At 69.5% G+C, this 57,671-nt stretch carries 52 protein-coding genes, 1 tRNA gene and 1 riboswitch (1 of these 54 running past the window's edge); of the genes, 10 read left to right on the top strand and 43 right to left on the bottom strand.

The window, feature by feature from the left end; genetic code table 11:
* The 16 genes from VKZ50_14615 to ispE all read right to left on the bottom strand — a co-directional run.
* Window positions 1–2,430, bottom strand: partial view of a translocation/assembly module TamB domain-containing protein gene (locus VKZ50_14615; GenBank protein ID HLJ60954.1) — the 5' portion only. Its footprint begins 1,947 nt before the window's first position; the window shows 2,430 of its 4,377 coding nt (coding positions 1–2,430); it begins with the start codon at window positions 2,428–2,430; the stop codon falls past the left edge of the window.
* 56 nt (window positions 2,431–2,486) lie between these two features.
* Window positions 2,487–4,262, bottom strand: coding sequence for a hypothetical protein (locus VKZ50_14610; protein ID HLJ60953.1), 1,776 nt, complete (start codon window positions 4,260–4,262; stop codon window positions 2,487–2,489).
* Window positions 4,263–4,293: 31 nt separating this feature from the next.
* Complete coding sequence (locus tag VKZ50_14605) at window positions 4,294–6,099, bottom strand: hypothetical protein (protein ID HLJ60952.1); 1,806 nt, start codon at window positions 6,097–6,099, stop codon at window positions 4,294–4,296.
* A gap of 149 nt (window positions 6,100–6,248) precedes the next feature.
* Window positions 6,249–6,581 (bottom strand): hypothetical protein, encoded by a 333-nt coding sequence (locus tag VKZ50_14600; protein HLJ60951.1) that lies wholly within the window; start codon window positions 6,579–6,581, stop codon window positions 6,249–6,251.
* A 53-nt stretch (window positions 6,582–6,634) separates the two neighbouring features.
* Window positions 6,635–7,792 (bottom strand): UDP-N-acetylglucosamine 2-epimerase (non-hydrolyzing), encoded by a 1,158-nt coding sequence (gene wecB / locus VKZ50_14595; GenBank protein ID HLJ60950.1) that lies wholly within the window; start codon window positions 7,790–7,792, stop codon window positions 6,635–6,637.
* Window positions 7,789–8,913, bottom strand: coding sequence for an MraY family glycosyltransferase (locus VKZ50_14590; protein ID HLJ60949.1), 1,125 nt, complete (start codon window positions 8,911–8,913; stop codon window positions 7,789–7,791). The genes wecB and VKZ50_14590 overlap by 4 nt, the downstream gene beginning before the upstream one ends.
* 7 nt (window positions 8,914–8,920) lie before the next feature.
* A complete protein-coding gene (locus VKZ50_14585; GenBank protein ID HLJ60948.1) occupies window positions 8,921–9,901 on the bottom strand; it encodes a ribose-phosphate pyrophosphokinase in 981 nt (326 codons plus the stop codon).
* A gap of 108 nt (window positions 9,902–10,009) precedes the next feature.
* Window positions 10,010–11,362, bottom strand: a complete 1,353-nt coding sequence (gene glmU / locus VKZ50_14580; GenBank protein HLJ60947.1) for a bifunctional UDP-N-acetylglucosamine diphosphorylase/glucosamine-1-phosphate N-acetyltransferase GlmU — start codon at window positions 11,360–11,362, stop codon at window positions 10,010–10,012.
* 134 nt (window positions 11,363–11,496) lie between these two features.
* A tRNA-Gln gene (locus tag VKZ50_14575) sits at window positions 11,497–11,570 on the bottom strand.
* Between the two features lie 94 nt (window positions 11,571–11,664).
* Entirely contained in the window at window positions 11,665–12,045 is a 381-nt protein-coding gene (locus VKZ50_14570) for a RidA family protein (GenBank protein ID HLJ60946.1), read from the bottom strand.
* Between the two features lie 128 nt (window positions 12,046–12,173).
* On the bottom strand, window positions 12,174–12,659 hold the full coding sequence (locus VKZ50_14565; GenBank protein ID HLJ60945.1) for a flavin reductase family protein: 486 nt from the start codon (window positions 12,657–12,659) through the stop codon (window positions 12,174–12,176).
* A 101-nt stretch (window positions 12,660–12,760) separates the two neighbouring features.
* Entirely contained in the window at window positions 12,761–14,209 is a 1,449-nt protein-coding gene (locus VKZ50_14560; GenBank protein HLJ60944.1) for a TolC family protein, read from the bottom strand.
* 16 nt (window positions 14,210–14,225) lie between these two features.
* Window positions 14,226–14,879, bottom strand: a complete 654-nt coding sequence (locus VKZ50_14555; protein HLJ60943.1) for a TetR/AcrR family transcriptional regulator — start codon at window positions 14,877–14,879, stop codon at window positions 14,226–14,228.
* Window positions 14,880–15,016: 137 nt separating this feature from the next.
* On the bottom strand, window positions 15,017–15,862 hold the full coding sequence (purR, locus tag VKZ50_14550) for a pur operon repressor (protein HLJ60942.1): 846 nt from the start codon (window positions 15,860–15,862) through the stop codon (window positions 15,017–15,019).
* Complete coding sequence (locus VKZ50_14545; protein ID HLJ60941.1) at window positions 15,859–16,713, bottom strand: NTP transferase domain-containing protein; 855 nt, start codon at window positions 16,711–16,713, stop codon at window positions 15,859–15,861. The genes purR and VKZ50_14545 overlap by 4 nt, the downstream gene beginning before the upstream one ends.
* Before the next feature lie 9 nt (window positions 16,714–16,722).
* Window positions 16,723–17,589: a 4-(cytidine 5'-diphospho)-2-C-methyl-D-erythritol kinase gene (ispE, locus tag VKZ50_14540; protein HLJ60940.1), complete on the bottom strand. Its 867-nt coding sequence runs from the start codon at window positions 17,587–17,589 to the stop codon at window positions 16,723–16,725.
* 237 nt (window positions 17,590–17,826) lie between these two features.
* Between ispE and VKZ50_14535 the strand changes: the two genes are divergently transcribed.
* Window positions 17,827–19,131, top strand: coding sequence for an LCP family protein (locus VKZ50_14535; GenBank protein ID HLJ60939.1), 1,305 nt, complete (start codon window positions 17,827–17,829; stop codon window positions 19,129–19,131).
* On the opposite strand, the gene rsmA is transcribed toward VKZ50_14535, so the two are convergent.
* The 13 genes from rsmA to thrC all read right to left on the bottom strand — a co-directional run bounded on the left by rsmA (window position 19,128) and on the right by thrC (window position 34,021).
* Window positions 19,128–19,964, bottom strand: coding sequence for a 16S rRNA (adenine(1518)-N(6)/adenine(1519)-N(6))-dimethyltransferase RsmA (rsmA, locus tag VKZ50_14530; GenBank protein HLJ60938.1), 837 nt, complete (start codon window positions 19,962–19,964; stop codon window positions 19,128–19,130). The two genes, VKZ50_14535 and rsmA, sit on opposite strands and share 4 nt — an antisense overlap.
* 92 nt (window positions 19,965–20,056) lie before the next feature.
* Window positions 20,057–21,091 carry a ubiquitin-like domain-containing protein gene (locus VKZ50_14525; protein HLJ60937.1) on the bottom strand — a complete coding sequence of 345 codons (1,035 nt, stop codon included), beginning with the start codon at window positions 21,089–21,091 and terminating at the stop codon, window positions 20,057–20,059.
* 347 nt (window positions 21,092–21,438) lie between these two features.
* Window positions 21,439–21,888 (bottom strand): methylmalonyl-CoA epimerase, encoded by a 450-nt coding sequence (gene mce / locus VKZ50_14520; protein ID HLJ60936.1) that lies wholly within the window; start codon window positions 21,886–21,888, stop codon window positions 21,439–21,441.
* A complete protein-coding gene (gene meaB, locus VKZ50_14515) occupies window positions 21,885–22,823 on the bottom strand; it encodes a methylmalonyl Co-A mutase-associated GTPase MeaB (protein ID HLJ60935.1) in 939 nt (312 codons plus the stop codon). Before meaB ends, mce begins: the two co-directional genes overlap by 4 nt.
* A gap of 4 nt (window positions 22,824–22,827) precedes the next feature.
* The gene (locus VKZ50_14510) at window positions 22,828–24,534 is read right to left on the bottom strand and encodes a methylmalonyl-CoA mutase family protein (GenBank protein HLJ60934.1); all 1,707 of its coding nucleotides are present in this window, start codon (window positions 24,532–24,534) and stop codon (window positions 22,828–22,830) included.
* Window positions 24,535–24,588: 54 nt separating this feature from the next.
* On the bottom strand, window positions 24,589–25,131 hold the full coding sequence (locus VKZ50_14505) for a biotin/lipoyl-containing protein (protein ID HLJ60933.1): 543 nt from the start codon (window positions 25,129–25,131) through the stop codon (window positions 24,589–24,591).
* Window positions 25,128–26,609: an acetyl-CoA carboxylase biotin carboxylase subunit gene (locus VKZ50_14500; protein HLJ60932.1), complete on the bottom strand. Its 1,482-nt coding sequence runs from the start codon at window positions 26,607–26,609 to the stop codon at window positions 25,128–25,130. The genes VKZ50_14505 and VKZ50_14500 overlap by 4 nt, the downstream gene beginning before the upstream one ends.
* A 63-nt stretch (window positions 26,610–26,672) precedes the next feature.
* The gene (locus VKZ50_14495) at window positions 26,673–28,229 is read right to left on the bottom strand and encodes a carboxyl transferase domain-containing protein (protein HLJ60931.1); all 1,557 of its coding nucleotides are present in this window, start codon (window positions 28,227–28,229) and stop codon (window positions 26,673–26,675) included.
* 8 nt (window positions 28,230–28,237) lie between these two features.
* The gene (locus VKZ50_14490) at window positions 28,238–29,506 is read right to left on the bottom strand and encodes an RNA chaperone Hfq (protein HLJ60930.1); all 1,269 of its coding nucleotides are present in this window, start codon (window positions 29,504–29,506) and stop codon (window positions 28,238–28,240) included.
* Between the two features lie 107 nt (window positions 29,507–29,613).
* Window positions 29,614–30,195 (bottom strand): GerMN domain-containing protein, encoded by a 582-nt coding sequence (locus VKZ50_14485; protein ID HLJ60929.1) that lies wholly within the window; start codon window positions 30,193–30,195, stop codon window positions 29,614–29,616.
* Window positions 30,195–32,237 (bottom strand): NAD-dependent DNA ligase LigA, encoded by a 2,043-nt coding sequence (gene ligA / locus VKZ50_14480; GenBank protein ID HLJ60928.1) that lies wholly within the window; start codon window positions 32,235–32,237, stop codon window positions 30,195–30,197. Before ligA ends, VKZ50_14485 begins: the two co-directional genes overlap by 1 nt.
* A gap of 238 nt (window positions 32,238–32,475) precedes the next feature.
* The gene (locus VKZ50_14475; protein ID HLJ60927.1) at window positions 32,476–32,757 is read right to left on the bottom strand and encodes a MoaD/ThiS family protein; all 282 of its coding nucleotides are present in this window, start codon (window positions 32,755–32,757) and stop codon (window positions 32,476–32,478) included.
* A gap of 31 nt (window positions 32,758–32,788) precedes the next feature.
* Window positions 32,789–34,021, bottom strand: coding sequence for a threonine synthase (gene thrC, locus VKZ50_14470; protein ID HLJ60926.1), 1,233 nt, complete (start codon window positions 34,019–34,021; stop codon window positions 32,789–32,791).
* A 134-nt stretch (window positions 34,022–34,155) separates the two neighbouring features.
* Window positions 34,156–34,266: riboswitch (SAM riboswitch) on the bottom strand.
* Window positions 34,267–34,481: 215 nt separating this feature from the next.
* On the opposite strand from thrC, the gene VKZ50_14465 reads away from it, so the two are divergent.
* Window positions 34,482–35,492, top strand: a complete 1,011-nt coding sequence (locus VKZ50_14465) for an NADP-dependent oxidoreductase (GenBank protein ID HLJ60925.1) — start codon at window positions 34,482–34,484, stop codon at window positions 35,490–35,492.
* 49 nt (window positions 35,493–35,541) lie between these two features.
* Here VKZ50_14465 and VKZ50_14460 read toward each other — a convergent pair whose 3' ends face one another.
* Window positions 35,542–36,060: a DinB family protein gene (locus tag VKZ50_14460; GenBank protein ID HLJ60924.1), complete on the bottom strand. Its 519-nt coding sequence runs from the start codon at window positions 36,058–36,060 to the stop codon at window positions 35,542–35,544.
* A 72-nt stretch (window positions 36,061–36,132) separates the two neighbouring features.
* Between VKZ50_14460 and VKZ50_14455 the strand changes: the two genes are divergently transcribed.
* Entirely contained in the window at window positions 36,133–36,885 is a 753-nt protein-coding gene (locus tag VKZ50_14455; protein ID HLJ60923.1) for a prolipoprotein diacylglyceryl transferase, read from the top strand.
* A gap of 46 nt (window positions 36,886–36,931) precedes the next feature.
* Here VKZ50_14455 and VKZ50_14450 read toward each other — a convergent pair whose 3' ends face one another.
* Both VKZ50_14450 and VKZ50_14445 read right to left on the bottom strand, forming a co-directional pair.
* Window positions 36,932–38,188 (bottom strand): MFS transporter, encoded by a 1,257-nt coding sequence (locus tag VKZ50_14450; protein ID HLJ60922.1) that lies wholly within the window; start codon window positions 38,186–38,188, stop codon window positions 36,932–36,934.
* On the bottom strand, window positions 38,185–39,564 hold the full coding sequence (locus VKZ50_14445; GenBank protein HLJ60921.1) for an MFS transporter: 1,380 nt from the start codon (window positions 39,562–39,564) through the stop codon (window positions 38,185–38,187). Before VKZ50_14445 ends, VKZ50_14450 begins: the two co-directional genes overlap by 4 nt.
* A 60-nt stretch (window positions 39,565–39,624) precedes the next feature.
* Here VKZ50_14445 and VKZ50_14440 point away from each other — a divergent pair, with 60 nt between their 5' ends.
* The 4 genes from VKZ50_14440 to nikC all read left to right on the top strand — a co-directional run bounded on the left by VKZ50_14440 (window position 39,625) and on the right by nikC (window position 44,245).
* Window positions 39,625–40,518, top strand: a complete 894-nt coding sequence (locus VKZ50_14440) for a DMT family transporter (protein HLJ60920.1) — start codon at window positions 39,625–39,627, stop codon at window positions 40,516–40,518.
* A 205-nt stretch (window positions 40,519–40,723) separates the two neighbouring features.
* Window positions 40,724–42,319 carry an ABC transporter substrate-binding protein gene (locus VKZ50_14435; GenBank protein ID HLJ60919.1) on the top strand — a complete coding sequence of 532 codons (1,596 nt, stop codon included), beginning with the start codon at window positions 40,724–40,726 and terminating at the stop codon, window positions 42,317–42,319.
* Between the two features lie 50 nt (window positions 42,320–42,369).
* Window positions 42,370–43,383 carry an ABC transporter permease gene (locus VKZ50_14430; GenBank protein ID HLJ60918.1) on the top strand — a complete coding sequence of 338 codons (1,014 nt, stop codon included), beginning with the start codon at window positions 42,370–42,372 and terminating at the stop codon, window positions 43,381–43,383.
* Window positions 43,340–44,245, top strand: a complete 906-nt coding sequence (gene nikC, locus VKZ50_14425) for a nickel transporter permease (GenBank protein HLJ60917.1) — start codon at window positions 43,340–43,342, stop codon at window positions 44,243–44,245. The genes VKZ50_14430 and nikC overlap by 44 nt, the downstream gene beginning before the upstream one ends.
* Window positions 44,246–44,260: 15 nt before the next feature.
* On the opposite strand, the gene VKZ50_14420 is transcribed toward nikC, so the two are convergent.
* From VKZ50_14420 to VKZ50_14390, 7 genes are all read right to left on the bottom strand, one after another.
* Window positions 44,261–44,650 carry a hypothetical protein gene (locus VKZ50_14420; GenBank protein ID HLJ60916.1) on the bottom strand — a complete coding sequence of 130 codons (390 nt, stop codon included), beginning with the start codon at window positions 44,648–44,650 and terminating at the stop codon, window positions 44,261–44,263.
* Window positions 44,651–44,662: 12 nt separating this feature from the next.
* A complete protein-coding gene (locus VKZ50_14415; GenBank protein HLJ60915.1) occupies window positions 44,663–45,523 on the bottom strand; it encodes an alpha/beta hydrolase in 861 nt (286 codons plus the stop codon).
* Complete coding sequence (locus tag VKZ50_14410; protein HLJ60914.1) at window positions 45,520–46,575, bottom strand: branched-chain amino acid ABC transporter permease; 1,056 nt, start codon at window positions 46,573–46,575, stop codon at window positions 45,520–45,522. Before VKZ50_14410 ends, VKZ50_14415 begins: the two co-directional genes overlap by 4 nt.
* A 1-nt stretch (window position 46,576) precedes the next feature.
* Window positions 46,577–47,467, bottom strand: coding sequence for a branched-chain amino acid ABC transporter permease (locus VKZ50_14405; GenBank protein ID HLJ60913.1), 891 nt, complete (start codon window positions 47,465–47,467; stop codon window positions 46,577–46,579).
* Window positions 47,464–48,174: an ABC transporter ATP-binding protein gene (locus tag VKZ50_14400; GenBank protein ID HLJ60912.1), complete on the bottom strand. Its 711-nt coding sequence runs from the start codon at window positions 48,172–48,174 to the stop codon at window positions 47,464–47,466. The genes VKZ50_14405 and VKZ50_14400 overlap by 4 nt, the downstream gene beginning before the upstream one ends.
* Complete coding sequence (locus VKZ50_14395) at window positions 48,171–48,926, bottom strand: ABC transporter ATP-binding protein (GenBank protein HLJ60911.1); 756 nt, start codon at window positions 48,924–48,926, stop codon at window positions 48,171–48,173. Before VKZ50_14395 ends, VKZ50_14400 begins: the two co-directional genes overlap by 4 nt.
* A 67-nt stretch (window positions 48,927–48,993) precedes the next feature.
* Window positions 48,994–50,193: a substrate-binding domain-containing protein gene (locus tag VKZ50_14390; GenBank protein HLJ60910.1), complete on the bottom strand. Its 1,200-nt coding sequence runs from the start codon at window positions 50,191–50,193 to the stop codon at window positions 48,994–48,996.
* Between the two features lie 155 nt (window positions 50,194–50,348).
* Here VKZ50_14390 and VKZ50_14385 point away from each other — a divergent pair, with 155 nt between their 5' ends.
* The 3 genes from VKZ50_14385 (at window position 50,349) to VKZ50_14375 (ending at window position 53,200) form a co-directional block, all read left to right on the top strand.
* Complete coding sequence (locus VKZ50_14385) at window positions 50,349–50,987, top strand: response regulator transcription factor (protein HLJ60909.1); 639 nt, start codon at window positions 50,349–50,351, stop codon at window positions 50,985–50,987.
* Window positions 50,988–51,125: 138 nt separating this feature from the next.
* Window positions 51,126–52,004 (top strand): glycosyltransferase, encoded by an 879-nt coding sequence (locus tag VKZ50_14380; protein HLJ60908.1) that lies wholly within the window; start codon window positions 51,126–51,128, stop codon window positions 52,002–52,004.
* Between the two features lie 287 nt (window positions 52,005–52,291).
* Window positions 52,292–53,200, top strand: coding sequence for a trypsin-like peptidase domain-containing protein (locus VKZ50_14375; GenBank protein HLJ60907.1), 909 nt, complete (start codon window positions 52,292–52,294; stop codon window positions 53,198–53,200).
* A gap of 31 nt (window positions 53,201–53,231) precedes the next feature.
* Here the strand turns inward: VKZ50_14375 and VKZ50_14370 are convergent, their stop codons facing one another.
* From VKZ50_14370 to VKZ50_14355, 4 genes are read right to left on the bottom strand one after another with little or no spacing between them, the layout of a single operon-like run.
* A complete protein-coding gene (locus VKZ50_14370) occupies window positions 53,232–54,629 on the bottom strand; it encodes a hypothetical protein (protein ID HLJ60906.1) in 1,398 nt (465 codons plus the stop codon).
* A 16-nt stretch (window positions 54,630–54,645) separates the two neighbouring features.
* Complete coding sequence (locus VKZ50_14365) at window positions 54,646–55,671, bottom strand: succinylglutamate desuccinylase/aspartoacylase family protein (protein HLJ60905.1); 1,026 nt, start codon at window positions 55,669–55,671, stop codon at window positions 54,646–54,648.
* A gap of 6 nt (window positions 55,672–55,677) precedes the next feature.
* Window positions 55,678–56,571: an ABC transporter permease gene (locus VKZ50_14360; protein ID HLJ60904.1), complete on the bottom strand. Its 894-nt coding sequence runs from the start codon at window positions 56,569–56,571 to the stop codon at window positions 55,678–55,680.
* The gene (locus VKZ50_14355; protein ID HLJ60903.1) at window positions 56,568–57,518 is read right to left on the bottom strand and encodes an ABC transporter permease; all 951 of its coding nucleotides are present in this window, start codon (window positions 57,516–57,518) and stop codon (window positions 56,568–56,570) included. Before VKZ50_14355 ends, VKZ50_14360 begins: the two co-directional genes overlap by 4 nt.
* Window positions 57,519–57,671 lie beyond the last annotated feature (153 nt).

The following is a 57,671-nucleotide window of genomic DNA, read 5'->3' as shown; positions in this document are numbered from 1 at the left end:
CACGGTCAGCGTCCCATGGCGATAGTCGACAACCCCCGACGCCTGAAACGTTTGCCCGTGGATTGACAGGTCGGGCGACGTGAGCGTGCCGGACAGGTCCGGATCGCGAAGCGTTCCCGTGACGGCCCCGGAGAGACTCACCGTGCCCCCGGGAACAAATCCGAGCGCCCCGATCGACCTGATGTCGGACAGACGCACCTGATCGGCGGCGAGGCGGAGATTGAGCGGCCCCGACAGGTCAACGCTGCCTGACACCTCAAGGCGTGAGCGGTTGATCCGGGCCGTCGCGGTCTCGATCTGGATCTGCCGCCCGTTCCCGGTGAACCGCGCGGTCATGCCGTCGACCGGCTGGCCGCCGACCGAACCGTCGAGCAGCGAGACGTCGCCCGAGACCACGGGGTGCGCAAAGGGCCCCGTCGCCGCCACGTGCCCCGACACGGTCCCGGTGACATCCGCGCCGGGCGCGAACGCCCGTGCCAGCGGCGCGACCGACACGCCTTGCGCGTCGATGGAAAGTGCTTCGGCCGCCATGGGCTGGAACGCGACACCGCCGCGGATCTGGTAGCTCGTGGGGCCGTTCACCAGCGCGAAGCCGGACGTGCGCACGTCTCTGGGGCCGATCGCAAGCGGCCCCGTGGCCAGGGCGAACGGCACGGGCCCAAGATGCCCGTCCCACGCCGTGACGTCGCCCGAGAGGACCGGCGCCCGGACGGTTCCGGAGAGGCGCCCGTCCACGTTCGCTTGCCCGGCCAGGGACAGCGTCGAATTGCCGGTCGTGCCGAGCCCGGCCCATCCGAGTGCGTCACCGAGCGGGACCCCGTACCCGGACAGCGCCAGGTCCAAGCCGCCCGCGGCAGAGATATCGCCGGACGCATACACGTCCGTAGCGCCTTTGCGTACTCCGAGGAAGTCCAGCGCCACGGCCCCGCCGTCATCCCAGAAGAGCGTTCGCAGGTCCTCGAACGCCAGCCTCCGGACCGATCCGGACGGCATCGTCATCGCGGCCATCACGCGTGTGCGCCCGTCCATCTGCATCCCCGCGATTTCCCCGGACACGCGGCCGCTCAGGTCGCCCAGCGCCGGCAGACCCAACCGCGGCAGCGCGGCGATGTCGAGATCGGAGGTGGTCGCCGCAAACGTGTACGACCCGTCGCCGGCGGAGACGCCCAGCACCCCGTCGCCGGCGACTTGGCCGCCGCCGATCCGAGCCGACAGCTGATGCAGCGCAAGCATTCCCGCCCCGTACTGGAACCGCATCCGGAGATCCGCGAACGCCTCTTGGTTCAGCCGGCCCGCCGCCGCCGTAATGTCGCCGTCGAGGTACGGCGCGCTCAACGGCCCACTGATCCACACGTTGCCGCTCGCCTGGCCGGCCAGCCCGAGATGGGCGCCTGGGAAGAACAGCGTCCGCATCAACCCCAGGTCGAGCCGCGGCGACACCACGAGGAGGTCGAGCTGCGTCCCGCCGGCGCTGGGATACCCCACATCGCCCCGAATCTGCACGGCCGAGCCGTTGGCCACGAGCGAGAGCCCGGGCGTCGCGAGGCGCCCGTTCCCCAGGATCAGATCGCCGGAGACGCTGCGCAGCATCACACGGCGCGGCACGTACTCCGCCGCCGCATCGTGCAACCGGACCGTCGCCGAATAGTCCAACGTAATCCCGTCGCCGGCGGGCGTCAGCAATAAATGCATCCGCCCATCGAAGCGGCCCCCGGCCCACTGCACCTGGCGCAGGTGCACGATGTAGGTGGCCCAGCGTCGCACGTCGACGTTCTTCGCCGTCACGTCCATGTCGTAGATGCCGTCGCTCGCGAGGTATTCCCCGCGAAACGCCGCCTGCTCGCCGTCGGCGCCACGGGCGGCTAGGTCGAACGCGATCTCGTGCCCGGCGCGAAACTCGATCGTCCCTGTGACCCCGGAAAATCGGGAGACGAACGGGGTCGCCGTGGACTCCCAGCCGTCGCTATATCCGACCAGCCCGTTCTGCACGATCACCCGACCCTGGAACGCGGGGCCAAGCGGCGTGGCCTGCTGACGGCCCAACAGAGAGGCGAGATTCCACGCACCAGACGCACTCCGCGACACGGTGAGGCGGGGGTTGACGACCTGCACCCCGACAACCGTCTGGATGAGATCCTGGGGGTGGCGTACCAGCGCGCTGAGGTCGAGCGCCACGTGAATGCGGTCCGCGGAGAAGATCACGCCGTGGCTGAAGCCGCCCGACTCGGCGATCACCAGGTCACGAAGGTCGATCCCTCGGAGGAGATCGCCGTCGACGCCCCCGAGCGCGACGGGTCGGTTGAGCGACTCCTCGAGGCGCGCCACCAGAGTCTGCCGGATCTGCCCGGCGAGCCACCCGCTCGACACGAGAAACGTCCAGGACGCGGTCCCCACCGCCGCCAGCAACGCGGCTCCGATGACGGCCCACACCCACCGCGGGGCCGCGCGCCTGTCTGCCGGCCGGGGCGATCCCGGCGTCTGACCGATCAGTGTGCGCCTCCGGTAATGAGGACTGGAATCTGGATGCGGCCGTTGAGGACCCACGGCGTGGTCGATGTGGCGGTCGGCCGGCCCGCGTCCGCGCCGGTCCCCGAGTCGGTCGGCGCCACGCGGCCGCCGATCAACTCGACGACGATGTCGGTGTTCTTCTCCTGTTGCTCGAAGGCGGTGATTGCATCCGGCAGGCTCTGCGCCGCCTCGGGCGCTGGGGTCGGGCTGTCCGGCGGGTGCGCGGCGGCGCCAAGCGGCGGGGCCAGACCGGGCCCGCCCGCTCGGACGATCAGCAGCGAGGGGCCGGGCACGAACGTGGCCGGAACGGCGAGGTCGACGTCCTTGGCGGTCACGTCCCCCCGGAACGGCCTGATGGTGACGTGCACGTGGATCGTGTCTCCCGGGGCCAGGGATCGTTGACCGACATCCGCCGCGGTGATCACCGCCGTGTCCTGATGGCTCGTCACGCGCACATCCATGTCCATGTCCGTGGGTACCACGTCGGCGAAGTCGTTGTCGAACACGAGCTGCATCGCGGCCGGCACTTCGGTCAGCGCCCGCGCGCCGATGTCGCTGCCGCTGTAGAATCGATTGACGCGCACGATCGCCTGGTCGATGCCTCGCCCGCGGAGCACCATTCGTACCTCCGCCGTCCCCGCACCGGATCTGTTAAGCGCCCGCTCGATCGCTCCCTGCGCCCCGAGCGTCACGAGCGTCGGCACCAGCGTCTTGTCGGGCACGATCTGGAATGTGAACTGGCGCACCGCCCCGGTGTCCGCGTCCGTCACCCGGACGCGCACGCCGAAAACGCGGGGGAGCATCCCGACCGTGCCGGCCACCGCCGCGGGCCGGTCCTCGGAAATGATTCCGACCACGGGGCCGGCGGCTCCCACCTTGATGTTCCGCGCGGTCCCCCGCACGACTTGCAGGATCGACGCGTTGGTCAACAGGTAGCGCGACGGCCCGGCGTTCGTGAACGAATGTCCGAACGCGAGGATCCGGTTGCCATCGCGGTACGTCACCGTGCCGACCGCGTACTGACCGATGTCGCCGCGCATCAGCGCGACGCCGATCGCGCTGCCCGGGTCCAGCGGGAGCGACGCAGGCAGGTCGGCCGACGATCCGCCGGCCATGGGGATCACGCCCATCGGCTCGAGGAACCGCGTCAACGCTTCTTGTTCGCGTGCGCCGAGCCCGAACACGAACAACGGCGTCGCGGCGGGAGCGGCGACGAGCGTGCCGTCACCGGAGCTCGGCACCTGCGCCGCCGACGCGGCAACGGTGATCCGGCGCACCATTCGACCGTCGACGTCGACCGGCGCGATCGCCACGGTCTTCGCCGGACCACCCACGGCGTGCGGGAGGTCGTGCATCATGTCTTCGATCGGGGTGAACAGTCCGACCATCGGATCGGACCCTTCCAGTGAATAGCTAAACGCGCCCGCGAGACGACCGCCGAGGTAGATCGGACTTCCGCTCATCCCCGCCGCAAGACCGCCCACGCTCGAAATGGCCGCGCCGGACGCACGGAACAACACGAGGTCGCCCGCGGGTCCTCCATTCCGTAATATACCCAGGATCCGCACCTGAAACTCCGAGATCCGGGTGCCGACCAGCACCGTCTTGCCGACCCCGACCATACCGATTCGGATCGCGGACTCAGGGAACAGGACCGTCCCCTGACTCGACGCCGCCGGGACCGGCGCAGCCGATGCGGCGAACGCCGCGGCCAGAACGAGCACGGCCCACCGGGCCAGGATCCCCCGCGTCACCCCGCTGCCCCGCACGTGCATCGCCCCGAGGCTACCTGACCGTCACCGGAATCTGGAACTTGCCGAGGACGATCCACGGCGTAGGCATGGTCGTACCGGCCGGCACGTCGAACCCGGGGTTCGCGTTGTTGCCCACGGCCGTTAGCACGCCCTCCGGCACGAGTTCGACCAACACTTCGGTGTTCTTCCCGACGTGCTGGAACTCGTCGATCGCTTCACCGAGCGACGCCGCGCCGGACGGGGTGCCCTCCTGCTGCACCAGCGCCTGAAACTCATCGGCGGGCGACGCGCCGTTCGCGTTGTTGAGGGTCCCCGCCGTTCCGACCAGCAGAAACGCCGGGCCGGACGGAAAGCTCTGCGGAACCACAAACTGGATGACCTGGCTCACCTGGTCCCCGTCGCCGTACGGGCGCAACGCGACGCCCACCCGCACCGTATCCCCGGGGTGCACCGTCGTCGTGTTCGGGCGCGCGGCGACCAGCAGCGCCGTGTTCGGACGTCTCGTGACGGTCACGCTGATCGACATATCGATGGGATCCACGCTGCTGAAGAAGTTGCCGAACAACAGCTGCGTGGCGGCCGGCACGTCCAGCACGGACGCCGTCGCGATGTCGCCGATGTCGTAGGCGAGATCCTCGCGGACGATCTCGCTGGGGAACTGCCGGGCGCGCAGCACGATCCGCACCTGAGCGGAGCCCCCCGCGACCCGGTCGAGGCCCCGCTGGACAAGGCTCAACACGGCCGTCGGCACGAGCCCCTCCGCGAGATCCGGCCGGCGGACGACCTGCGCGCCGAGCGTTTGCATGATGCCCGCGTCGGCGTCGCGGATTTGCACGCGCACGCCGAACGTACGGGGGAACTTGGCCACGGTCCCGGAGATCCCAACGCTCCGATCTTGGCTGACCGTCCCCACCAGCGAGCCGATGCTTCCTTCCTTAAAGGGCTGGTCGAGGGCGCGCACGACCGTGTCGATGTACGCCGTCGACAGCAGCATCGAAGCCGTTCCCGCGTTGAGGAACGGATGGCCAAACGCCAAGATCCGATCGCCTCGGCGGTACGTCACCGTCCCGATCGCGCCGACGTCGGCGTCCCCGCGCACGAGCTCTACGCCGAGCGAGCTGCCCGGCTGGAGCGGGGGCGCCACGAACGCCCGGGCGCTCGCGTACCGTTGGTGCGGCACCACGTTGTACCGGCGGAGTACGCGCGACAGGAGTCCGAACGCGTTGGGACTGAGTCCAGACGAGAACAGCGGAACGGCGGTCGGCACCACGGCGGCGATGCCCGGTAGGGGGCGAGCATTGTACGCCGCCGCGTCGGCCGCGGAGTCCATCACGAGGACGCGCGTCACCGGTCCGGCCGGTGTGGCCACGGGGTGGTCCGCAGTGTACACGCGAGGCGCCGACGTCGACGCCGGCGGGGATGCGTTCCCCAAGACCTTGAGCATTTGATCGATCGGCGTGGCGAGGCTGAGGTCGGCGTCGGGGCCGGGGAACTGATACCCGTAGCTCAAGGCGCCGATCATCCGGTCGCGGATGTAAATGGGACTGCCGCTCATCCCTGCGGCGCTGCCGCCGGCATCCTTTATAAGCGACCCGCCGGCGCGGAACAGGATGAGGTCGCCGGCCGCCGCGCCGCCGTGAAGGATGCCGAGGATCGTCACATCGAACCGCTGGATCGCGGTCCCGTGGATGACGGTCAGACCGTACCCGGTCATCCCCGGCCGCACGGCGCTGAGGGGCATCGTCGGCGGGGCCGCGGGACCCTGCGCCAACCCCTTGGGCGCTATCCCGCCGAGAACCGTCGCGGCGATGATGGCGATCGTCCACGCCTTCCGCACGTTGTCCCCCCTATCGTTGGCCGTCCCTCGCCGGCGAGGGCGCCGCACGAGGTCGGGATGTGGCGGCATGATGGGAACCCGCCTCAAAAACAGCAGGAGGGGCACCGCTGCCCCTCACAGACCGCCCGTGTTCGTTCCCGACCGGCGACTCAGTGCGTCGGTGTGATCGCCACGACCGCATCGCCGATGTTCACGAAGTCGCCCGTGCCGACCATCACCTGCGTGACCTGCCCATCGACGGGCGCTACCGCCGTCGGCACTGCGCCGCCCGTCGTCGTCGTGCTCGTCCTCGTCTGGACAAACACCAGCGGATCGCCGCGCTTCACCATCTCGCCCACGGTCGCGAGCCGCAGCGGCAGCACCTGACCGGACATCGCCGCCCGCACCACAATCACACTCTGCGCCACGCTCGCAGCGGGAAGCGCGACCGCAAGTGCAACGACGGTCAGTCCGACGAGCCCAACGTGCCGCAGGCGGCTCACACCGCACCACCTCACGAACATCAGTTCATTATAGGCATCGCGCCTTCTCACTGTCAAACGGCGAACTCCGCGGGAATGTTCACCTCGAACCCGAGTTGCCGCCGGAGCACCGCGACGATCCGCTCGGCCGCCCGGCCGTCCCCGTACGGGTTCCGCGCCTGCGCCATGCGGGCGTGCGCGGCGCGATCGGTGAGCAACTCCGCGGCGGCGTCGAGGATCGCGGCGGGATCGGTGCCGACCAGCTTGGCCGTGCCGGCGAGGATGCCCTCCGGCCGCTCCGTCGTGTCCCGGAGCACGAGCACGGGTCGCCCGAGCGCCGGCGCTTCTTCCTGAATCCCGCCGGAGTCCGTCAGGATGAGGGTCGCGGCCTGCATGGTACGGACGATCGACGCGTAGTCCAACGGCGGAAACAGATGGGCCCGCGGATGTGTGCCCAGGATGGCCCGGGCGGGATCGCCCACCACGGGGTTGAGGTGCACGGGAAACACCAACTCGAGGTCGACGAAGCGATCGAGCAGGTCGCGCACCGCGTGAAAGATGCGATGCTGGGGTTCCCCCCAATTCTCCCGGCGGTGAGTCGTCAGGAGCACCCACCGTCCCGGCCGCGCGAGCAGCTCCCGCACCCCGGGGTCCACCGCCAGGTCCGCCCGTCCAGCGACGTCGAGCAGCGTGTCGATCACAGTGTTGCCCGTCACCGTGATGCGCGCGCGGGCCACCCCCTCCCGCTCCAAGTTGGCCCGGGCCGTCGCCGTGGGCGCGAAGTGGAGATCCGCCAGGACCGAGGTCATCCGCCGGTACATCTCCTCGGGAAACGGCTGGTACTTGTCGTCGGTGCGCAGCCCGGCCTCGACGTGCGCCACGGCGATTTTCCGGTAGAATGCGGCGAGCGCGCCGACGTAGCTCGGCGCGGCGTCGCCCTGCACGACGACGATCGCCGGGGCGACCTGCTCGATGACCTGCTCGAGCCCGCGCAGCGTGCGGATCGTGATGTCCGCCAGCGACTGTGCCCCCGTCATCACGTTCAGATCATAGTCGGGGTCGATCGAGAACAACCGCAGGACCTGATCGAGCATCTCGCGATGCTGCGCGGTCACCACCACGACGGGTGCAAGCTCGTCGCGATGCGCTCGCAGCGCGCGGACCACCGGCGCCATCTTCAACGCATCCGGGCGGGTACCGAAGATCACCATGACGCGCCGGCGCTCCGTCACCGCGGCGCGCCTCCCGACCCGGCGGCCGCGCTCCCGCCCCGTCCCACGAGGAGCCCGGTGCGGCGCGCGCCGACCGCGAGAATGGCGAGCAGGACCCCAAGCACGGCGATGAGGTCGAACCGGTGGATCCCGCTCAGCACGAGCGCGCTGGCCCCAAGCACGCCCGTCACCAGGTAGAGCACCGCGACCGTCTGCCGCTGGCTCAACCCCCGCCGCAACAACTGGTGATGGAGATGGCCGGTATCGGCCTGGAAGATCGGCTGCCGGCTGCGCCAGCGGCGCATGATCGCTAGAGCCGTGTCCGCGACCGGGACACCCAGCGCGGCAAGCGGAACCAGCAGCGACAGCGCGGTGTAGCTCTTGTACGTCCCGAGCACCGACAGGCCGCCCAGGATGTAGCCGAGCAGCATCGAGCCCGTGTCGCCGAGAAAGACCCGCGCCGGGTTGAAGTTGTACGGCAGGAAGCCGAGCGCCGCCCCCATGAGCGCGGCTGCGACGACCGCGGTCCCCACGTCACCCCGCAGGTACGACGCGATGAGCAGCGTCGCCCCTGCGATGGTGGCGATCCCCGTCGCCAGCCCGTCCACACCGTCGATCAGGTTCATCACGTTGCACAGCGCGACGAGCCACGCGACCGTGACGACGGCGCCCAACGGGCCGACGAAGAACATGCCGCCGAGCGGGTTGCTGAGCACGTCCATGCCAACGCCGAACGGCAGGAGCACGGCGGCCGCCAGCAACTGCCCAGCCAGCTTCGTCAGCGGCGGGACGCCGTGCACGTCGTCGATCGCGCCGAGCAGCGTGATCAGCGTGGCGCCGAGCAGCAGCCCGATGATCGGACGGTCGATCGCCGGCGTGTACGGGATCGTGACCAGCACCTGCCGCGCGCCGATCGCCACGTGGATCGGATGCCCGACCGGCAGGCCGACGACGACCGCGGCCACGAACGCCACGTACACGGCCAGCCCCCCGAGGCGCGGGACGGGACGGAGGTGGATGTGACGGCCGCCCGGCTTCGCGACGACGCCGAACTGCGTGGCGAGCCACAGGACGAGGGGGGTCAACAGGTACGCGACGACGAGGCCGATCAGGCCGGCCACGACGAGCGGGGAGATCGTCATGCGGGACCTAGTCCCCTTCGGTCGCCGGCTGCATCACACGGGGGGTACTGAACAGCTCGCTGACGGACTGCTCGCCGTGGATACGCTGGATCGCCTCGCCGACGAGCCCGGCGACCGAGATGACCGTGAGCTTGGACGTCCGCTTCTCAGGCGGCACCGGGATGCTGTCGGTGACCACGAGCTGCTCGATCGGCGAGCGCTGGATCCGTGCGACCGCGGGCGGTGACAGGATGGCGTGGGTGCAACACGCGTAGACGCCGAGCGCCTGCCGTTTCATCAGCGCCTCGGCGGCGCTCGTCAGGGTGCCGCCGGTATCGATGATGTCGTCTACGAGGATCGCGGTTTTCCGGTAGACCTTGCCGATCACGTGGACGATCTCGGCGACCTGGTTGGGACGGTCACGACGCTTGTCGATGATCGCCAGCGGCGCGCGGATGTATTCCGCGAACTCGCGCGCGCGCTTGACGCCCCCGATGTCTGGAGAGACGACCACGACGTTCTCGAGGCCGAGGGACAGGAAGTGGTTTCCCAGGATCATCCGGGCGGGAAGGTGGTCGAGCGGGATATCGAAGAAGCCCCACAGCTGTCCCGTGTGCAGATCGAGCGTGAGGATCCGGTCCGCGCCGGCGGTCGTCAGCAGGTTGGCGACGAGCTTTGCAGTGATCGGTTCCCGCGGTTTGATCTTCCGGTCCTGGCGCGCGTATCCGAAGTAGGGAATGACGGCGGTGACGCGAGCGGCGCTCGCGCGACGGAGCGCGTCGATGATCACGAGCAGCTCCATCAGCGTCTCGTTGGCAGGCGGACAGGTGGGTTGGACCGCGAACACGTCGAGTCCGCGCACGCTCTCGTCGATCCGAACGCCGATCTCGCCGTCGGCGAACCGGAACACGTGCATCGCCCCGAGCGGGACGCGCAGGTAGTCGGCGATGCCCCGCGCGAGGCTGGGATTACTGGTCCCGCTGAACACCCGCACGCCCGACCCCGCCATTCCGCACTCCCTCCGCCGCCCGCCCCCCACGACGCCCCGCCGCGCGCTCGTCACCCGACGCATCGGGCCGGCCGCGGCCGTCGCCGCGCTCGCCGCCGACGGGCACGCCTATCGCCGGCCGTTGAGCCGCCGGATCACGCGCGCGGGCACGCCGACCGCCACGCCGCGTGCGGGGACATCCTTCGTCACGACCGAACCCGCGCCGGTCACGGCGCCCGCCCCGATCCGCACCGGCGCCACCAGCATCGAGTCGCTCCCGATGTAGGCGCCGTTGCCGATCGTGGTTCGGTGCTTCCGCCTGTCCAGGCCGTAGTTGCACGTGATCGTCCCGGCCCCGATGTTCACATCCGTCCCGATCCAAGCGTCGCCCAGGTAGCTCTTATGATGCACCTTCGTGCGATCGCCGATGCGCACCTGCTTCATCTCGGCGTAGTTCCCGATCTCGACGTTCCGGCCCACCACCGTGCCCGGCCGAAGGTGCGCGTACGGTCCGACGGCCGTTCGGTCGCCGAGGCGGCACTGCTCGAGCGATGAGTCCCGCACCCGCACGCCCCGCCCGACGACGGCATCGTGGAGACGAGCGCCCGGGCCGATCTCACAGGCGGGGCCGATCACGGTCCGCCCGGTCACGATCGTGAACGGATGCAGCACGGTGTCGCGACCGATCCGAACGCTGTCGTGGACAAACGTGGACGCGGGATCCACCACCGTCACCCCGTCGAGCATCAGCCGCCGCAGGATCCGTCGGCGCAGCACCGCATCGGCGTCCGCAAGATCGTCGCGCGTGTTGATGCCGACCATCTCGTCGGGGTCCTCGACGGTTACCGTGGTGACGTCCCGCCCAGCGGCCGCGAGCACGTTCACCGCGTCGGTGAGATAGTACTCCCCCTGACGGTTGTCCGGCCGCACACGCCTGAGCGCCCAGCGCATCTCGGCCACCCGCACGCAGTACATCCCGGCGTTGACCTCGAGAATCGCCGCCTCCTCGGGGGTCGCGTCCTTCTCCTCGACGATGCGCGCAAACCGGCCGGCTGGATCCCGCACGATCCGTCCAAACCGCCGCGTCTGCTCCACGACCCGCGTCGCCAGCGAGGCCGCGCCGGTGCGCCCGACCGCCCGCCGCAGGGCGCGCAACGTGTCCACCGACACGAACGGCATGTCGCCGTAGATCACGTAGGCCAGTCCTGTGCGCGTCCTGGGGAGCGCGCGGGCCACCGCGTCACCGGTCCCGCGCGGGGGGTCCTGCACGACGTAGTCCGCGCCGCCCCCGATCGCCTCCCGGATCGCACCACTCTCGCGGTTTACGACCACGAGGATCCGGCCGGCGCCGGCGCGTCGTGCGGCCTGCAACACGTACGCCAGCATGGGGCGGCCGCACAAGGGGTGCAGAACCTTGGGCAGGGCGGATTTCATCCGCGTGCCATAGCCCGCGGCCAGAATGACGGCGGCCGGTTGTTCCACTGGGTTGCCTCCGAAACGCTGCGCGTACCGGGGTGCTCCACGTGATTCGCGGCGGAGCGGCACCGCCCCTGCGACGCGGACGCGCGCTCCGCGTCGGCGTGATGCGTCGGGGACGCCGCCGACCCCGGTGCGGATGGCTGGGGGGCCAGGATTCGAACCTGGACACTCAGATCCAAAGTCTGATGGCCTACCGTTAGCCGACCCCCCACCGCTCCACAGCGATGGTAGCGTAACCTACCCGGAGCCGCAAGCGGCGCCGGACGCGAGGCCGGACCGGCGGTCGGACCGCGGGCACGGTCCGTTCAGACGAGCGCGATCACCTCGATCTCGACTGCGGCCTCCCGGGGGAGTTTCGCGACCTGCACGGTCGAACGGGCCGGCGGCTGCTCGCGGAAGTACTCGCCGTAGATCTCGTTCATCGTCCCGAAGTCGTTGAGATCGCGGAGGAACACCGTGGTCTTCACCACTCGGTCCAGCGATGAGCCGGCGGCGGCGAGCACGGCTTTGAGATTCTCCATCACGCGTTTGGTCTGCGCGCGGATGTCCCCGGGCACGAGCTGTCCCGTGCCGGGATCGAGCGGCACCTGTCCGGCCGCGTACACCATACCGTTCGCCACGACCGCCTGTGAGTACGGGCCAATCGCCGCTGGCGCCGCGTCAGTCCTCACGATCCGCTTGTCCATTGCCCTCTCCCTCCTCGATCGTGCCGGGATCGCCGCGCACCACGGGACGGGCCCCGGCGTCTCTTCGTGCAGAGAAGTTCGCGCCGGCGCGGGGCGCGGCCTTCAACGGGCGCCCGGGAGGACGCGCGCTATGGCTCGGCGAGCGTGCGGTACGCGCGGTGAAAGTACAGGAGCGGGCGGCGCCCCGGCGTGCTCGCGGCGGCCTCGACCGCCGCGACGAAGATCGTGTGGTCGCCGCCGGGATGCGCCGCAGTGATTCGGCACTCGAGATGCGCCACGCACCCGTCGAGCAGCGGCGCGCCGACGCGCCCGGATCGAAACGCGATGCCGCGGAACGCATCGGGCCCTTCCGGCCGGTCGTTGGCGGAGAAGAAGCGGGACACGGCTTCCTGCCCCGCGGCGAGGATATTCACCGCGAAGACGCCGGCGCGCTCGAGCACCTCGTGGGACAGGCGCTGCCGCTCGATGCAGATGAGCACGAGCGGCGGGACGAGCGACAGGGACGCAAACGCGTTGACGGTCACGCCGTGGGGCCCCTCCGGGCCCGGCGCGGTGACGACCGTGATGCCGGTGGCGAAGTGGGCGAGCGTCTCGCGAAACAGCGCTTCACTCACGCCATCCTGCGGATCCACACGGCCGCCCCTTCCCTGGGGATGCGATTGAGGCGCGCCGGGTTCGCCCGCACGCCGCCTCCCCGAACGCCCACGACGCGCCACTACGGTCGGTTAGGCACCTGAACCTGCGTGCCGACCGCCTGATCGATCTGGGCCAGCGCCAGGTTGTAGTTGTACTCCGCCGCGATCGCGCTGCTGTCGGCCGATGCCGAATTCTGGATCGCGGTCACGACCTCTAGTTGCGTGCCGACGCCTGCCTGGAACCGCACGTTCGCGATGCGGAGCTGCTCCCGGGCGGACACCAACCCCGCTTCGGCGGCGGCCAGCTGCTCCGCCGACTGCTGAAGATTCAGGTAGGAGGTGCGCACCTGGCTCTCCACGCTCTGCTCGGTCTGCTGCTCGCTCACCTGCGACTGCTGCAGCTGCACCTGCGCTGCCTCCACCTTCGATTTCGTCAGCCCGCCGTCGAAGATCGTGAGCGTCAGCGCGATCGTCCCGGTCCAGTCCACCGGAGGGTTCGACAGATTGTTCGTCTGGATGAACGGTCCACCGGACACCGTGATGTTCGGCCGCAAACCGGCGTGGGCGAGGTCGATCGCCGCCTGCGCGCCCGCGATGTTCGCGCGCGCCTGCTGTAGTTCGGGACGCTGCCGCAGCGCCATCTGGATGAGCGCGTTCAGGTCCTGCGGCGGGTTCGGCAGCCCGAGCGGCGTCGCCGGCGTGATGATCGTCGCCTGCGGCAGGTTCAACACGATCGCCAGCGTGTACTGAGCCTGCACCGCGGCGGCCTTCTGTTGGGTGAGCACCTGTTGCGCACTCGCGAGCTGCGTCTGTGCCTGAAGCAGGTTGAACTGCGGAGACGTGCCCACGGTGACCTGCGCCTGCGTCACGCGCACGTTCTCCCGTGACGCATCCACCGCCCGCTGAGCCGCGGCGACCTGCGCCGCGGCGGCCTCGACATTGTAGTATGCCTGGCGCGCCTGCAGGACGATCGTCGCCGCCTGCGCGGCGAACGCAGCCTGATCCGCCGCCACCTTTTGCTGCGCGATCGTGATCTGGTCCTGAAGCGCGTTCCCGGTGTACAGCGGATACGTCAACGCGAAGCTCGTCGCGTAGGCCGGGGTCTGCGATCCGGGGAGAGTGATCGACGTGCTGAAGGGGGTGGGAACCCCGCCGATCGTGATGCTCCCCTGGATCGGCAGGGTCTGCGGGTTCCCCGCCGTCTGCTGCGTATAGCCCGCCTTGTACTGCACGGTAGGCCACAGCCCGGATTCGGCTTGGGCCAGACTCGCGCGGTCAAGCGCGACCTGCAACGCGGCCTGCTGGATCACGTAGTTCTTCTGGAGCGCGGTGCCAACCGCGTCGGTGAGCGACAGGGGCTGCCCCTGGCCGATCGTCGGCACGGCCGGCACGGCGGGAATCGTCGGCAGGCCAGAACCGGACGGCGGCGTGTACGGCGTCGGCGCCGCGGGTGGCTGCTGCGCCGCGGCGGGCAGCGCGAGAACGACGCAGAAGAGCACAAAGGCAGCGCGATGGAACCAGACGGACATGCTGAACCTCCTCGATCTAGAGCGCTTCGCTTGACCCCGCGGGTGCCGGACGCGCCACGAGACCGTACAGAATCAGGGACACCATCGCCCCCACGTAGTCCTCGTCGGCGTGTCGGGCCGCGGACGCATCCACGTCGAGCACGTGCTGGACCATGATATGGCTCATCAGCATGCGAAAACAAATCGCCGCGGTCAGCTCCGTCTTGACCGGCCGGAACACCCCTTCGGCGATACGCCCCTGCAGATACGTCTCGAGCCGCGCCACAAACGGCTCGCAGAGTCTTGCAAAGAACTCCTGCCGCAGACTCTCGTGCAGATCGGCCTCGTGCACGCTCAGTCGCAGAAACGGCGCGTATCTGGACAGGCTCGTGATGCGGCTCTGCAGGAGCCCGCGGAGGAACGACTCGTCATCGCCATCCGTAAGCGCGTTCCCGTTCGTCGCTACCGAGGCCTCCTCGGCGATCAGTGCAAACACGCCCCGGAGTACCTCCTGCTTGCTCGGGAAATAGAGGTAGATCGTGCCTTCGGCCAGCCCCGCCGCTGACGCGATCTCTCGGATCGTGGCGCCGTGAAACCCCTTCTGACTGAACACAACGAGCGCCGCCCGGAGAATCTGCCCGCGGCGTTCCTCCGCCCTCTCGTCTCTCGCCGCTTCGCTCAGGCGTACCATCGCCAACCCCGCATGCCTGTCACTTTACACTCCCCCGCCGCCGTTCTATGTGTTTAATGAATGGGCGCTCATTCAGCATACCCTGCAGGTCTCGCCATGTCAACAACATGCTGCATGCCGCGATTCCTTGGGACCGCTCACCGACCGGTTACATCGGCCATCTGTCCGAGCGCCCACCGGCTCGGAGCGATCCGGACGGTCCCCTGGCTCTCGTCCACGCCATCGAACGTCAGCACCGACACGTATCCATCAACCAGTTTTTCCCGTGGCTGGACGGCCTCGATCAATACCCCAATGCCGACAACGTCCGCCTGGCACTCGCGCATCAGATCGTACACGCCGCGCGCGGTCCCACCGCCCCGGAGAAAATCGTCGACGAACAGCGCCCTCGCGCCGGGTGGCACTGCGCGGAGCGGCAGCGTCATCGACTGAACCGTTCGGGACGACCCGGAAACGTAGTTGACCGTCACGGACGATCCTTCGGTGACGCGCCCGCCGCGGCGGATCGTCACGAGCGGGACGTTGAACGCGCGCGCTGTCATCAGGGCGAGTGGGATCCCCTTGACCTCCACCGAGAGCACCACGTCCGGCCGGCGGTCCGCGAAAAACGTCGCGAACGCGTCGCCGAGTCGCCCGATCAGCGTGGGCAAAGAGAGCAGGTCGGTCGTGTAGAGGAACCCGCCTGGGAGAATCCGCGCGGGGTCGCGGAGTCGGCCGGCGAGGTCCTCGGCGAGCCCGCGGATCTGCGCCGGGGTGCAGAAGGGTGCGTATCGCACACCCCCCGCAGCACCGGCGAGTGTCTCGATCCGACCGAGCTCAAGCAGGTCGCACACCTGCCGTAGCGCGGCGACGTCCTCGCTGATCGTGGACTTGGCCGCGCCGAGCGCGTCCATGAACGTGCCAAGCGAAAAGAGCTTGTGCGGCTCTTGGAAGAGGCGGTGGGCGATCGCCACCATGCGGTCGCCTCGCCGCAGCCGCCTCACCGGTGCTCCCCCGCCTCGGTCCCATGGGACGCGACGGCCTGCGCGGTCAGCCAGCCTTCCGCCAAGACCAAGTCCTCGGCGCGGTCCACGTCGACGGCGATTTCCGGCTCATGACAGATCACCGCACGCGCGCGAACACCGGCGATCGTAGCCACGCGCGCTTCCAGGCCCGAGATTCGGAGGCGGCCCGTAGCGAGACCGAGAAGCGTCGCAGGCCCAAACAGGCGCGCAAGATCCCACGGCCGCTTGCGTGCGCGAATCGCACGCTCGAGGACGGGCCGCGCCCGCTCGAATGCCCGCGGGCGCAGCAGCACGAGGCTGCCGCCTGTAAACACGCCATCCCGCAGGCGCACAAACGTCTTGCGCGCGTCCGGATAGACGCGCATCACGTCGGCTCTCGGCACGACGCCGTACACGATGTCGGCATCGAGCGCGAGCGCGGCGTCGAGAAAGGCCGACACCGCCAGGGGAGTCAGGAGGGGAACGTCCGCCGCGACGGCGAGCACGGGCGCGTCTCCGGGAAGTTCAGCGAGGGCCGCGGCGAGGTTCTCGAGCAACCCGCCGCGCTCTCGCACCGTCACGTCCACCACGGCCGCGAGTGCCGGCGGGGGCGTCTCCGGTCCAACCAAGATGATGCGGCGGGTCCGGTTCGTCCCGCGCAGCGCATCGAGCACAAACTCCACCATCGTCCGGCCGCACAGAGGCGCGAACGCCTTCGGTAGCGGCGCGCCCGTCAGTGCCGGGTCCGGCTTGCCGCCCGCCAGCACCACCACGGTGACCGCGAGCACGTCGGAGACTCCGGCGTGCGCCTGCCCGGCGCGCGGCCCGGGACTCGTCTGCGCGTCGGGCATCCGGACCGGCTAACGCTCCTCGGCGAACGTACGCGTGACGATGACCTCGAGATCTCCCGGCTCCGACAATGCGGCACCGATCGCCCGCGCGTCGGCCTCGTTGGCGGCCAGCGCGAAGACCACGGGACCCGTACCGGACAGCGCCACGCCGAGCGGCTTGTGCGCGAGCATGCGGTCGCGCACGGCCGCGACCGCAGGGTAGTGGGCGGTCACGACGTCTTCGAACACATTGCACACAAGCCGGCCCACCTGTACCGCGTCCTCCGCCTCGATCGCGCGCACGACGGCTTGGGTGTCGGGGCGGCGGTGAGTGTCCGGATGATCGAGCACGCGATACGCCCACTCCGTCGAAATCTGAATCGGCGGACGCGCGAGCACGACCCACGTCGTCGGAAGCGGGCGCAGCGGACGGATGCGCTCGCCCCGGCCCAGCGCTAGCGCGGCGCCACCGGCGAGAAAGAACGGCACGTCCGACCCGACGTGGCCGGCGAGATCGAGCAGTTGCCCGTCGGACAGACGCAGCTTCCACATCTGCGCCAATCCGAGGAGGGTCACCGCCGCGTCGCTGGAACCGCCACCCAGCCCCGATGCGATGGGGATACACTTGGTGAGCTCCACTTCGACCCCCTTCGGAATCCGGAAGGCCTCTTTGAGGTGTTGGGCGGCCCGGTACACGATGTTCTGTGTATCCGGCGGCACATCGGGGCTCGCGCAACGGATCGTGATCCCGCTGTCGCTTTCGCGGAGGATGATCGAATCGTGCAGTTCGACGGTGTGCAGCACGGTTTCGATGTCGTGATAGCCGTCGGGGCGGTCACCAAGAACATCGAGCGTGAGGTTGATCTTCGCGTACGCGTTCAGGTGCAGCTCTTTCAATGCCGCAACCTCCCTCCCAAAAACACAACCCGCGGAGCCACCCTCAGGCGGCCTCCGCGGGATGAATCACGGACGGCACGACGACCGGCGGTATCGGCGTTACCCATGACCGGCGCATCTCCGGTCCTCCTTCGCCGGGAACAACTTGCCACTGTCCCCCTTTTCTCGCCGCCTGCGTAGTTTCCTCCCTTGTCCTCGCGCCTTGACACCTTCCATAAAACGCCTATGATGTGGGTTATGGCCAACACCCCCGACGACTCCTCATCGCTGCCGCCTCTGGAGGCCGACGTTGCGCCCGAGGCGGAGTCGGCGTCCACCCCACCGGCCGCGCCGCGGCCGCCCAGATGGCCGCAGGTCGTCCGGTGGACCTTGCTCGGGGTATTCATCGCGTTCACTCTTGGACTGGCCGGAGTCGCCGGATACGTGAGCATGCATGCGACGCCCGCGGGGCCCACGTTTGGGTGGCCGCTCAAGATCACCGGCCGCACCAACATCCTGATCATGGGACTCGATCGCACCGTCAGCGACCAGAATCCCAACGTTGAGTACCCGGTGAGCCGCACGGACACGCTGATTGCCGCGAGCTTCGACCCGGCAACACACCACGTCTATCTTCTGAGCATCCCGCGCGACACGCGCACGGCGATCCCCGGCCACGGGTTCGACAAAATCAACGCGGCACACGCGTACGCCGGAGCGCCGCTGACGACCCGCACGGTCGAGAACCTGCTGGGGGTGCCGTTCCCCTACTACATCGAGCTCCACGTCCGCGGTCTGGTGCATCTGATCGACGCGGTCGGCGGCGTCACCGTCCGTATCCCCACGGATCTAAACTACGACGACAACTGGGACGGGCTCCACATCCATTTGAAGCGCGGTCACCGCCGCCTCGGCGGTGCCGAGGCGATGGAGTTCTCGCGGTTTCGCCACGATCCGCTCGGCGACATCGGGCGGATCCAGCGCCAACAAGAGGTGCTGGACGCGTTGCTCGTGGAGCTGCGCCAGCCGCGGATCGCGCTGCGAGCGGACCGGGTGCTCACCGTGCTCCGACAGGACACCACCACGAACCTCGACCAAACGCAACTCGTCGCGCTCGGGGTGTTTGGGGCCCGCCTGCCCCAGGGGGGGCTCGTCCGCGAGACGCTGCCGGGGCGCTTCGGCGGATACGACGGCTACTGGTTACCGGATCCGGCGAAGGATCGGGCGCTCGTCATCAAATTCTTCTACGGGATGGATGCCGCGGCGTTCTCCGGCACGACGATCGAGGTCGTGAACGCGAGCGGCAGCCGAGACATCGCCACGGACGCGCTCGCCCGCCTCAACGCGCTCGGACTTCGCGTCGTTCGCGTGGCCACGGCCGCCGACGCGTCCGAGGCGGTACTGATCGTGCACCGCGGCGATCCCGCCGTGGCGCACGTCGTTGCCGGGATCATCGGGGTTCGCCGAATTGTGAGGACACCCGCGCAGGGCGGCCCCGACCTGTCCGTCGTCCTGGGGCGGAATCCCGAGGCCGCAACGCCCGACCCGCCCGCGCACCGTTAACCGGCGGGACGCCCCGGCACCGGATGCAGGGCGCGCGCGAGTGCGCCCAGCGCGTCCAAGCCCAATCGCTCGGCGCGCACCCCCGGCTCGATGCCGCACTCGGCGCACGCGGTTGCCACCACGCCGGCCGGCAGGCCGAGCCCGTGAGTCAGCGCGTTCAGCAGCGTCTTCCGCCGCTGTCCGAATCCGGCCGCGACGATCCGGAAGAACTCATCGGCGTCGGGCACGGCGACGCGGGGTTCCGGGGAGGGCACGATTTGCACGACGGCCGAGTCGACGTCGGGAGGCGGGAGAAACGCCCCCCGCGGGATCCGGCACACGACCCGGGCCGCACCGCGAAACTGGATCGCGATGGACAGCCGCCCGTAGGCCGCGGTCCCCGCCGAAGCGGTGATCCGCTCAGCCACCTCGCGTTGCACGGTCACGACGAGGCGCTCGATCCGAAGCGCGGGGGCGAGCAGCCGGATCAGCACCGTCGCCGCGATATTGTAGGGAAGATTGGCCACGATCTTCCGGGGAGCGTCCGGGGCTCCCCCGAAGAGCCGATCCAGAGGAAGCTTGAGCACGTCGCCGGCGACGATCCGAGCAGCGGGATACGCGGACAGGGTGTCGTCCAGAACAGGAATCAGGCGCCGATCGAGCTCCACTGCGGTGACATGCCCGGCCCTCGCGGCCAGCGCCTGCGTGAGCGTGCCGAGTCCCGCGCCGATCTCAAGCACCGCGTCGGCCTCGGAAAGCGCGGCCGCGGCCACGATCTGGTCGAGCGCGCGCTGGCTGACCAGGAAGTGCTGCCCGAAACGCTTGAGCGGTCGAATGCCGAACCGTCGAAGCACGGCCCGCGTGCCCTGGGGCGTGACCAGCGAGGACTCGGGTGGGATGTGCTTCCCTCGGCGCGGAACACGGATCCGCGCGAAAATGGCCGCGGTCAGCGGCCGCCGATGATGTAGACCTTGACCTCCCGGCGGCCGAACTGGATCGCCTCGCCGTAGCTATTGTAACAGAGGTCGATGCGGCGGCCTCGGATCGATCCGCCGGTGTCCCCGGCCACCGCGTACCCGTAGCCCTCGATGTACAGGTGGCTCCCGAGCGGGATCAGCGACGGGTCGACTGCGACGATGCCCCGCTGCGCAACCATGCCGATCGCGGTTCGGGGGCCGACGCCGCCGCCGAAGTTGTTCGGACCGGGGTAGTAGGCGGTCGCTTCGAGCATCATGTACTCTCGCCCGGCGAACTCCCCGCGCGAGGCGATCATGGCCCGCGTGCCGACGGCGATCACTCGGGGCGTCGGGGCCTGGGCCACCGCCCACGCCCGCGGCTCCATCATCGCCGGCTTGCCGTTCGCGTACAGCACCCTGACGCTGCGCTCCTTGGTTCCGACGCGGCCGGTACTGCGCACCACCGTGTTCCCTTTGAAGAGGCTGACGTCGTTCACGACCGCCGAGCCGAACGGGATCGCTCCGTACTCGACCCACGTCCGCCACTCCCGCCGTTCGATCGTGACCCGAGCGCCGGGACGCAGGGCAGCCTGCAGGCCCGGGTACACCTTGTCGATCGGCCCCACCCGAATCCCGAGCGTCCGCAGGGCTTCTCCGACGGTCTCCGCGGCGACCCGCCGCGGGTAGGACCGGCCGGCGACCACCACGGAGAACGGAACCGCGCGAACCACCGTGACCCGCATGTCCGGCCACACGAGCGTGTCCGCGGCCGGGGTCACCCGATCATCGGCCTGGAGCGAGATCCCGCCTGCGGCGAGCACGCCGCCGACGGTTCGCTTGAACGTATGGACGGTCATGTCCTTGCCGTCCACGGACACGTCGACCGTCCTGAGGATTGGGAGTCCCCAGGTTCCGGAGATCGTCACGACGGCCAGCAGAAGACCGAGTCCCGCGCACGCGTACACGACCGATCGAACCGAGCGGAGCCGAAGGCGCCTAGCGAGCGCAGCGGAACCGTAGGACATCGCCTCTTGCACGGGCTCCCCCCCTTCGCCGACGTCGATCAGTCCTGGGTAGAAACTCCCCCAAAAACCTCTCCGGGTCCGTCAGGTTTGATGGAGGATTGATTGAAGCCTGACGGATCTTTCGGAGCTCGAGCGCTGCGGCGATGAGGGTGCGATTCCTCGAGCGACACATAGCGGACACATCGGAACTATAGACTGAATCGTCCAATAGGGATTATACCTATAGACGAATTTCAATGCAAGGGGTGAGGGTGCTGAGGTTTCCCTGCTATTAGCTTGTTCCGCCTCGCGACCGGTGCTGCTCCGTGCTGACTCCCCGCCTCGAGGTTACCGCCAGATCGCGAAGGTCACCCGCTGGTGTCGCGATCGTCCGCTCGCTCGACCAGCTCAACAAGCAGGCCATGCGTGGAACGCGGATGGACGAACGCCACCTTCGTCCCGTGGGCCCCGGGGCGCGCCGTCTCGTCGATCAGGCGGAAGCCGGCAGATCGGGCGACCGCCATGGCGGCGTCGATGTCGGAAACCTCCAGAGCGACGTGGTGCACCGCCTCGCCGCTTGCGGCCAGAAACCGTTCCAGAGGCCCGGCGCCGGTGGGTTGGACGAGTTCGATCGCCCCCGCGCCGATCGGGACGAACGCGATGCGCACGCCCCGCGACGGCAGGCTCTCACGGCTTTCAGACGCCAGCCCGAGCCGATTGCGGAACCATTCCTCCGCCACCTCGAGCTGACGGACGACGACCGCAACGTGGGCCAGCACCGGCGCGCGCCTGGCCTTCCCGGGGGTCCCTGCGCTCATTGAAGGCCCGCCCCGCTGAGCAGCGTGTCCGCGGCCGTGTAGAGGTCCGTCTCCCCCCGGGCGACGCGGGAGGCAAGCGCGTCCAGACGCTCTGCGCCGATCGCGCCGAGGATCCGGTTTCTGAGGCGAGATTCGGCCACCATCAGAATCTCCTCCCGCCGTCTGGCGAGGCGCCGCCGTTCCAAGAGACGGTGGGCGGTCTGGTACTCCCGGTGCCGGGAGATCTCCGCGAGGATCTCGGCCACCCCGGTCCCATCGGTCGCGGTCGAGAGCAACACCGGTGGCCTCCACCCCCGTCGGTCAGGCGCGAGTCCCAGCATCGTCTTGATCTCCGTCGCGGTCCGGTCCGCGTCCCCCCGATCCGCCTTGTTCACGACGAAGAGATCGGCGATCTCCATGACGCCGGCCTTGAGCGTCTGCACGCCGTCTCCCAGGTGCGGTACGGTCACTACGACTACGGTGTCCGCGAGTCGCACCACGTCGACCTCCGCCTGGCCGGTGCCGACGGTCTCCACCAACACCAGGTCGCAGCCCGAAGCGTCAAGGACGTCCACGACCCCCGTGGTCGCAGGAGCAAGCCCGCCGAGGTAGCCGCGCGTGGCCATGCTTCGCACAAACACTCCGGGATCGGTACTGTGATCCTGCATGCGGATGCGGTCGCCCAGGACGGCACCTCCGGTGAACGGACTCGTCGGGTCGACCGCCACGACGCCGACCCGACGCCCGTCGCGCCGGATCGTCCCCACGAGCGCGGCGATCAGCGTGCTCTTGCCGGCACCGGGCGGACCGGTCACGCCCACGACGTACGCACGCCCGGTGTGGGGGTGCAGCTCGCGAAGCACCGCCACCGCGTCGGCGGGCCGGTTCTCCACAAGCGAGATCAGCCTGGCCACCGCATGGGGGGAACCCTGGAGCACGTCCTTGGCGAGCGTCACCGGATTAAACCACGACCGGTGGGCGATACGCCCCGAACGTCCGCCGCAGCGCGTCGCAGATCTCGCCCACCGTCGCGTAGGCGCGCACAGCCTCCAGGATCGACGGCAGGAGGTTTGCCCGTCCCCCTGCCTCCCGACCCAGCGCCGTCAGGGCGGCATTGACGCGCGCCCCGTCCCGCTCCGCCCGAACGCGCCGCAGCCGGGCCTGCTGCCGGTCGATGACCGCCGGATCCACACGGAGGATCTCGGGCGGTCGCTCTTCAGCGGCCTGGAAGCGATTGACGCCCACGATGACGCGGTGTCCGGCCTCGACGTCCTGCTGGTCTCGGTACGCCGCCTCGCCGATCTCCCGCTGCACGTATCCCGTCTCGATCGCCCGGAGCATGCCGCCGATCTCGCGGACGCGGTCGAGATACGCCACCGCCCGCCGCTCGATCTCGGTCGTGAGGGACTCCACATAATAGGAACCGGCCAGCGGGTCGATCGTATCGGCCACCCCACTCTCGTGGCCGATGATCTGCTGCGTGCGCAGGGCGAGCAGCGCCGCCTCGTCCGTCGGCAACGCGAGCGCCTCGTCCCGGGCGTTCGTGTGGAGCGACTGGGTGCCGCCGAGGACGGCCGCCAGCGCTTGGACCGCGACGCGCACGACGTTGTTGTCGGGTTGCTGCGCGGTCAGCGAGACCCCCGCGGTCTGCGTATGGAACCGGAGCATCCACGATCGCGGGTCCCGGGCGCCGAATTGTTCCCGCGTGATCCGGGCCCACAGCCGGCGCGCGGCCCGGAACTTCGAGACCTCCTCGAAGAACCCCATCTGCGCGTCGAAGAAGAACGCGAGCCGCGGCGCGATGTGATCGACGCCGAGTCCGGCGGCCCGCGCGGCCTCGAGGTATGCGATCGCGTTCCCGAGCGTGAACGCGACTTCCTGGACCGCGGTGGCGCCCGCCTCCCGGATGTGGTAGCCGCTGATGCTGATCGGGTTCCATCGGGGGAGCCGCTCGGCACAGAACGCCATCGCGTCCGTGACCAGGCGGAGCGACGGGCCGGGTGGGTAGATGTAGGTGCCTCGTGCGATGTATTCTTTCAGGATGTCGTTCTGGGTGGTGCCGGCCAACCGCGCGGGCGGGACGCCCTGCCGCTCGCCCACCGCGAGGTACATGCACAGCAGGATCGCGGCGGTGGCGTTGATGGTCATCGAGGTGCTCACGCGGTCCAGCGGGATGCCGTCGAAGAGCACCTCCATGTCTGCGAGCGAATCGATCGCAACGCCGACCTTCCCGACCTCGGCCTCCGCCAGCGGGTGGTCCGAGTCGTATCCCATTTGCGTGGGCAGGTCGAACGCCACCGACAGCCCGGTCTGCCCCTGCTCGAGCAGGTAGCGGAACCGCTGATTGGATTCCTCCGCGCCACCGTAGCCGCTGTACTGGCGCATCGTCCACAGTCGGCCGCGGTACATCGTCGGATAGATACCGCGGGTGTACGGGTACGCGCCCGGGAACCCCAGATCGCGCTCGTAGTCAAGCGACGCGACATCGTCCGGTGTGTAGATCCGCGCCACCGGGATCTGCGATGACGTCGCAAACGCCCCGGCTCGCTCAGGGGCGGTGGCGAGCGCGGGGCCGAGCACCTCGGCCTCCCACCGATCCCGCCGCCGGTCGGACCCAGGGGCAGCCCCGCCGTTCCCGCGCCGCGTTCGATCCGAATCGCCAGGCATCGCCGCCCACCCCTCTGGCCTACCTTACGAATTCGCCCGGATGACGCTGTCCCGTCAACCGATGGTCACCAACACCTGCCCGCCCGCAATCTCGACGCCCGCCTCGACGTGCACGCGCCGGACGGTTCCCTCGACCGGCGAACGAATCTCCATCTGCATCTTCATCGCTTCCATAATAACCAGCGACTGCCCGCTGGCGACCTCGGCGCCCTCGGTCACCCGAACGGCGACCAGGAGCCCCGGCATGGGCGCCCGCACCTCGCTGCCGCCGGCCGCGCCGGCGGCACGGGAACGCGATGTCGTCCCTCGGCGGCCCCGCAGGACCTCGACCGTGTACATCTCCCCGTCCAGCACGAGCGTGTGGCGTCGGGGCCCGCCGGGGTCGTGCCGCCCGAGGATCCCCCCGTCTGCGGAGCCGGGCACGATCCCCAGGTCGTGCGACACGCCCTCTACGATCACGGAGTACCAACCGGGGACGATCTCGGCGATGTCAACCTGCCGCGTGCGGCCTCCCGACGATGCGAAGAGCGTGTCCCCGTCGTCTTCCACGACGACCTCGATCTCCGCGCTGCCGATGCGCACCAGGTACGCGGTCACGACAGCGCTTCCCGCCTCGCCGCCGCCTTCCAACCGGGGGCCTCCTGGACCGGGAGCGTCGGCGGACGGCGGCCGTCGCGATGCGCCAGCACGACGGCCGCAACAGCGGCGAGCGCCGGGTCGATCGGCGCACGGCGGGCCCATTCCAGGTCGGTAAACCGCGTGCTGTACCGCCCCGCGGCAAACGCGGGATGCCGGAGCGCCCACCGGTGGAACGGAATCGTCGTCGGAACGCCGGTCACAACCATCTCCGAGAGGGCCGCCGCCATTCGGGCGATCGTCTCCTCCCTCGTCTCGCCCCAAGCGATGATCTTGGCGAGGAGCGGGTCGTAGTGCCGCGTGACCTCGATCCCGGAAACGAGCGCGGCGTCCACGCGGACCCCCGGCCCGCCGGGCAGGATGACCTCCCCGACGCGCCCGGCCGACGGCAGAAACTGCGCCGCCGGGTCCTCCGCGGAGACCCGGCACTCGATGGCGTGCCCCCGAAACACGATGTCCTCCTGCCGCAACGGCAGCGGCGCCCCCGAGGCGATCTCCAGTTGCAACCCGACGAGATCGATGCCGGTGACCAGTTCGGTCACCGGGTGTTCCACCTGCAGCCTGGCATTGATCTCGAGGAAGTAGAACCGCGGGCCGTCGACGAGGAACTCCACGGTGCCAACGTTACGGTAGCCCACGGCCCGCGCGGCCTCGGCGGCCGCCGCGCCCATCGCCCTCCGCAGCCGGCCGTCGAGCGCTAAGGACGGGGCTTCCTCGAGGAGCTTTTGATGCCGCCGCTGGATCGAGCACTCGCGCTCCCCAAGGTGCACCACCGCGCCGTGGGCGTCCGCTGCGATCTGCATCTCCACGTGGCGGGGATCATCGACCCAGCGCTCGAGGTAGACGCGGTCGTCGCCGAACGCCGCGCGCGCCTCCCCGCGGGCCAAGCGCAACGCCCCCGGCAGGTCTTCGGCGCGGCTCACGCGGTGGATGCCCTTGCCGCCGCCGCCGCCGGCCGCCTTGATCAACACCGGGAAGCGGATACGGGCCGCCGCGGCCGCCGCCTCCTCATCATCCACGGGGTCCGTCCCGGGAAGCACCGGAATGCCCGCGGCCCGGATCGCCCGCCGAGCCTCGGCCTTGTCGCCGCAGCGCGCAAGCGTCTCCGCCGTGGGACCGATAAAGACCAGACCCGCGTCGGCGCACGCCGACGCGAACGCGGGGTTCTCCGCGAGAAACCCGTAGCCGGGATGGACCGCGTCCGCGCCCGTCTCGCGCGCTGTCTCCACCATTGCGGGGATGCGCAGGTACGACTCCGAGGCGGGCGCGGGACCGATCCGACGCGCCTCGTCGGCGGCGCAGACGTGGGGCGCCGACCGGTCCGCGTCGCTGTACACGGCCACGGTCGCGATGCCCCGCGTGCGGCAGGCGCGAATCACACGCAGCGCGATCTCACCGCGGTTGGCGACGAGGACCTTGTGGATTGCGCGACCGACCATGGTCACTCAGTTCGCGGCGCGCGCCGCGGAGTCATGCCGGCACGGTACCTCGTCCCCGGCGCGTCAGAGCGGGATGTTCCCGTGCTTCTTCGGGGGGTTGCGATCCCGCTTCCCCTGCAGCGCCTCAAGGGCCGAGATCAGGCGCGGCCGCGTCTCCCGGGGCTCGATCACGTCGTCCACGTAGCCCCGAGCCGCGGCGATGTAGGGGGTGGCGAACTGCTCGCGGTATTCGGCCACGAGCCGGGCGCGTGCGGCCTCGCGGTCGGGCGCCTCGTCCAGCTCTCGGCGGAAGATGATATCGATGGCGCCCTCCGGTCCCATCACCGCGACCTCCGCGCTGGGCCACGCCAGGTTCAGGTCGCCGCGGATGTGCTTGCTGGACATCACGTCGTACGCGCCGCCGTACGCCTTCCGCGTGATCACCGCGAGCTTCGGCACCGTGGCCTCGCAGTACGCGAACAACAGCTTCGCCCCCTGGCGGATGATCCCGCCGTGCTCCTGGACGGTCCCAGGCAGAAACCCCGGCACGTCCACGAACGTGACGAGCGGGATGTTGAACGCGTCGCAGAATCGGACGAATCGGGCGCCTTTCACGGAGCTGTTGATGTCCAGCACACCGGCGAGGACCGCCGGCTGCTGGGCTACGATCCCGACGGCGCGACCGCCGAGCCGCGCGAACCCCACCACGAGGTTGGCAGCGAACGCCTGGTGCACCTCGAGGAACTCACCGCCGTCGACAACGCGAGCGAGCACGTCGCGCATATCATAGGGCTGGTGCGGGTCCAACGGCACGATCGTATCGAGCAGCGGGTCTTGGCGCCCCGGATCGTCGGCGCACGCCACCCGCGGGGCCTCCTCGAGGTTATTCTGGGGAAGGTACCCGAGGAGGCGTCGAATCAGGTGCAGACCGTCCGCGTCGCTGTCCGCCACGAAGTGCGCGACGCCGCTCTCGCCGGCGTGCACCTCCGCGCCCCCCAACTGCTCGAACGTCACGTCCTCGTGGGTCACGGCCTTCACGACTTGGGGCCCGGTCACGAACATGTAGCTCGTGCCGCGCACCATCACGGTAAAGTCGGTGATCGCCGGCGAGTACACCGCCCCCCCGGCGCAGGGGCCCATGATCGCCGAGATCTGCGGGATGACGCCGCTTGCGAGCGTGTTCCGGAGGAAGATCTCGGCGTACCCACCGAGGCTCACAACCCCCTCCTGGATGCGGGCGCCCCCGGAATCGTTGAGGCCGATCACCGGGGCGCCATTTCGCATGGCAAGGTCCATGATCTTGCAGATCTTCTGCGCGTGCGCCTCACCCAGCGAGCCACCGAGCACCGTGAAGTCCTGCGAGAACACGTAGACGAGGCGGCCGCCGATTGCCCCATAGCCCGTGACGACGCCGTCCGCGGGCGCTTCGACCCGATCCATCCCGAACGCCGTGGCGCGATGCGTCACGAACCGGTCGAGCTCCACGAAGGTGCCGGGATCCAGCAGCTCCGCCAGGCGCTCGCGTGCGGTCAGTTTGCCGGCCTCGTGCTGGCGCGCGATGCGCTCCGGGCCGCCACCTGCCTCCAGACGGGCCCGCCGGGCGCGCAACTCCGCCAGGCGGGCCTCGCGGCCGTCCGACACCGGCGAGGTTACGCCTCCGCCCGGGGATCCGTCAAGGGACGGATCGAGAGGATGGCGTGCTTGTACACCAATTCGGTCGCCCCGTTCACCTCAAGGAGGACACTTTCGGTGTCCACATCCCGCAGCACCGCGGGGTGCAGTTCGTAGCCGTCGCGGCAGCGGACGTGCACCGGCGTGCGGTTGGCGATCAGCGACTGATACCACACCTCCTCGATCGAGACACGACCGGGGCCGGATGGAACGGCCCCCGCGTGCGGGAGGTCCTGACGCACGGGCATCGCCGTCACTCCCTTCTGCACGGACCGGATCTGCGGCAACACCGGCGGCCCGTCCGGATCCTCGCCGTTCGGCAACTCGGCCGCGTGCGCCCCGGTCGCGCGCCCGGCAAACGCGGGCGCCCGGCGCATGTACATGCACTCCGGCGCCCCGTGGAACGCCCCGGGGCCACGGCCCGCGCCGGACTCCCCGGCTCCCGCAGGCGTCCCCCGACCGGCCTGCGGCACGGCGTCCCGCGGAGATTCCCTCGCCGAGCCGGGATCCCCTTCGCTATCGCCCGATGACGGCGCGCGCTCGGCGGATTTCACATAGCGGCGCATCGCCTCGAGCCTGGCCCGGCGGTTATCCGGCAACGCCGCGACGATCGCGACTTGCGCCGACAACTTCGCCACGGCGTCCAGGGTCGCAGCAACCGCGGCGTCCGACGATGCGTCTTCCTGCGCGATCCCACAGGCGCGCACGTCGCCACGCGCCGTGGTCACCGAGACGCCGACCAATACCGTCGGCCGGCCGGAGAACGTCACCAGCGAGGCCTCCTCGGCGGCGATCTTCCGGTACGACGGATCCAACGACTCGCGCGCCCCGTCGACCGTGGCCGCGGCGAGCGTGCGGAGGCGGTGCGCAGAGCCGACCGGGCCCCGGGCCCGACCCGACACGACGCGCTCCCCACCGCCGCGCGTCCACGCGAGTTGAACCACCGCCGTCATCTCGGCCGCCCCGACGGCCTCCTCGACCCGCAGCACGCGAAACGGGGAACGCGCATCCGGCCCCGTGCGCGGCTGCGCGATCTGAATGCGCCAGGGCTCGATCGGTATGCCGTACGAGGACACGAGCGCGGTGCCGACGCCGCGCCGCACGGCGCGCACGTCCGCGGCGGGATCCACCGTGACGTACACCTGCGCGATTTCTCCGCCGTGCGTCGTGAACACGCGGGCGGCGGTTACGCCGTCGAGGGCGCCGATCAGGCGCTCGATGTCTTCCGCGAAGACTTCCTTGGGCATCGCCCGGCTATTCTCCCAGCGGCAAAGGCGTCCCTGCCCAGCCGGCATGTCACAAGGACGAAACGCCGCGAAGCGTCCGGTCAGGACGGCTCCGGCGAACGTCGCGCCTAAAACGCCGGCATCGCCGCGGGCCGCTCGATCGGCTGGTCGATCATCACCCCTTCGCCGCCGAGCGCCCGCACGTGACGTCCGCCGATCAGTATCTGAACCGCATGGACCTCAGGGACTTGCGTCGCCGTGTACACGACTTGCCACACGCGCGCCAACATGCTCGTGCTGCCGCCGCCAGCGGAGAACGCGGCCGTCAGATCTACGGTCGCCACGTCGCCGTTCAGGGCCACGCTCCGAAGACCCGTCCCGGTCGGGATCTCGCTGACGATCCCCTTCGCCCGCTCCGCGGCGGACGGCCCGGCCAGCAGTCGGCGGAGCGCCGTCTCCGCGCGGGCGTTGGCCGCGCCCGAGACGGCGGGGCGCGGCACCTCGACCAACACGCCCGTCCGGCCGCCGTTTGAGTAGCGGACGAAGAACAGCACCATTCCCGCCCGCGACGCCGGACGCGGCCCGGCCACATGCAGGACCCGAGCGCCGATCACAACGGCGACCGCGAGCACCGCCAACGCGAGGACCCACCACAGGGGACCCCGATTCGCGGCCCGCCGTCTGGCCCCGCGCCCGCGTCGTCCCGCCATCACTCCCCTCCCACCAGCGCGAGAAACTCCGGCTCGGTCAGCACCGTCACGCCGAGCTTCCGCGCCCGCTCCATCTTGCTCCCCGGCGCATCCCCCGCCACAAGATAATCCGTGTGCGCGCTCAGCGTCTCGCTCACGGCGCCGCCGAGCGCCCTGACCCGCTCGCCAGCCTCCCGGCGCGAGAACCGGTCCAGGGTCCCCGTGAACACGAACATCTTCCCCGCCAGCCGGCCTCCCGGGCGCGGAGGAGCCTCGACCCGCACGCCGGCGTCCCGCAGCTTGCGCAACAACTCCCGCGTCTTCGGGCGGCTGAAGAACTCGATGACGCTCTCGGCGATCGTCGGCCCCACGCCCGGGATCGCACTCACCTCGTCGACCGCCGCGGCGGCGAGCTGGTCGATGTCGCCGAAATGGTCTGCCAGAACCTCCGCAACGTGGACACCGACGTGCCGGATCCCAAGACCGTACAACAACCGCGCCAGCGACGTCCGGCGGGCCCGGTCGATCGCGGCGATCACGTTGTCCGCGGACTTCTCCGCCATGCGGTCGAGGCTCAACACCTGCTCCCGCGTCAACCTGAACAGATCCGCGGGATCGGCGATCAACTCGCGGTCCAGGAGTTGCTGGAGAATCTTCGGGCCGACGCCGTCGATGTTGAGGGCGTCGCGGGAGGCGAAATGGATGAGCCGTTCCAGGATCTGGGCCGGGCACACCGCGCCCCCGGTGCACCGCCACGTGGCTTCTCCTGGGCGCCGCTCGACCGGCGAGCCGCAGACGGGGCAGTGCTGCGGCATCTCGAACGGACGTTCCGCGCCGCTCCGCTTCTCGGTCAGCACCCGGACGACCTCGGGGATGACCTCGCCCGCGCGGCGCACCACGACCGCGTCGCCGATGCGCACGTCCTTGCGCCGCATCTCGTCTTCGTTGTGCAGGGTCGCACGCCGCACGATGACCCCGGACACCCGTACCGGCTCCAGATCGGCGACCGGTGTCAGGGCGCCGGTGCGCCCCACCTGTACGAAGATGTCGCGCACCCGCGTCTCGGCCTCCTCGGCCGGGAACTTGTAGGCGATCGCCCACCGCGGCGCCTGGCTCGTCGCCCCCAGCTCGGCCTGCTGGTCGAGCGAGTCCACCTTGATCACAACCCCATCCGTGCCGTACGGCAGCGTGGCGCGGCGCTCGGTCCATTCCCGGACATATACCAGCACATCGTCGAGGGACGCGGCCTGGCGCGCGTGCTGGTTCACTGGAACCCCGGCCTCGCGGGCCCAGGCCATGCTTTCCCAGTGCGAGCGAAACCGACGGCCCCGCACCTCGCCGAGCTGATACACGAACAGCGCGAGCGGCCGTCGTGCAGTCACCGCCGGGTCGAGCTGCCGCAACGACCCCGCCGCGGCGTTGCGGGTGTTGGCGAACGGGATCTCCCCCGCCGCGACGCGCTCCTCGTTGATCGCGTCCAGGGCCTGGTTCGGCAGATACACCTCGCCGCGCACCTCGACGAACGCCGGCGGGTTCGCTTCCCGCCGCAGACGCAGCGGCAGCGACTCGACCGTACGGAGGTTGGCCGTCACGTCTTCGCCCCGAACGCCGTCGCCCCGCGTCGCGCCGCGCGTAAACACGCCGTCCTCGTAGATCAGGGAGATCGCGGCACCGTCGAACTTCAACTCGCAGTCGAACACGACGGTCTGGCCGGCCAGCCCCATTTCGACGCGCCGGTGCCACGCCCGGAGATCGTCCTCGTCAAACGCGTTGGCCAGGCTGAGCATCGGCTGCGGGTGGACCACGGGGCGGAACGCCTCGCTCGGCGGCGCGCCGACCCGCTGTGTCGGGGAGTCGGGCGTGACGAGATCGGGGTGCGCGGCTTCGAGCTCCCGAAGTTCCTGCACGAGAGCGTCGTACGCTTCGTCCGAGATCTCGGGGGCGTCGAGCACGTGGTACAGGTACGCGTGACGACGGATGCGATCCCGGAGCGCCTCGACCCGGGTCGCCAAATCTGGCGACGCCCGGCGCGCCCCGCGTGGGGCGGCGGTTTTCCGGCTCACGGTGCCTCCGCCCCGAACGGGGATCGCGGTGTTGGGGACCTACGCACGAAGGGCCTCGCCACGTGCATCACCGTCAGGGCATTCGGCGCGGACCACACCCCTCCCTAGCGGCCCGCGCGAGGCGGGCGACGTGCCGCGTCGTGTCCCAACGTCGTGCGCGCTCACGCGACGCGGCGGCGGCGCCCCGGGGGCGCCGCCGCCTGGATCGATCGGAGAACACGCGTGACGACGGCTGTGCCTAGCCGGCCCCACCCGCCATCGCCGGGACGATCGACACCTCCGCACCGGCGCCGAGCGGCGTCTTCAGGCCGGCAAGAAACCGGATGTCCTGTTCATTCACGAAGATATTCACGAATCGGAGCACGTCGCCCCGCTCGTCCACCAACTTCTCTCGGATACCGGGGTACCGTTGCTCGAGCTCGTCGATCACCTGCCCCAGGTCCCCGCCGCTCACCTCGATGACGCGCTCGCCCTTCGTCAGCCGGCGCAGCGGGGTCGGGATCCGTACGTGTGCCGCCATCTCCTCACCTCCACTGAGAGCTCGCGTTCGGCTAGGCACCCGCCGGTGCGAGCACGTGCTCCTCGAACGACCGCAGCGTCGGTTTGATCGTGATCGACGCCGCCACGACCTGCTCTACTGCCTCGATCGCCTTCAGGCCAATCCCGGTGATATACGCCACGGTGACTTCATCGGGGCCGATCACCCCGGCCTGCGCCAGCTTTCGCAGGACGCCGACGGTGACGCCGCCCGCCGGTTCCGTAAACAGCCCTTCGGTCTCCGCGAGGAGCCGGATCGCGTCTACGACCTCCGCGTCGGTCACCGCCTCCGCCGCGCCGCCGGTGCGCCGGATCACGTCCAACACGTACCCGCCGTCGGCGGGGCTGCCGATCGCAAGCGAGTGCGCGATCGTGTGCGGCCGGACCGGGATCACCGCCTCGGCGCCGTTGCGATAGGCGGTCGCCACCGGCCCGCACCCCTCCGCCTGCGCCGCCGTCATGCGGACGGTGTGCGCCGGGATGACGCCGAGCCGCTGAAATTCCTCAAACCCCTTGTGGATCTTCATGAACATGTTCCCTGAGCCGATCGGCACGATCACCCGGTCCGGTGCCTTCCAGCCGAGTTGCTCGGCGACCTCGAACGCGAGTGTCTTCGCGCCCTCCGAGTAGTAGGGACGAAGGTTCACGTTGGCGATCGCCCAGCGGTGTTCTTCCCCGATCTCGAGGCACAGGCGGTTTACGTCGTCGTAGGTACCCTCCACCTCGACGACCATCGGGCGATAGACCGAGGTCGTCACCACCTTGGCGCGCTCGATGCCTTTCGGAATGAACACAACGGCGCGCATGCCCGCCTTCGCCGCGTGCGCAGCGACTGCGTTCGCGAGGTTGCCGGTCGAGGCGCAGGAGAGCACGTCGAACCCGAACCGCTGAGACGCCGCGAGGGCGACGGCAACGACGCGGTCCTTGAACGACCAGGTGGGGTTTCGCGTGTCGTTCTTGATGTAGAGATCGTTCAACCCGATCGCGCGGCCGAGGCGCTCCGCGCGCACCAGCGGGGTGAAGCCCGGCGCGAGGTCCCATTCCGGGACGCGCGTCGCGGGCAGCAGTGCCTCGTAACGCCAGATCGATGCCGGACCGCGTTCGATACTGTCGCGAAGAGCGGGACCGCTCAGGTCTCCATTGTCGTATTGCGCTTCCAGCGGGCCGAAACAGTGCTCGCAAACAAAGATCGGCTCAACCGGATAGCGCCTCCCGCACTCCCGGCACGCGAGCCCGACAACTCCCATCTCTCCCCTCCCCTTTCACTCCACCCGATCGCAGGTTGGCTGTTCCCTCGACGGAAACAGGCGACGGCCGGAGGCCCAGAATCACCGCACGCGCACAACAAAAAGCCCCCTCCAACTCCGAGGGGGATCACTCCCTCTTATCTACCGGAATTGGATCTTCCGCGGGAGTTAGCACCACACCAGGCGGGTACCTGGTAGGCTGCCGGGTGTCATCGGGCCCGTCCCTCGACCACTCTTGATAAGGGTTGCTATGAAGTTTGAGCCTACGTTAGCACGCGCCCACAAGCATGTCAAGAAAGAGACGCGAAAAATCCGATGTCTTCGTGCGGCGATCCCGCCGTGCAGATCGCGCGGGAAACCGTCATCCGGTGTACGCGAAGGAAGGCGGACGGTGACCGTGCAATGCGTACGTCACCGGTGTGCGCCCGGACGCAGCAGGACGTCACCGCGGAGGGGAACCATGCCAGGGTCATCCGTCAACCGACGGATCGTGCTCAAGAGTCGACCGGACGGACCGCCGACACCGGCGAACTTTGCGATGGAGGAAGGTCCGATCGCGGAGCCGGATGACGGCGAGGTGTTGACCCGTACCCTGTGGCTCTCCCTCGATCCCTACATGCGGGGCCGGATGAGCGACAAGAAGTCCTACGCCCGGCCGGTGCCGATCGGTGGGGTCATGGTCGGCGGCACCGTCGCACGGGTCGTCGCCACGCGCGATCCTGGCTTTGCCGTCGGCGACATTGTCGTCGGTTCGGGAGGCTGGCAGGACTACGCGGTCCTGCCCGGCCGGGGGCTCCGCAAACTGGATCCAACGCTCGCCCCGATCTCCACCGCGGTTGGCGTGCTCGGCATGCCGGGGATGACGGGGTACGTCGGCCTCCTCGACATCGGCCGGCCGCGTGCGGGGGAGACCGTGGTCGTGTCGGCCGCGTCAGGAGCGGTCGGGTCCGTGGTCGGCCAGATCGCAAAGATCAAGGAATGTCGCGTCGTCGGAGTCGCCGGCGGCGACGAGAAGTGCCGCTACGCCGTCGACGTGCTCGGCCTCGACGCGTGCGTCGACCACCGTGCGCCGGAGCTCGGCGAGGCGCTCGCGCGGGCCTGCCCGGACGGCGTCGACGTCTACTTCGAGAGTGTCGGTGGCGCGGTCCAGCGCGCGGTCTGGCCGCTCCTCAACGATTTTGCGCGCGTGCCGGTGTGCGGTCTCATCGCGCAATACAACGACGCGGTCCCGCAACCCGGGCCCAACTTCTCGTCGGTGCTCAGCAAGCGTCTCACCGTGCGCGGGTTCATCGTGTCCGACCACGCCGAACGGATCGGCGGTTTCCTGCGCGACGTCTCGGCGTGGGTTCGCGACGGTCGCGTGAAATACCGAGAGGACATCGTCGAGGGGTTGGAGCGCGCGCCCGACGCGTTCATCGGCCTGCTGCAGGGTCGCAACTTCGGTAAATTGGTGGTACGCGTGGCGTCGTAAACGGACGGTCGCGTGCGGCCGCGCGGCGGCGAGGCGATCAGCGCGCGCTTCACACGGCCCGACGGCGCTGGCGGTAGAGTCTTCGCGTGAGGAAGATCTGGCCGGTATGATACGCGTCGTGCGCCGCCTCGCCGAGCAGCAACTGGGTCGTCGAGTACCGCGGCCCGGCGCCTGCCTCGAACGCTCCGGGGGACAGCCGGAGGATCGCGTGCTGCAGGGCGCGGTGGAGCCGGTCGAGCGCAACGATCGCACGGCGGAGATCGCCGGCCGTCCGCCCCGCGGCCGGCCACGCCTGATTCGTCTGTCGGCTGCGGCCGTGCAGGCGCTCCAAGACGTAGCGCTTCCAGTGCGCGACGTGGTTGATCTGCTCCCATACTGAGTGGACGCCGCGGCCGGGTGTCCAGAGGGCCTCCTCCAGCGACACCCCCCGCAGCGCGGCGCGCAATCCCTTGTGCCCCCAGTTCCGCTCCCCGAAGGTGTCATCGCGAAACCTGGCGAGGTCGCGCCGCGCCAGCGCGTCGGCGCTGCCGTTCAAACGGCGCCCGGGCGGTCCCGATCGCGTGCCCATGTCGTGCGCCCCCCTTCGACGCCGTCCCACACGCGCGTGCCGGCGTCGCGTTCGATGATATACTGAGCCTGCATGCATCCGACCCTCGCCCACTTCGGCGTGTTCACCCTGCGATGGTACGGCGTCATGATGGGCCTCGCCCTGTTTCTGTCGGTGCCGATTACCGCGCATTTCGGTGAACGATTCGGTGTCTCCCGGACGCTGATCACCGAGCATCTCGCCGTGCCGTTTCTCGCCTCTCTGCTCGTGGGCGCGCGCCTCGCGTACGTCCTCTCCCACCCCGGCGAGTTCGTGCACGACCCGCTCGCGGCCGTCCTGCCGCCGTACGCCGGCTTGGCGTCTCACGGCTCGATCGCGGCGGGGCTGCTGTTTCTCTGGTGGTGGTGCGGGCGGCATCGGCTCCCGATGTGGCGCGTCCTCGACGCCATGGCGCCGGCGGTCCTTGTGGCGATCATCCTGGTGCGCTGGGGCAACTTCATGAACGGCGAGCTCTTCGGCGACCCGACCTCGCTCCCCTGGGGCGTCGCGGTGCCCGGCGTGCCGGGCGGGCCGCGCCACCCGCTGCCGCTCTACGAGATGGCGGGCACCGCGGCGATTCTCGCCTGGATCCTCGGGCGGGCGCGGCACCGCGCGTTCGACGGCGCGCTGTTCTGGTCGGCGATCGTCGCCTCGTCGGTGCTCCGGGTCCTCCTGGATCTGCTGCGCAGCGACGACCGCACGGTGGTCGTGCTCACGCTTGGACAGATGGCCGCGCTCGTCCTGATCGCGTGGGGCACGTGGTTCCTCTGGACCGGCCGCCGCCGGGTCGCCACGGTGCCGCGCTGACGCACACGGCTCGGCGATCCCACACCCGCGGTCGAGTTCGCCCGGACTACGGCGTCGGGTGTTGCGTGTCGTACCGGTGAAACTCCGGGACGGCGAGCGCCAGAGCGGCGACCCCGACGATACAGGCGAGCCCGCCCGAGACAATCGAGAAGGGGATGCTCACGAGCGACGCGACGACGCCCGCCTCGATGTCGCCGAGTTCCGGCCCGGACGCGACGACGGCCTCTTCCATGCCGGACAGACGACCGCGCATGGCGTCCGGCACCACCGCCTGCGCGATCGTATCGCGGAACACCGCGCTGACGAAATCGGCTGCGCCGGCGAGAACCAGCAAGACGGCCATCACCCACAGCGAGCGGGCGAACCCGAACGCCGCGATCGCCGCACCCCACATGACCACGGCCACCATGACGGCCCGCCCCTGGCGGCGGACCCGGCCGACCCCACCGCTCATCAGCGACGCCAGTAGCGCCCCCGCGTACGGCGCCGCATACAGCAGGCCGAGCACCTGCGCGCCACCTCCGACGCGCGCGGCGAGTGCCGGAAAGAGCGACGTCGGCATGCCGAAGACCATGGCGTTGAGGTCGACGAGGAACGTCGATTGGAGCACCGGCCGCCCTTTGAGGAAGCGCAGCGCTTCGCGGATCGAGCCGAGCCCGGGCGGCGGGGTGCCCCGCACGGGCGGAACCGGAGCCATCGCCGCGAGGGCGGCCAGGGCCGCAGTGTACGTCCCGACATCGACGAGGTACGCGCCCCCGACCCCAAGGCGGGTGATCAGCACCCCGCCGAGGACGGGCCCGACGAGCGCCGCCGCGGTGCCGTAGACGGTGTTGAGCGCGAGTGCCGCGGGCAGCTGCGCGCGCGGCACGAGGAGCGGCACCAGCGATCCGAGCCCGGGCGAGTACAACGCGCGCACCGCAGACAGCGCCGCCGTCAGCGCGTAGATCGCCCAGAGACGGGGCGACGCGAAGGTATTGACCGCCAGCGCAAGCGAACCCGCCGCCGCGGCGGTTTGGGCCCAGAGCAGCCAGCGGCGTCGATCCACCGCGTCCGCGATCGCCCCGCCAAGCAAGGAGCACGCGAGCAGCGGCACGACCCTGGCCAGCGCGAGCAGCCCGACCGCAAGCGACGATCCCGTGAGCTGATAGACTTGAAACGCCAGCGCGACCTGGGTGACCCGGTTGCCCAGGTTGGAGACCGACTGCCCGATCCACAGCAGTCGGAACTCTCGGAACTCGCGCAACGGCGCCGTGTCGATCACGTGCCGCCGCAACCGCCGAAGCGGGTCGCCCCCGGACGTCACGCCGCGTCTCGGAACTCGACCAGCCGCAGACTGCTCACCCCGGCGCCGATCGCGGCGAAGCACGCCGCGAGCACCACGGCGACGGTCGTCCCACGACCCATGCCCCCCGGATGCTCGGCGATGAGCCCGAACACGAGCGCAACCAGTGCCGCACCGGTCGTCTGCCCCAACAACCGCGCCGTGGCGACGACCCCGCCGGCGCTTCCGCTCCGCTCGCGCGGCACGCTGGAGATGATGGCACGATTGTTCGGGGACTGGAAGAACCCGAAGCCGAACCCGCAGATCCCCATACGCCAGACAATGTCGGAGGCGGTCGGATGCGCTGGTAACAGCGCCACCAGCACCAGCCCCGCGCTGAGCATCGCCAAGCCGACGCCGCCGAGGACGCCCGCGGGGCGGCGGTCCGCGAGGCGGCCCGCGATGGGCGCGATCGCGGCGACCGCGAGCGGCCACGGCGTCATCAAGAGACCGGTCTCAACCTGCGACCGACCAAGGACGTCTTGGAAATAAAACGGCAGCGCCACAAATACCAGCCCCTGCGCGGTAAACGAGCACACGGACGTCAGGGCGGACAGCGCGAAGATCGGCCGCCTGAACAAGTCGACTGGCACCATGGGCATGGCCAGCCCGGCCTGCCGTCGCACGAGTACCGTCCCCAGCACACCCGCACCGGCCAGTTCGGCGGCCACCGCGGCGACGCCGAAGCCGTGCCCGAGGCTGTCGATGCCGACGATCAGCAGGCCGAAACACATCGCGCTGAGCACGGCGCTCGCGACGTCAAACCGGTGCCCGGAAGGTTCGGTGCGCGGGAGGGCGCGCACCGCCAGGACGAACGCGACGGCACCGAGCGGCACGTTGATCAGGAACAACCACGGCCACGACGCGACCGCGAGTACCCCGGCCGCCACCGTCGGCCCGGCGGCCGACGAGGTCGCGATCACGAGCGTGTTCAACCCGATCCCCTGTCCCAGCCGCGCGCGGGGATACGTGAACCGGACGAGGGCCGCGTTCACGCTCATGATGCCCGCCGCGCCGAAGCCCTGCAGTCCCCGCGCCAGCGCCAGTCCCGTCAGCGAGTGTGACAGCGCGCACAGCAGCGACGCCAGCGTGAACACGGCGAGCCCCATCACGTAGACACGCCGGTAGCCGATGATGTCTCCGAGCGCGGCGAACGATGTGAGCGACATCATCACCGCCAGTTGGTAGGCGTTCACGACCCAGATCGACGACGCCGCGCTCGCGCGAAGGTCCGTGGCGATCGTCGGCAGCGCGACGTTGGCGATGGCGCCGTCGAGCGCCGACATCGCGAGCGCAATGGCGACCGTCAGGATCGCCCAGTACCGTTGGGGAGTCGGCAGGCCGTCGGCGTCCGTCATCAGTCGGGGGTCTCCGCTGCTCCTTTGCAACCCGGCGAACAAGCGGCTACGCTGTGAGGCATGGCGCACCCCGACCGCCGCGCCGCCGTCCCAGCCCGCTCGGGCGGCGCGACGCTGGCGATCCTGTACGTCTTCCTGTGGGCCTCGGCGTTCGTGCCGAGCAAGATCCTGGCGACAGAAGCCCAACCGCTGTGGATGCTGGTGTTCCGCTTCTTCGCCGCCGCCCTGATACTCTCCGCCCTTGCGGTCGCGATGCGCCGGCGTCTGCCGACGACGGCGGCCGCGTGGTTCGAGCCGGCGCTCCTCGGGGCGCTGGCCAACGCCTGCTACTTGGGACTGAATTATTTGGCGCTCGAGCACCTCTCGTCGGGCATGGGCGCGATCATCGCGAGTCTGAATCCGCTGATCCTCGCCCTGCTGGCGCCGCGGCTGCTCGACGAACCGTTGACCGCGCGCAAGGCGCTCGGAACCGCACTGGGATTTGCCGGCGTGGTCGCGATGATGGTGACGCGCGCCGGCACGCAGGCGGCCCGGCCGATCGACGTGGCGTTGGCGATCGCGGGCACGGTCGCGCTCGTCCTCTCTACGATCGTCTTCAAGCGCATCCAGTCCAGGCACGACCTGCTCGTCATCAACGCTGCCCAACTCGCGAGTGCCTCGGCGCTGCTGATTCCCGCGGCGGCAATGCTGGAAGGACCGCTCCGGCTCGTCGTGACACGCGGGCTCGTCGCGTCGTTCGCGTACCTGGTCCTGGTGATCAGCGTCGGCGCGTCGTTGCTCTGGTTCACCCTCCTCGCGCGCGGCGAAGCGAGTCGCGTGAGCGCGTACTACTTCTTGACACCCGTGTTTGGCCTGGCGCTCGGCGCGATGCTGCTCGCCGAACACGTCTCGTTGCGGGACGTGACCGGTCTCGCCATGATCACGTGCGGAATCGCGTTGGTCCAGCGCTCCTAATCCCCGTTCCCCGGGGTCGGACGCGGGGTCCGGGACAGAGTGCCGCGTACGGGTCGCCGCCGTCTGGGAGCGGCGTCTTCTTTCCCATACCATGTAACGGCCCCGCCGCGTCCGGCAGGGCCCGTCAGCCTTTTGCCGAACACTCACGTCCAACTACGCGGGTTACGTGTGCGAAACGTCTGAGCACGTCAAGGAGGGATTACCCGTGCGGCGTGGTGTGGCAATCGGGTTAGCCATCTTCCTGATGGGTGTCTGGGCCGTGGCTCCGGGGCGATCGGCCCCGGCGTACGGTCCGCAGCAAACCGTCGTAATCGCCCAAGACATCACCAGCGTTGTCTCGCTGGATCCGCAGGTCGGTTACGAGTTTCTCATTCCCGTCCACAACGTCTACTCGAACCTCGTCCAGTTCACGACGGGCAACCTGACTCAGGTCAAACCGCAACTCGCCCAATCGTATCAGGTCAGCAAGGACGGCCAAACGTACACGTTCCACCTGCGGCACGGCGTCAAATTCGCGAGCGGCAACCTCCTCACCGCCGACGACGTCGTCTACACGTTCGAGCGCGTCGTCAACATCCCGAAAGACCCCGCATCGTGGCTGATCACGCAGATGGGGCTCGACCCGAAGAATGTGGACCAGGACGTCAAGGCCACCGATCCGTACACGGTGGTCATCACGCTGCCGAAGCCCTTCAGTCCCGGCGCGTTCCTCTCGATCATGGCCAACGCCGTTGCGGGCATCGTGGACAGCAAGACGGTCAAGGCGCACGTGCAGAACGGCGACTGGGGCGCCGGCTGGCTGACCGACCACTCGGCGGGCAGCGGGCCGTTCCAGCTCGCGCGGTGGGAGCGCCTCGTCGCGATCGAGATCGTCGCAAACCCCAACTACAACCTGGGCCCCGCGCCGTCCATCAAGCGCGTCGTGTGGCCGAACATCACGGAGAACACCGTGCAGCGCGACGCGCTCGGCCGCGGTGACGTGGACCTCGCGCACGACCTGTCCGCGCCCCAACTCGCGGCGCTTCGCAAGGAGACCAAGTATTACGTGGCGCAGATTCCGGACCTCGGCATGGAGTATCTCGGGATGGACGTGAAGAACGTGCCGGCGCTGCAGAAACCCCAGGTGCGCCAGGCGGTGCGGTGGGCGATCGATTACGACGGGATCGTGAAGGATCTCCTCGCCGGAAACGGGCTGCCGTTGCAAGGGGTCATCCCCAAGGGGCTGTTCGGGTACACGCCGGACATCCCGTTCCATCGTGACGTGGCAAAGGCCAAATCACTCCTACAGGAGGGCGGGGCTGGAAGCGGGTTCACGGCCGATCTCCTTGCGCCGACCGGCACCGCCGCGGGCGGCGTCGCGGCGGCGGACCTCGCTGCCAAGATCAAGAACGACCTCGCGGCGATCGGGGTGACGATCAACATCCGCCAGGTGGCCGCCGACGAGCTCTACAAGACGTACCGCGGCCAGCAGTCCCAGATGGTGCTCGTGAACTGGTTCGTCGACTATCCGGATCCGGACGACTTCGCGAAGCCGTTCGCCGACTACACCCAGAAGTCGCTCGCGTGGCGCCTGCAGTACTACAGCGATCCGGCCGCGAAGCTCGCCGACGACGCGGGGAGCATGGAGAACACCCCGCAGCGGGGCGCGATCTACAAGCGGCTCAACGACATGATGACCACAGACGGCCCGTTCGCAATCCTGTACCAGCCGATGATCTCGTACGGCGTGTCCGGGCGCATCCACAACATGGTGTTCGACGCCGTCAACGGCCCCGATTTCCAGACGATGACGAAGCAGTAGCATAGGTTGGGGGGCGGGGAGCCAGAAGCGGCTCCCCGCCCCATCGCGCGATGAGTTTTCCCCAATTCCTGGCGCGGCGCACCGGCCTGACGGTGTTTGTCCTGTTCGGCGTCACGATCATCACGTTTCTCTTGTCCCACGTCGTGCCCGCCGACCCGGTCGTCGCCTACCTGGGGGATCACGCGCCACCGGCGATGGTGGAACAGGTCCGGCATCAGCTCGGCCTGGACCGACCGCTGCCCGTGCAGTTCGGGATCTACCTGGGCGGATTGCTGCACGGGAACCTGGGCATCTCGATCATGAACAGCCGGCCGGTGAGCCAGGATCTAGCTCAATACCTCCCCGCGACCGCGGAGCTGTCCTCGGCGGCGATGCTCGTGGCCATCTTGATCGGGGTCCCCACCGGCATCGTGTCCGCGCTGCACAAGGACGGCTGGGCGGACCAGGTGGCGCGCGTGTTCGCGCTCGGAGGGGCTTCGCTCCCGGTCTTTTACGTCGCGCTGCTGCTCCTCGGCCTGCTCTACTCGCGCCTCGGGGTGTTGCCCGGTCCCGGCCAACTCAGCCTCTACACCTCCCCGCCCCCCGCGATCACGGGAATGGTGGCCGTCGACGCGCTCTTGTCGGGCGACTGGCCGGCGCTCGGTGACGCGCTGCGACACCTCGTCCTGCCAGCCTTCGTCCTCGGCTACGCCTCGACCGGCATTATCACGCGCATGACGCGAAGCAGCATGCTCGAGGTCATGCGCCAGGACTACGTGCGAACCGCACGGGCCAAAGGGGTGGTGGAGCTTCGCGTGGTCCTTCGCCACGCACTGCGCAACGCGCTGCTGCCGACCGTCACCGTGATCGGGCTGACCTACGGGAATCTCCTCTCCGGCGCGGTGCTGACCGAGACGATCTTCTCCTGGCCAGGGATCGGCCGGTACGCCACGAACTCGGTCACGAACATCGACATTCCGGCGGTCCTCGGTGTCACGCTCGTGATCGCGATCATCTACTCCATCGCCAACCTGGTGGTCGATGTCCTCTACGCCTATCTCGATCCGCAGATCCGGTACACCTGAGCGCGGGACCGCCGAGCTGAGCCCGGCGCGGGCCGTCTGGCGAATGCTGCGCCGGAGCCCGCTCACGCTCTCGGGGACGATGGTCATCGTGTTGTTCGCGGGGATCGCGTTTCTCGCGCCGTGGCTCGCCCTGCAGAGTCCGATCGCGCAGGACCTCAGCCAGCGGCTGGCGCCGCCGACCCTGCACCACCCGTTTGGCACGGACTCGCTCGGCCGGGACGTGTACAGCCGGGTGGTCTACGGCGCGCGGATCTCCGTCGTCTCCGGCATCGCGGTGGTGACGGCGGCGATCACGTTCGGCACCGCGGCGGGCACGCTCGCCGGGTGGCGCGGCGCCTGGTGGGACGAGGCGCTGATGCGGGTCACGGACATGTTCCTCGCGTTCCCGAGCCTCGTGCTTGCGCTCGCGATCTCGGCGATCCTGGGGCCCAGTCTGACGAACGCGCTGATCGCGATCGCGGTCACGTCGTGGCCGCCGTACGGGCGGCTCGCGCGCGCACAGGTGTTGTCCCTGCGATCGCGCGACTACGTCGAGGCGGCGCGGGCGGAAGGGGCGACGGACGTGAAGATCATCTTCCGCCACCTCATCCCCAACGCGATCGCGCCGCTGCTGGTCCAGGCGACGCTGGACGTCGGCAACATCATCCTGATTGCCGCCGGGCTCTCGTTCATCGGATTCGGCGCGCAGCCACCGACGCCGGAGTGGGGGCTCATGGTCTCCGAAGGCCGGCGTTTCCTGATGGAACAGTGGTGGATCGCGACGTCTCCGGCGATCGCGATCCTCGCCCTCGTGTTGGGGTTCAACCTGGTCGGCGACGGCATCCGGGACGTGCTGGATCCCCGTCTGCGCAAGATGACGTAGGACCGCGCGCGTCGATCACCGCGGCGCGTCGGGGGCACGATCCGGGTGCCGGTGCGCCCGGCCACCGCCTCCGCCAGCCGGTACGGCGAGGTGATCAGCACTTCGCCGCCGCCGCGTTCCAGGAACATGATCGCCGCCTCGATCTTGGGGCCCATGCGCCCCGGCGGAAACTCCCCCGCGTCGAGGTACCGGCGGGCCTCCGAGACCGTCAGCCGGGCCAGCCCCCGTTGGACCCACCTGCGGCCCATTGCCGTGCGTGACGACGACCCGCCAACCCTCGGCGACGAGCGCCGCGATGGGATGTGCCGCGTCACGCACGTTCTCCGCCTGTTCGGCGATCGTGCCGCGCTGCCCGTCCCGGATGAGCGCGTGTCCGCCGATCGCCACGAGCACGCTCCGCTCCATCACGTCGCCTCCTCACATCGAACGTCCCCTCAGGAACGCCGCGATCGCGTCTGCGGTCGCGGGATGGGTCGCGATGCCGTAGTGATTGGCGTCGACCGCGACGACGCGGGCCCCGGACACCTCCCGAACGAAGCGCTCGCGGTCCTCCGCGGCCACGATCCCGGGACCGCCCGGGATGAGCGGGCGCAACGCCAGGAGCAGCAACACGGGCATCGTGAGCGCCGGCCACAGCGCCCGGGGATCGTGCCGCTCGCCGTAGGCCAAGTCCTCGAGCACCGCCTCCCGGCTGGTCCTGGCCCGGACGCCGCCCGCCGTCTCCACCAGCTCGTACCGAAAGTACGCGTCCCAGAGCGGATGCCAGGGCGTGATCGTCCCGAGGCCGCGCAGCAGGTCCAGATAGCGTTCCACGGAGAGGTGCACGATCCCCAGCCGGTCGACCGCCCGCTGGATCAGCGGGATCGCGTCGGCCGGGGGTTGGCCGCACGCGTCGACGAGCACGGCGCGCGTGATACGTCCGGGCGCAAGCGCCGCCGCCTGCACCGCCACGAACGCGCCCATCGACCAACCCACGAGCGCGAACCGCGCCGCGCCCAAACGATCCGCGGCGTCAAGCACGTCACGGGCGTGGGCGGGCCAGCCGTACGTGCCCGGCCCGGTAAGCTCGCTTCGGCCTCGCCCGCGCAGATCCAAGGCCACGGGGCGGAGCCCCTCGGCGGCGAGGCGGTCGCCGATCAGGTCGAAGCCGCGTGCGTTCGCGGTGAGCCCGGGGAGGCACAACACCGGTTCGCCAGACGCGGGGCCGCGCCGAATCGCGTGCAGCCGGCCGCCGCCGACCTCAAGGTCGAGCTCCTGCGCCGCCGCCCCCGTGCTCATGACGTCCCCTCCTCGTTCCGGAGCATGCGTCTGTGCGGCGCGCGCGCGACCCGGTAGCGGTCGGAGATGCCCGCGATCCCTCCCGGGAAGAACAGCACGAGGAGGATGAAGAGCATCCCCAGGATGAACAACGGCTGCCCAAGCGGTACGCTGAACCAGCCGGGCAACGCGTGGATCGCTCGCGATCCCGCGAGCGCCACCAGCCGGAAGTCGAGATACTCGTAGAAGACGCCGCCGAGCACCGCGCCCCAGAGGCTCCCCGTCCCGCCGAGCACTACCATGAGCAGCAGGGCCAGACTGAGATTGGCCGTGGTAATGCCGGGAGACGCGCCGCCGGTGAGCAGCACGTAGACGATGCCGCCCAGCGAGGCGAGGAAGCATCCGATCACAAATGCCAGCAACTTGTAGCCATATGGGGTCGCGCCCAGCACTTCCACCCGCAGCTCGTTCTCCCGGATCGCCGGCCAGATTCGGCCGGGTCTCGATGTGACCGCTCGCCAGCTCACTACACACGCGACCACCAGATAGCCAAGCGCGACCCAGTACAGGTACCGGGTGTTGACCACGCCGACGAGGCGCGCTGGCAGCCGGTCCACGACGAGCCCCAGCCCCTCCTCCCCGCCGGTCAACCCCCCGGGATTGCTGAACGCGAGGATGGACCCGGCCTGCGCGAAGGCCAGCGTCACCATCGCGAACGCGATCCCGCTCACGCGTAGGGCCACCGCCCCGAGGATCAGCGGCAGGATCAGACTCACGACCGCGGTCACCGCCAGTGCCGGGAGGAGCGGCCACTGCCACCGGGAGAGCGCGACGTCGATCGTATACGCGCCGGTCGCGAAGAACAGCGCGTGCCCGAACGAGAGCAGCCCCGTGTAGCCGAAGAGAAGCGCGTAGCTCAGGGCCACGCCGCCGAACACGAGGCACAGGGCCAGCAACTGAAGCGTCCCCGGGGCGTTGACCGGCGCGGGGAAGATCACGGGCACGCTCAGCGTGACAAACGGCACGGCCGCGAGCGCACCGAGCAGCCCCACGACGCCCGCGCCGCGTCTCATCTCACACCCCGCCGGCGAGCCCCCGCGGGCGGACGAGCAGCACCGCAACGAGCAGCAGCACGACGGCGAGGTCTCCGCTGGACGGGAAGCTCCACCACACCGAGCCGTAGTAGTTCGCGAACTGCTGGATCAGCCCGACCAGGACGGCGGCGATGGCCGAGCCGGCGATGGACCCGAGGCCGCCGATGACGACGACGACGAACGCGTAAATGAGCATCGCGGTGCCGCGCGCTGGGTCGACGGTGCCGAAGTACCCGTCGCTCAGCACCCCGCCGAGCGCGGCCGCCACGCCGCCGAGGGCAAACACCAGCGTGAACGCGCGCTGCACGTCGATGCCGAGGGCCTGCACCATCTCTCGGTTCTCGACCCCGGCGCGCACGATCAGGCCCCAACGAGTCAGGCGCAGGAACGCGCCGAGGGCCCCGAGGACCACTGCGCCCGCGGCGATCGTCACGAGACGGCTGTTCGGCACGGCGGCGCCCAGCACCGACGTGACCCCTTGCATCCAGGGCGGCACCGGGACCGGGCGCGGGTCCGCGCCGAAGATCCCCTGCGCGAGCGCGCCGAGTGCGAGCGCGACGCCGACCGTCGCGAGCACCTGCTCGATGTGCCGGCGGTACAGGGGCCGAATCAACGTCACTTCGACCGCCGCGGCGATCGCGGCGCCGACCACGAGCGCTCCGAGCACCGCCACCGCGAAGCGCGTCGGCCCGGTTCCGCCCATGCGTGACACGATCAGCCACGCCGTGTACGCGCCAGCCGTGAGAAAGACGCCGTGGGCGAAGTTGAGGACGCGCAGCAGGCCGTACGTGAGCGATAATCCCGACGCCATCAAGAAATAGAGGCCCCCCAATCCCAGGCCCGTGATACCGAGGAGCACAATCGTGCTCATGGACCCGCCGGGGCGAGGGCGACGCCGAGATGGCGGTGGACCCGCTCGCGGTCGCCCACGAACTCCGCGAAGCCGCCGGCGTACACGGTCGTGCCCTGGTCGAGCACGATCGCGTGCCGCGCGAGCCCCCTCGCCGCAGCGAGGTTCTGCTCCACCAGCAAGACCGTGACCTCGCGCGAGACCGCGGCGAGTATCTCGATCACCCGAGCCACCACCCGCGGCGCTAGTCCCTTCGTCGGTTCGTCGACCAACAAGATCCGGTTCGGGTTGAGTAGCGCGCGGGCGATGGCGACCATTTGCTGCTGTCCTCCCGAGAGCGTGCCGGCGCGTTGCGACGCGCGCGCGCTGAGCTCCGGGAAGATCTCGTACACCTGGTCGTAGCGCGGATGGGCCGTCCGTTCCGCGAGCCGCAGGTTTTCCGCCACCGTCAACCCCGCGAACACGTCGCGCCCCTCGGGGACGTACCCGATCCCCGCCTGCACCATCGCGTGCGTCGACGCGCGGCTCACGTCGCGGCCCCCGAGCCGCACCCGTCCCGCGCGCGGAACGAGCCCCAGGATCGCCCGCAGGGTCGTGGTCTTGCCGGCCCCGTTGCGGCCGAGCAGCGCGGTCACGCCGCCTTCCGGCACGACCACGTCGACACCCCGCAGGATGTGCGATCCGGCCAGCACGACGTGGAGATCCTGCGCCTCGAGGAGCGCCGTCACAGCGCGTCCCCGAGGTAGGCTTCCTGCACCGCCTTGTCGGCAATCACCTGGCCGGGAGACGCGCACGTCAAAAGACGCCCGTGGTGCATGACCGCGATCCGATCGGAGAGCTCGCCAACGACGTCCATCCGATGCTCGACCATGAGCACGGTCCTCCCCTGCTCGCGGTGGAGGAATCGGATGACGCGAAGCAGCAGGGGGATATCCTCCGCGCTCACGCCGGCGGTGGGCTCGTCGAGCAGCACGACGCCGAACTCGGGGGCCACGAGCATCGCGAGCTCCACCTTGCGCCGGTCGGCGTGACTCAGGGCGCCGGCCCGGTCGGCCCCGCGCCGTTCCAGGCCGACGCGCGCGAGCGCCTCACGCGCCCGCGCGGTCTCTGCCGGATCCGTCCGGGAGCGTCCAAACGGACCGGCGCCGGCGGAACGCATCTGAATCGCCAGGCGCACATTCTCGAGCGCGGTCAACGCCGGGAAGATGCTGGACATCTGGAAGGTGCGTCCGAGCCCGGCCTGGGCCCGGCGCGCAGGCGGCGTGTCGGTCATCTCGCGACCGTCCAGCTCAATCCGACCGCCGGTTGCGCGGTACAGCCCCGAGAGGAGATTGAACAGCGACGTCTTGCCGGCGCCGTTCGGGCCGATCACCGACACGAACTCACCCCGCCGGATGTCGAGAGAGACCTCATCCACGATCACGACGCCGCCGATGTGAAAGCTCAACCGGTCGGTCCGCAGAACGAACCCCGCGCTCACCGGCGCATCCCCGCCGCCCGGGGCGGCGGATCCGAGCGGGACAGCGATGGGTCCCACGCCACGCCGGTCAGGGCTTGAACGGCGTGACCGGAGGAACCACCGTTTGGAGCGCAAGGTTCTTCACCGACTGCGGCTCGTAGCCGCCGCCGGCGCCCACCAGTTTGACCTGAAACATCGGCTGGAGCATCGCGTGATCGGCCGCGCGGATCAACTGCTGGCCTTTCGGCGCCAAGAACGTCCAGTTCTCGAGCGCTTTGATCATCGCCTCCACGTCGTCCCCATCCGCGGTCTGCACCGCGTGGGCGATCATCTGCGCGGCCACGAACCCGTCCGGGTCGAAGAGATCCGGCACCGCACCGCGCTTCTTCAGCGCGTCGACGAGATAGGTGTTCGCCCTGTTGCGCGGCGCCTGATACACGTAGTGCGACAGGAAACTGATCTTGGAGGCGACCGGGCCAAACGTCGCGTACGTCGACCGCTGGTCGAGCCCGGTCACGACCGTCGTGACCGAAAAGACGCCCTGCTGATCCAGCGACTGCCACATCGCGGGGGCCGTGTTTCCGGCCCACGCCACGAAGAGCAGATCCGGCTTGGCCTGCTTGACCTGCAGCGCGAACGGCGTGAAGTCGTTCGCGCTGAGCGGCACCAAGATCTGGCTGACCTGGGCGCCCGCAGTACCCAGCACGCCCCGGACGGCCGCGACGTTCGCCTGCCCGAACGCGTAGTCCTGGGCAAACACGACGATCTTCTTGCCGCCGACATCCCCGATGAAGGACTTCGCCGTCAGGATGTCCTGGTAGGTCTGACGCCCCGAGCGAAACGTGTACCGGTTGAGCCCCGTGACCGCGTCAGCGGCCGCCGGGCCGGAGATGAGCAGCACCTTGTTCTGGGCGGCGAGGGGCGCCACCTGAAGTGCGACCGCGGAACTCACCGGTCCCGCGAGGATCTTGACCCCCTGACCGATCAGGTCCTTGGCCTCGGACACGGCCTTCGCGGGGTCCCCGGCGTCGTCGTTCCACGAGACGTCGATCTTGTGGCCGTTGACCGTCCCGGTCCCTCCGGTCGCGTAGGCCAGGCCCACCTCGAATCCGTCCTTGTACTGCGCCCCGTAGCCCGCCAGCGGCCCGGTGCCGGAATAGACCATACCGACCCGCACGGTCGTCTTGGCGGCAGCCGCCGCCCGAGTTGGCCCCGCCTGTCCCCACGCGGCAACCAGCAACGCCACCCCAACCGCCGCTCCAAGAATCGCGCGTGTGTTCAACGTCATCCTCCCCGTCGTGCGTCGACGTCCGGTGCGACAATGACAGCGGGATGTTCGTGACCTCCGGCCAAATTCCATCCTGCGAGCGCCCCCAGAACCCTCCACCGGTCGCGGGAATCCGCCGGGATTCCCGGCCGTTGTGGGCGGGCGAGGGCTTCTCCATGAGGAATTCCACGGCAACGCTCCGGATTCTCATCGTGGCCGATGATCTGCTGGCACGTGCCGGACTGTCGGCGCTCCTCGCCGATCAACCGGGGTGCACGATCGTCGGACAGGCCGCCGGCAGCGACGACCTCGCCGCAGTCGTCGACGCCACGCGCCCCGAGGTGCTGCTGTGGGACCTCGGCCGCGATCCAGAGGACGCGCTCGAGCGGTTGGACGACGCGCGCGACCGGGCCGCAGCCATCGTCGCGCTGCTCCCCGACGGGACCTCCGCCGCGGACGCGCTGGCGGCGGGTGCGAGGGGCCTGGCGCCGCGGGACGCGGCCCCGGAAACCCTGGCCGCTGTCGCACTGGCCGTGGGGAACGGATTGATCGCCATCCATCCGACGCTCGGCGCGTTCTTGCCGGCGGCGCGGGCCGAGCCGGCGGCCCCGCCCGTGGAGCCGCTGAGCGAGCGCGAGTCGGAGGTCCTCTCACTGCTCGGCGAGGGCATGGCGAACAAGGAGATCGCGGACCGGCTCGGCATCAGCGAGCACACGGTACGGTTCCATGTGCGGGCGCTGCTCGGCAAGCTCGGGACGCAGAATCGCACCGAGGCGGTCGTGCGCGCGGTCCGCCTGGGGTTACTGACCCTCTGAATTCGGCGATACCGGGAGGGAAAATGGGGGAAGAAACAGGGAGGCGGACGTTCTGTTGGTTATCGCTTCGTCACAAACGAGGCGTATCCTCGAGAACGCACTCCCAATCGATGTAAAGTGTCAAGGGGGTTTCGGCGTGTGCTCTCGTTCTCTATCGTAGTGCCCACGTACAATCGGGCCAATCAGCTCGTGCCGACCTTGAACAGCCTGCTTCGACAGAATACCGCGTGCGATTTTGAGGTCGTCGTTGTCGACAACAACTCATCGGACTCCACCCCGGCCGCGGTGCGTTCCGTTGACAAGGTCCGCTACGTCTTCGAGGGTCGGCAAGGTCTTGCCTACGCGAGAAACACCGGGATCGCGCACTCGACGGGCGAGATCATCGTCTTTGTGGACGATGATGCGACCGCTGCCCCGAATTGGCTTGAGGAGTTGCATAAGGTGTATGCACGGTTCCCCGACGCATGGTGTGTAGGCGGGAAGATCGTCCTGGATCTACCGGACAACCTTCCCCGGTGGTTTGATCCATCCGTGACTGGGTATCTCAGCGAACTAGACCTTGGCGAAGAGATCGTGAGGGTCGGCTACCCTGGAGAGCTCTACGGCACCAATTTCTCGGTTGCAAGAAGCGCCATCGCTCGCGTGGGCGCGTTTCTCCCGCGCCTTGGCCGCCGAGGCTCCCTTCTCCGATCAGGTGAAGACACCGAGATGTGTTGGCGGATTCAGCGTGCGGGCGGCGGCGTGTTCTACAATGGACGCGCCGTCGTGGTGCATCGCGTCCCCTCATCACGCCTGGAACGCCGATTTTTTCGCAACCGTGCGTACTGGGAGGGCAGAACGGTGTTTCTCCTTGGCGTACGCAGGCGGCCGACTGTCATCTCGTCAGCGTTGTTGGTGGCCAAGAACAAAATGCGGGTCTTGCGGAGGCGACCGGCCCCCGAGGGTCGACGTTTTGCAGCCGAGCTGGCTTTTTGGTACGAATTGGGCTATCTGCACCAATCCCTCACCCCTCAATAAACCGCATCGTCGATCCAACTCAACCATCGTAGTCAGCTGCGAGCTCGTCGGGGTCAATGGCCGATTCCGCCACGGAAGCCGTCGTGCCTGGGGTCCGTCTGGGGTCGCTCACCCGACTCCCCCCGTCCGCCTATCTGGGTTCCCCCTGCCCGTTTTGATGGCCAGTCCCCGGCAACGTGGGGGATGTGAGGACCTCCCTGCCACGGTACACTCAACGACGACAACAGTTGGACGGCGTCCGGCGCGCGCGCCCGATGCCCCCACAGACACCAAGGGAGGAATCCTTCGTGAGCAACGCCAGTGAAACGCTTTCCGATCTTGCGGCCGCCGCCGTCGAGGCCGGCGCCCCCTATGTCGTCCGAGTCGATGCGCGCCGGCGGCCGGCGAGCGGCGTCGTGTGGTCGTCGGACGGCCTCGTCGTCACGGCCGACCACGTCGTGCACCGCGATGAAGGGGTCATGGTGGGATTGCCGGACGGCGAGTCGGTTCCGGCGACCCTCGTCGGCCGCGATCCGAGCACCGATCTCGCGCTCCTGCAAATCCAGACCGAGGGGCTCGCCGCCGCGGCCTGGCGCGACGTCGATGGCGCGAGAGTCGGCCATGTGGTGCTCGCGCTCGGACGACCGGGGAGGACGGTCCGCGCAACCCTGGGGATCCTGAGCGCGCTCGGCGGGTCCTGGCGGACTCCGGCCGGCGGCGAGGTCGACACCTACATCGAGACCGACGCGGCGCCTCTGCCGGGGTTCTCGGGCGGGGCGCTCGTGGATACCGCCGGTCGCGTACTGGGGGTCCACACCACCGGCCTGGTGCGCGGCGCCGTCGTCACCGTGCCGACCGTCACGGTGCGCCGCGTGGTCGACGCCCTGCGCGCGCACGGCCGCATCCGTCGCGGCTTCCTCGGCATCGCCACCCACGCGGTCCCGCTCCCGCCCTTGCTGCGACAGCAACTCGGCCAGCGCACCGGATTGTTGGTGTTTTCGATCGAGCAGGACGGGCCGGCCGCCCGGGCCGGGGTGGTGTTTGGCGATACCATCGTGGCCCTCGGCGGCCAACCGGTACGCCGGGTCGACGATCTGTGGGGTCTGCTCGGTGAAGGCCAGATCGGGACCTCGGTTCCACTCCGCGTCGTCCGGGCGGGCGAGCTCCGAGATCTTCCGGTGGTGCCCGGCGAGCGGCGCAGCGCGCGCGCGGGGTAAGGACTCGGCGCCGGGTCGTCGAGTCGCGTGATCACCGGGCCGGGCCGGTGAGCCCGATCCGCACGGCCAGGAGGACCTCCGCGCTGGCGTCGATCAGCCGGTCCACCTCGCCCCGCGCGAGGTTCGTGTTCGTGAGTCCGTAGGCCCACCGGTTGCGGTCCTGGTCGAGGATCTCCGCAAGCGGGCCCGCGGGAATGCAATCGAACTCCTCGGTGCCGGGGAGATAGCCGAGATAGTCGTTGCAGTAGGCGAGGACGAGCGTAGTCTCAAACGGACTGTGCTCGCGAATGCGCTGGCCGCAGCGGTTGAAGAGCTCGAATGGATTCCCGACGATCGCGGTGTCTCCGACCGCGAGCGCCTGCACCTCGACGTCCATCGGCTCGTCCTGCAGGCGCAGCATCTCCTTGTACATCGTCACCGCCCCCTTCTGGTACAGGAGGGGGAAGCGCTGGGCCGAGTTCATCGTGTGAAGGTCGGACGGCCACACTTCAGGGTAGTCCGGTTCGGGCATGGCGGCCAGTTTGGCGTCCATCGCGAGAACCTCCGCGGACGGCCACGGCAGCCGGCGGCGTGTCAGAGCGAGCGGCAGGCTGCGCCCCGAGACCGGCTGGGAGGGCCGGGTTGCAACGCCCGGAAGCAGCGCCAGCACCCGGTCGGCCAGAGCCCGTCCGAGACGGTCCCGGTGCTCGTATGTCTGCGGCAGGGCCTCGGGGTTGCCGAACCAGTAGTTCCACGGGCCGATGTCGCCGGCGCATCCCTGCGCGAACATCGCCACGACGCCAGGATACGCTCCCGCCACTGCGGTGCGGAACGGCCCCGGGAACTCCGCGTTCCACAGGAGGGTGTGCCCCGCCATCGAGATCGGATGGCACGCGAACGACGCCACCACGGCGATCGGCCGACCGTCCTCCCCATCCACCCTGAGCACGGCGACGGTGTCGTCTACCGGCTGGTCGGGCAGCACCCGATTTGTGGTCAGCCCTGGCGCCCGCGTCGCCCCACCGCCCGCGCGGGCGGGCCGCCGGTGGTAGTGCGCCGAGTAGACCACTCCGGCGAGCAAGTCCCGCAGCACACGCTCGTACCCATCGAACCCGCGCTGATGGCTCAACGCGGCGACCCCGGTGCCTCGGGACAGGCTCGGCGCGCTGTGGTTATGGGAGGCGTTGAGCAGTACCGCCTCCGGCGGGATGCCGGTCATCGCCTGCACACGCGTTCGCACCTCGCGCGCAAGGTCGTGCCCCACGAACACGAGGTCGGACGTCACCAGCGCCACCTTCCGCCGGCCGTCGTCGAGCACCAGCGCTTGGGCGAGGAGTGGCTCGCGCCTCCCCACAGCCACACCGGTGCGCAAGCGCCACGCCCCATGCGGGAGCCCGTAAGGCGGTGTGATGTCTGCTTCCGCCGCGCCGGCGAGCAGTGTGCTTACCATGACGCCTCCTGCCCTCTCATCCCAACAACTCCTCTCGTCCACAACGACGCCCCGTCACCACCAGGCAATCGCCCTGCTGTGTCGTGGCGATCGCCCGGATCGAACACACGACCCCGGTGCTGCCGACCCGCACGTCGACGGGGGCGCGATCCGGCCGCTCGGGAAAGTGCATCCGACCGACGACGTCCCCGACCGTCACGTCCTCGCCGAGGCTGACCAGCGTCTCGAACAGCCCGCCCTCGGGCGCGAGCAGGTAGTCGTCGGCGTCCACCGCGCGCAGGATCACCGCCTCGGGCAGCCCCCGCGACGCGCGTGTCTCTACAGGCCCCGCGAGCGCACCTAGGTGCCGGAGGAAGTTGCGGAGGCCGCGCTCGGCCAGCCGGTGGATCGCCGCCGTCACGTGCCCGCCCCCGCCCAACTCGGTGCCGATCGTGATCTTGCCTTGGCGCTCCGCCTCATCCACGAGGAGCCCGCCCCCCGCGATGTTAATGTAGATAACGTGGTAGTCGGTGCCCCACGCCAGCATCGCGTCGACCATCGCCCGGCGCTGGTCCGGGTGCTCGACCATGTGCATCTCCGACCACGGCAGGCACATCATCGAGCGCCCCCCGCTATGGATGTCGCACACGGCGTCCGCCAGCGGAAAGAGCACGCGCGTGACGTAGTCGGCAAGTTGCTGGTCGACCGTCCCGGTCGGCGAGCCCGGGAAGCTCCGGTTGAGATTCGCGCCGCTCGGCCACAGCCTCGAGTACGCGCGCGCGGCATCCGGCGATAGACACGGGAGGATGATGAGCCGACCGCGGACGTCCTCCGGGGTGGTCTCGCGCGCGAGCTTGAGCGCGGCGACCTGTCCCTCCGGCTCGTCCCCATGGACGCCGCCGGTCACGACGACCGTGGGGCCCCTGCCGTTCGCGATGCAGATCGCGGGAATGAACAGGTTCGACCAGCCGCTCTCGTTGGTGGACCGCGGTACTTGCAACCGTCCAATCTGTTTGCCTGGACGGTCGAAGTCGACCGTGCTGGTGACGGAGAGATCGCTCATCGCCGGCTACACCTCGCGCAACTGGGGATCGAGCAGATCACGCAACCCATCCCCGAGAAAGTTGAACCCCAGCACCACCACCATGATCGCGATCCCGGGAAACACCGCGAGCCACGGCGCCAGTTCCATGTACGAGCGGGACGCGTTCAGCATGCTGCCCCAGGACGGCTCGGGCGGCTGGGTGCCCAACCCGAGGAAGCTCAGCGCGGCCTCGGTGAGGATCGCGGTCGACAGGTACACCGTCGTCAAGATGATGAGCGGCGCGATCAGGTTCGGCACCAGATGGCGCGCGATGATCCTGAGATCCGACGCCCCGAGGCTCCGGGCCGCCTCGACGTGGGGCAAGCTCATGACGCTGAGCGCCGATCCTCGCACCACGCGGCCGAACGCCGGAGCGTAGACGATGCCGATCGCGATCATCGCGTTGGTACGGCTCGGCCCGAGGAGTCCCGCGATCAGGATCGCGAGTACCAGCCCGGGGATCGCGAACATGACGTCGATCATGCGCATGAGCACGGCGTCGGTCCGGCCCCGGTAGAACCCCGCCGCGATCCCCGTGGTGCTCCCCAGCACGAACGCGATCAGCACCGAGACGATGCCCACCTGGAGCGACACCCACGCGCCGTGGATCACCCGCGCGAGCTCGTCGCGCCCCAACTCGTCGGTCCCCATGGGGTGGGGCGCGCTCGGCGCCAACAGGCGGTGGGACGCCTCGCTCGCGTAGTCAACACGCCACCCCAGCGGCCCCAGGAGCGCGATCAGCACGGTGACGAGGATGATCGCGGCACCCGTCAACCCGATTGGATTGCGCCACACGCGGCGCGGGGCGAGCCACCGGCGGCGCCGTGCCACGGTGGCGCGGGATCCCCCGCGTATCTCGACGGTCGGCGTCGTGCTCACGCCTGTTCGATCCTGGGGTCCAGGACGCCGTAGAGCAGGTCGACCAGGAGGTTGACAAAGACAAACACCGCGGCCAGGAACATCGCGGAGATCTCGATCACCGGGTAGTCGCGTCCGAAGATGCCCTGCACCAGTGTGTAGCCCATCCCCGGCAGCCCGAAGATCACCTCCACCACGGTCGCGCCGCCCATCAGCGTGCCGACTTGGAACCCGATCACGGTAATCACGGGGATCAACGAGTTGCGGAGCGCGTGGCGGAAGACGACCGACGGCGCCGAGACCCCTTTCGCCCTCGCGGTCCGAATGTAGTCCAGCCCGAGCACCTCGAGCATCGTCCCCCGGGTCATCCGCATGACGATCGCCATGAGATACACCGAGATCGCGAGCGCGGGAATCGCCATCTGCCCCAAATTGGCCCACAGGTGCTGCCAGGGCGGGATCCACGTCACCGGGGGGATCCAATGGAACACGAGCGACCCCACCAGCAGCGCGAGCGTCGCGAACCAGAAGTTCGGCACCGACAGCCCCGCCAGCCCGGCGACCCGGGCGAGGAAATCGGAGACCGAATTCCGGCGCACCGCGGAGAGGACGCCGAGCGGGATCCCGACGGCGGTCGCGAGCACGACCGCCAGCACGGCGAGCTCCGCGGTGATCGGGACCGCGCGGGCCATGATCCGCGCGATCGGCTCGCCGCTCGTGAGCGAGTTGCCCAAGTGGCCGGTGAGAACGCCGCCGACGAGCTTGACGTACTGCACGGGCAGCGGGTCGGCGAGGCCGAGCGCCTGCCGGACGGCCTGCTTCGCGCTCGCGCTCGCCCCCACGTCGCCGGTGAGCATCGCGTCGACGACGTCCCCGGGAAGGAGACGCACCAGCACAAAAATCAGCACCGACATCCCGACGAGCGTCGGGGCGAGCAGCAGAAGACGGCCGACGACATACCGAGCCATCCGAGGATTCCGCTCTAGCAGGCTACGGAAAAATCAGGTGCGAGCATGACCATGCCTCCGGAACCGCAATCAGTTCGCAGCGCGCGTCCGTCGGTTAGCGCGTCCGCGCCGGTGGCGCAAGGACCACGAGCAACGCGGGTATGTGCCTCACGC

This window comes from bacterium (assembly GCA_035295165.1).
Classification (GTDB): domain Bacteria; phylum Sysuimicrobiota; class Sysuimicrobiia; order Sysuimicrobiales; family Segetimicrobiaceae; genus JAJPIA01.
The sequence above is the reverse complement of the archived record's forward strand: the minus strand, read 5'-3'. Positions and strand labels throughout refer to the sequence as shown.

Coding starts and splice junctions, on each gene's coding strand:
- VKZ50_14560 (HLJ60944.1), bottom strand. CDS start 14,209: ATGTCCGTCTGGTTCCATCGCGCTGCCTTTGTGCTCTTCTGCGTCGTT.
- VKZ50_14405 (HLJ60913.1), bottom strand. CDS start 47,467: ATGAGCACGATTGTGCTCCTCGGTATCACGGGCCTGGGATTGGGGGGC.
- VKZ50_14390 (HLJ60910.1), bottom strand. CDS start 50,193: ATGACGTTGAACACACGCGCGATTCTTGGAGCGGCGGTTGGGGTGGCG.
- VKZ50_14535 (HLJ60939.1), top strand. CDS start 17,827: ATGGCCAACACCCCCGACGACTCCTCATCGCTGCCGCCTCTGGAGGCC.
- VKZ50_14475 (HLJ60927.1), bottom strand. CDS start 32,757: ATGGCGGCACACGTACGGATCCCGACCCCGCTGCGCCGGCTGACGAAG.
- VKZ50_14420 (HLJ60916.1), bottom strand. CDS start 44,650: ATGGAGCGGAGCGTGCTCGTGGCGATCGGCGGACACGCGCTCATCCGG.
- VKZ50_14410 (HLJ60914.1), bottom strand. CDS start 46,575: ATGAGACGCGGCGCGGGCGTCGTGGGGCTGCTCGGTGCGCTCGCGGCC.
- VKZ50_14585 (HLJ60948.1), bottom strand. CDS start 9,901: ATGGCGGGGTCGGGCGTGCGGGTGTTCAGCGGGACCAGTAATCCCAGC.
- VKZ50_14590 (HLJ60949.1), bottom strand. CDS start 8,913: ATGACGATCTCCCCGCTCGTCGTGGCCGGCCTGATCGGCCTCGTCGTC.
- VKZ50_14465 (HLJ60925.1), top strand. CDS start 34,482: ATGCCAGGGTCATCCGTCAACCGACGGATCGTGCTCAAGAGTCGACCG.
- VKZ50_14370 (HLJ60906.1), bottom strand. CDS start 54,629: ATGGTAAGCACACTGCTCGCCGGCGCGGCGGAAGCAGACATCACACCG.
- VKZ50_14525 (HLJ60937.1), bottom strand. CDS start 21,091: ATGTCCTACGGTTCCGCTGCGCTCGCTAGGCGCCTTCGGCTCCGCTCG.
- thrC (HLJ60926.1), bottom strand. CDS start 34,021: ATGGGAGTTGTCGGGCTCGCGTGCCGGGAGTGCGGGAGGCGCTATCCG.
- VKZ50_14365 (HLJ60905.1), bottom strand. CDS start 55,671: ATGAGCGATCTCTCCGTCACCAGCACGGTCGACTTCGACCGTCCAGGC.
- VKZ50_14460 (HLJ60924.1), bottom strand. CDS start 36,060: ATGGGCACGCGATCGGGACCGCCCGGGCGCCGTTTGAACGGCAGCGCC.
- VKZ50_14485 (HLJ60929.1), bottom strand. CDS start 30,195: ATGGCGGGACGACGCGGGCGCGGGGCCAGACGGCGGGCCGCGAATCGG.
- VKZ50_14355 (HLJ60903.1), bottom strand. CDS start 57,518: ATGGCTCGGTATGTCGTCGGCCGTCTTCTGCTGCTCGCCCCGACGCTC.
- VKZ50_14500 (HLJ60932.1), bottom strand. CDS start 26,609: ATGGTCGGTCGCGCAATCCACAAGGTCCTCGTCGCCAACCGCGGTGAG.
- VKZ50_14440 (HLJ60920.1), top strand. CDS start 39,625: ATGGCGCACCCCGACCGCCGCGCCGCCGTCCCAGCCCGCTCGGGCGGC.
- VKZ50_14455 (HLJ60923.1), top strand. CDS start 36,133: ATGCATCCGACCCTCGCCCACTTCGGCGTGTTCACCCTGCGATGGTAC.
- VKZ50_14570 (HLJ60946.1), bottom strand. CDS start 12,045: ATGGACAAGCGGATCGTGAGGACTGACGCGGCGCCAGCGGCGATTGGC.
- VKZ50_14385 (HLJ60909.1), top strand. CDS start 50,349: ATGAGGAATTCCACGGCAACGCTCCGGATTCTCATCGTGGCCGATGAT.
- mce (HLJ60936.1), bottom strand. CDS start 21,888: ATGAGCGCAGGGACCCCCGGGAAGGCCAGGCGCGCGCCGGTGCTGGCC.
- VKZ50_14445 (HLJ60921.1), bottom strand. CDS start 39,564: ATGACGGACGCCGACGGCCTGCCGACTCCCCAACGGTACTGGGCGATC.
- VKZ50_14545 (HLJ60941.1), bottom strand. CDS start 16,713: ATGCCCGACGCGCAGACGAGTCCCGGGCCGCGCGCCGGGCAGGCGCAC.
- nikC (HLJ60917.1), top strand. CDS start 43,340: ATGTCCTCTACGCCTATCTCGATCCGCAGATCCGGTACACCTGAGCGC.
- VKZ50_14555 (HLJ60943.1), bottom strand. CDS start 14,879: ATGGTACGCCTGAGCGAAGCGGCGAGAGACGAGAGGGCGGAGGAACGC.
- VKZ50_14510 (HLJ60934.1), bottom strand. CDS start 24,534: ATGCCTGGCGATTCGGATCGAACGCGGCGCGGGAACGGCGGGGCTGCC.
- VKZ50_14430 (HLJ60918.1), top strand. CDS start 42,370: ATGAGTTTTCCCCAATTCCTGGCGCGGCGCACCGGCCTGACGGTGTTT.
- VKZ50_14415 (HLJ60915.1), bottom strand. CDS start 45,523: ATGAGCACGGGGGCGGCGGCGCAGGAGCTCGACCTTGAGGTCGGCGGC.
- VKZ50_14490 (HLJ60930.1), bottom strand. CDS start 29,506: ATGCCCAAGGAAGTCTTCGCGGAAGACATCGAGCGCCTGATCGGCGCC.